The organism is Paenibacillus sp. JNU01 (genome assembly GCF_059130585.1).
In genome coordinates, this window is the sequence record NZ_CP169723.1 from 692056 (window position 1) to 749726 (window position 57671).

Sequence of the window (57671 nt, forward strand, 5' to 3'; positions counted from 1 at the left end):
GGGGCGTACAAACTTGGTTTCCGTTCCCGGAACCTCTGGCGCAATCTGGTAAGAACGGCTATTTCCGATATGATTCTTTTATTAGTCGTATGGGGATTATTCGGAGCGATAGATAACGCAGCAACTAAAGTAGAAGGCCCTTTTGTGGCAATCAACGAATGGATGGACAGTTCGGGTAATTCATCATCTGCAGACAAACCGGACAGCATCAAAATAAGCGATCAAAATGTAAAGATTCTCTATAATATGTACGGCGCTGAAGGCGGAGATCCTAAAACGTTTACATACACGTCTGAGGGAGAGACGATTTTCTCTTTTTATTACGGAATCCCTGAACCAACAGATTATTCAGGAAAAATTCGTGTTACCCTCAATGGAAACGAGATAATGACCGGCTCTGGAGAAGATCAGCGAAGTGATCCTGAACTATTCCCGTTGATATTCAAGATTCCTCTCGAACCGGGAAGCGAACTGAAGATTACCATCGAAGGGAACGAAAAAGTATGGGATGTAGGCTATAAACGGATGCAATATTTTTGGAGCAGCTAAATGTTTGATCTTCCATGCTTTTTTAGGCTTGAAAAATGGATAAAGTAGTACAAAAAAAGGACCGTAAGTGTTCATCTCCCATCGATGAATGCTTTCGGTCCTTTTATCTAATGAACGACGGTATCGGTCTTCGTCTCTCTTGATTAACGTCTTCGGAAGGCTCCGCCACGTGCGAGAGCGAAGAAGATGAGCAGGGCAATAATGGAGCCAACGATGGCTGGAATAATGTGAAATCCGCCAATCACCGGTCCCCTTGGTCCCAGCAATTCCGTTCCTAACCAGGAACCGATAAAACCCGCAATAACGTTCCCAAGTACACCGCCCGGTACATCTCGCCCAATCAAGTTGCCGCTTAACCAACCAATAAGTCCACCAACAATGAGTACCCAGAGCAGATCCATGGATTGTTCTCCTTTCTTCGGGTTTATTACAAGTTATGTGGGGTTCGTTGGATTATACCTCATCTTCCTGTCGGTGGAGGAATCTAAAGCGTCTGTGCTAAGATGGGTTAATATAGGATTGAAGACGTTGGAGAACAAGGGTAGATAGGGGTGCGTGTACATTTTGAAGAAAATCTTAGTCATTGATGATGAAATCGCTATTCGAGATTTAATTGAGCTGGTGCTAAGGCGAGAAAACTATGATGTGCAGACCGCAGAGGACGGCAAAACGGGCCTGAGGCTGCTCGACTCTTTTCAACCCGATATAGTGGTACTTGATCTGATGCTGCCAGATTGCTCCGGATATGACTTGTGCAAGGAAATTACCGGAAAACGCGCCATTCCTGTGATTATGCTCTCAGCCAAAAATGAGGTAATCGACAAGGTGCTTGGACTAGAACTAGGCGCGGAAGATTATATGACCAAACCCTTTGATAATCGTGAATTGCTCGCTCGCATCAAGGTGATTCTGAGAAGAAACGAGAGCAAGGAGGAATCAAGCGAAGGAACAGAGGTGACATCTACACGCATCATTCATGAAGAGTTGACATTTGACTTGGAAAGCCGAAGAGTGCTGAAAAACGATGTACCTGTGTCTTTAACGGCCAAAGAGTTTAAAATTCTGGAAACGTTACTCAAAAGGCCAGAAAAAATTTTTACCCGGGATGAATTGCTGCAGATTGGGTGGGGATATGACTTTATGGGAGACAGTCGCAGTGTGGATATGACCATCATGCGATTACGGAAGAAGTTGGAGGATAACGCGGACGAACCGAAGTATGTTAGGACGATCTATGGATTTGGCTATCAACTTGGAGGTGGCGAGGCCTGAAGTATGCAACCCGGTTACTGCTGAATTATTTATTTTTCTCCGTGCTGTCCTTTGGCATCATCATTTTTGCGGTGAACAAAGCAATCGATTACTACAGCTTCGTTACCATTGAGAAACAGATGATGGAGAAGGCGGATCTGTCCGAGCTGTCCTTCCGTGAGGTGTTGGCACAGCACAGGTCATCGTCAGGAGAGCCGCAGACGGAGGAAATCGTCAGACTTGCTCTGGAGAAGCTGAAAGCTTCAGGCAAGGAAGTACGTATCTATGATAGCTCCAAGCAATTACTGGGCTTGGCTGTGGATGGCATCATCATTAATGATGGCAAACCGCTTATTTTCGACAAAAATATAGAGAAAGCACTGAGCGGCAGTTATGCCTACACCGTCACGGAAGATCATCAGCTTTATTTTGCGACGCCCATTCAGAATCAATTCTACGAAAACGCATATGTGTATGAATTCGTGGATGACATTTCCTACTTTTATGCGATCATGAATCAAATCCGTTATATCCTGTTTGCAGGTGCAGGCGGTTTCATTGTGCTGATTACGTTATCCAGTCTGTGGATTGCACGCAATACAACCAAGCCGATTAAGATACTACTTGGCGCTGTGCAAAGCTTCTCCAGACAGGAGTTTCGGAGAGTTCATCTAAAACGGAAGGATGAGCTGGGCATGCTGGCAGATGGGCTGGATTCCATGGGGCGACAGCTTCATGATTACATTCAGTACCAGAAACAATTTGTCTCCAACGTATCTCACGAGTTAAAAACACCCTTGGCAGCCATTCGTGGTTTCTCTCAATACTTGGTTGAAGGAGAGACTGAGAACAAGGAGCTGCAAAAAATCTATGCTCATCTGTTGCAGGAATCAGATCGACTCACCCGCTTGATTAATGAACTGTTATTATTATCTCGATTCGATAAGGCGGGTTCTAATGATTTGGAAGCCCGGAAGACGGAAATGAACGAACTGATTCAGCAAGTTGCAATGAATATGGGAGCCAAGGCTAAGGATAGAGGGATCGAGATCAGAGTTAGTCAGGCGGAGCAAGAACCGGAAGATGACGGTATGACAAGAGTGCAAGCCAACGTGAATCCAATGCTGATGTCCCATGCCATCGCCAATCTTGTGGACAATGCCATCAAATATTCAGGCAGTCCATCGCTGATCGAATTGAAGTTGGAACATACGCCAAGCGAGGTCGTTATACGGATACGTGATCAAGGCATAGGCATCGCGGGCGATGAGCTGGAGCGAGTGCAGGAACGCTTTTACCGAGCGAAAAATGCAAGTACAGCAAATGGGTCGGGTCTTGGACTTTCCATTTGCAAAGAGATTGTAGAGCGGTTTAATGGATATATCGACATGGAAAGTCAACTGGGAAAAGGGACGACCGTTACAATTGTTTTGCCTCGTGCGTAGCCCTGCATTTCAAACCCAAGCCTAAATAGGTAACGTTACAAGATTGGTACATTTCTGTTATAAGACTAACAAATCTTTTATTTATAATCACTTCATAAGAACAAATCACACATTTATGGAGGGATCATGATGAAATTAACAAAGAAAGCTGCAAGTTTTATCGTACTAGGTGCGTTACTAACTGCGGCATTAACGGGCTGTCAATCCAGTGATGCTACATCTCCAGCAACCGGACAGAACACAGCAAACGAACAGAACACAGGCGAAGGTACAACAAATGCTAATACGCCTGCTTCCGAAAGTACTGAAGAAAAGGGAACTGAAGCTATTAAGGAAGGTTCGATGGAGAAGGAAGGCAATGTGGTACTGAAGGAGCTTGCTTTTGTCTATAATGAGCATACCATTGCGATTTCGGATACAGCGAATGAAGAACAGATGGAACAGATGCTGGGCAAACCGGATAACCTGAAATCTCATACGTACAGTGCTGACGATGGAACCAATATGGATAACTTAATCGGTTTTACGGAAAAAGTGTACACGTATCCCGGTCTGGAGATTAAAACCATCAGTATACCTGAGGGGAAACAAGACTCCATCTTTCATATCGAAATCACAGATCCTAAGTACGCCACAGTGCGAAACATTAAAGCAGGGGATAGCCTCGATACACTCAAAAACGCCTACCCTGAGGGGAAACTCGTTGGTGATGGCGCTCCAGATGAGGAGGATGACTTCCGTTACGAGCCGTCCAATTATGTGGATGTGATGTCATTTCATATCAAGGATGCCAAGGTCGAGAGCATTCAGATCTACAGTCTTCTGGACTAATAAGTAGTGAGCAATGTTGGTAAGCCATTCATGCGATTCACCTTCAATATCTGAATAAAAATGAAAAGTTAACCCTCATGCATCCTGAAAAGGAGCATTGAGGGTTAACTTGGTTTTAGGAGTTTTAAATTAAGCGCTGCTTGGGCAAATGCAGAATAACGTTGAATTGATCGCCATGAATTTCGATGTTGATCTCCCCGCCGTGCAGCTCAACGATGCTTTTCACAATGGACAGCCCTAGGCCAGAGCCTTCTGTCTGGCGGGATTCATCTGCTCTTTTGAAACGCTCGAACAACTCTTCCGCAGCAAAATCAATCTCATACGCAGCCGTATTTTGAATTTTGAATTGTACCTGATCATCAGACTCGTCCAAATAAATATAGATTCTGGTTCCTGGAAGCGAATATTTCTGCGCGTTGCCAATTAAATTTTCGAATACACGCCAAATTTTATTGCCGTCCAAATGTGCATGGATGGGGAATTTCGCGATCCTCTCCCGAATCACTGCCGACGCTTGTCCCATACCAGTGTTGGACTCGGCGATCGCCTGTGTCAATAATGTCGCGACATCGACGTATTCAATATCCAGCTCTACTGTACCGCTGGCCATCTTGGAGATTTCGAACAGGTCTTCAATCAACAGCTTCATCCGTAGCGCCTTCCGGTCCAGGGTTTCAATATAGGCTCGGGTAGTCTCCGTAGACAGATCGTCTTTTTTTAATAAATCAACATAGTTGATAATAGAAGTAAGCGGGGTTTTCAAATCATGCGATACATTGGTAATCAGCTCTGTTTTTAATCGTTCACTCTTCATTTGATTCTCCAGCGCGCTTTGATACCCGGCTTTCATATTGTTAATATAGCCAGCAAGCTTGGATAGGGCATCCTTGCCGGTTACCTGAATCGTATTCTGAATATTGCCTTCAGCAATTTCTTTGCTCCCGTTGATGATGGCGATAAAGCGTCCAAGCTTGGAAAGGATATACGGAACCAGGAACAGCACATACAGCAACACATAAAGTATGAGCAAGTCCTGTTCGTATACACCGTAATATGTGGCTGCCTGCCAAATACAAATGCCCGCTATCGGAGTTAGCAGAAACATCATGATGATGCCAAACGTTAATCTCCAGTTCTGCAAACTGGCTCTAAGACCGGTTCTCCAGCTATGAAAGTAATCCATCAGCAGGCTACCATGCCAGAAGGAACGTCCAGCTTGGGGTGCCTTAAAATAAAGAAACAACCTGCTTGCCAGTAAGCAAAGAATAATAAAGGCAAGCAGTGCCTGGATGTAACTTGAAGTTGAATAGCTAATACTCAACCCCGTGTATGAATACGAGTTTATAAGTATGAGGATCCATGAGATCGCGGCGACAATGATGACAATAAGGTCGATTGGAACCTTCCGATCGGCTTTATTTTTTCTCGATTTTGTATCCAATTCCCCATACCACCTTTAAATATTTTGGGTCTTTAGGGTTGATTTCAATTTTTTCACGGATGTTTCTTACATGTACGGCAACCGTATTCTCTGAAGTGAAGATCAGTTCATTCCACACGCGCTCATAAATCTCTTCAATGGAGAAAACTCTGCCTTTGTTCTCCATCAGCAGCTCCAGAATTTTGTATTCCTTCGGGGTTAATCTAACGTCCTCACCATCTATCTCAACAGTCTTCGAGCTTTTGTTCAGCACGAGTCCTCTTACTTGTATAAGCTCATCCCCGTTTGACTGAAAGGAACCTAAATTCGTAAACCGGCGCAGCTGAGATCGGACTCTGGCAATCAGCTCTAGAGGATTGAACGGCTTCGTAATATAGTCATCAGCACCAACGTTGAGTCCTAAAATCTTGTCGCTATCTTCTGACTTGGCGGAAAGCATAATGATCGGTATATTTTTGTTTTCACGAATTTTAAATGTCGTTTTAATTCCATCGAGCTGCGGCATCATGTTGTCCATAATAATAAGATGAATGGTTTCTTGTTCAAGAATTTCCAGCGCCTCCAATCCGTTAGAGGCAGTGAATACATCCACATCTTCGCTTTTCAAATAAATAACGAGCGCTTCTCGAATTTCCGGTTCATCGTCTACAACAAGAATGTTATTGATAGCCATTATTTCTCACCTTCATCACGATATTTCTTATACTTGCTAATCCGGAACTCATGTATCCCGAAAATTCAACATGGCCGAGGGGAGCGTCTGCAAGCATTAGCTCCTCTGGTGATTGTTCCTGATCCGTGTAAAACCCATGTACTCCAAACCTGGACAGAATCTGCATAACCGGTCTGCTGTTGACCGTGTGAACATAACTTTTTACCCCAAACTTATTCAGTGCTGGAACTAAATTGGGGTTTAGATACACGCGGTATGCAGGCATGGCAACGGCTGTCAGTTGTTTGTCCCTTACGAATTCTACAATACTTTCGGCAGAGGCGCCAGTTTTGTAAAGTGAATATATTTTGTTTGGAAAGGGGTGGATTCCCATAACCGTGTCATACATTTCCGGGCTGAAGATTTCAGGTATAACCCGGTTGAGCAGTGCAGGATCCGTTCGTCGAACCTCATTGACTAGATGCGCAAACTGCTGCTGAATTTGTTCTTTGCTGCCTGCTTTCGTGTCCACAATTAAGTCAAAATCAGGATATTGCTGCATCAGCTGCAGTATGTCCGGCAGGGTAAGAGGGTGGAATCTTCCCATAATAAGCGAGTTTGCAAACTGAAGCTTGGTTACGTTTCGTCCGCGATGAGCGGCCAAGTCAGGCTGTAGCTTCTGCGACCAATCATGTCTGGCTACAAGCTTCCCGTCCGTCGTCTGCACAAGATCAACCTCGAACAAACGGTACCCTCTATTGTAATTGGTTATAAATGCCTCATAAGAATTGGTGTAGCTGGCACCGTCAACTCCACCGAATGCATGTGCAATAAGCCTGTTTTCCTGCCAGCCGCTGGCACCAGGTATAGAGTCCGGCTGATTCTGACTTGTCCTAACAAGCCCCCAGTTGCACCAGATCATTCCTGCTGTAATGACTATGAGTAAGCTTAACATCATCGTTTTCTTCATTCGTTCTGCTCCTTCGTTATCCCGATGTAAGTCATACTACAGGACGCAAATGAAGAAGGAGTGGTATAAAAACGAAGGAATTTATGAAGTTTGTATACATTGAAATTCATATAAAAAGAACACAGCGAAGGCTTGGAAACGACAAATTGATCCGCTGGTTTGAGACTGGCACTCTATAGATGCATGAGACGTTGTTGGATGGTTGGATTATAAACATGGAGGGTGGAAGGGTGAACAAGTCGAGGACGTTTCTTTAAGTATGTATCGTGACGCAGCAGAAACAAGGGTGGAATGGATCCGCCCTTGTTTCATTACTGGATTATGGACACAGGGTACATTATGCACTTAGAAATCTCCGGCAGTAGTTAGGCGCTGTCAGGACGGAATGTTCATTGCCGTTTGAATGTTTTTCAGATCGAGCTGAATTTGCTCTGGAATATGGTACGGATGGTATAACCCATGCTGTACCATATAATTTGATATCTTCTCATGAGAGTCTATCGCTTCATCGAGCTGTTTCATCAGAATTTGCTTGATTTCGGGAGTGGCACATTCGGTCACAGCCATGGCGTAATTTCTGACTCCACTCTTGGCGTTTATCAACAGATCCATTGCGATCACATCATCCGTTAGCGTATGAAGGCCTGACATATGTTCTAATATTGGGTTCATTTGGTTATCTCCTATACAGTCGCTTTAGTCAGCACTCCACCAAGCTCCTGAAGCTGCTGTTGTGATAATATCGCATCTTGTTGCAAAATTTGCTTGAGCTCCGGGTCGGTTACGAGAGCTTGCATGGTCTGGGATTTAGTCAGGCAAACCGTCTTGAATGCAGCAATTTCATGTACCTCGAGCACCTCATGCAATGCGTATTTGGAATTCATTCGAATTGTCCTCCCATGTATCTATCCATATTTAAGGCTTTAAGATGACTTTAATACAATTGTCCGTTTTTGTATCGAACACTTCATAACCACGCTTGGCATCACTGAGGGGAATGACGTGTGTAACGATGTCGCCAGGGTCCACTTTTCCAGACGTAACCAACTCGTACATATATGGCATATAGTGAATGACTGGAGCTTGTCCGGAACGGATATTCACGTTTCGCTGCATGATGTCACCCAGTGGGAATCCGTTATAGCGTCCACCGTATACCCCAGTGACTTGGATGGTGCCGCCTTTGCGGACAGCCTGAGATGCAATGATAAATGCGCTCATAGTACCGCCTTGCAGTTTCAAACCGCTGGCTAAATACTCAAGATCGCTCATCTTGCCGTCCATTCCTACTGCATCAATGACAACATCGGCGCCACCTTTGGTCATTTCCTTGAGCGTATTGCCAATGTTCTGATCTTGTTCGAAGTTAACGATTTCGACGTTGTTCGTTCGCTTCGCATGCTGCAAGCGGTAATCGACATAGTCAACGGCAATGACCCGCTTTGCTCCTTTCAGCCAGCAGAATTTCTGGGCCAGGAGTCCGACTGGGCCGCATCCGAGCACGATGACCGTATCTCCATTTTTTACGCCTGCATTATCTACGCTCCAGAATGCCGTAGTCATGGCATCTGCGATCAAGCTTAGCTTTTCATCCGGTTGTTCGCAGTTCTCAGGAATTTTGAAGTGGGTGAAATTGGCAAATGGAACCCGTAAATACTCAGCTTGCCCGCCAGAATATCCGCCGGTCGTTCCCGAGTAGCCGAAATATGCGCCCATATCTCCGTTCTCGTTGGAATTGTCACATTGGCTTTCCAGCTGATTTTTGCAATAAAAGCATTCTCCACATGCGATGTTAAACGGGATGATTACACGGTCGCCTTTTTTTAGGTTTGTCACGCCAGGGCCTACTTCTTCTACGATGCCCATCGGCTCATGTCCGATGACATAGTTCTCCTGAAGGTTAGGGATCATCCCGTGAATAAGATGAAGGTCAGAACCGCAAATGGCGGTACTGGTGATCTTTACGATCATATCGTCCGGTTTCTCAATCTTTGCATCCGGAACCTCTTTGACCACGACATTTTTAACCCCTTGATACGTTACCGCCTTCATGCTTTATGTCCTCCAATATGTTCATCTGGGGTCCGATCAAACATCCCTTTACGCGACGTATCACCCGGGAACAGATTCATCTGCCCGATCATCACCGTATTATTCGCCGAAAGCTGGTCGAGTTGGTACTGTTCATTCAGCTCGTAAGGATGGAACCATTTTTTGCGAATCATGAGCTCCGAGATTTCCTGGTGCATTGCGATTCCTTGTTTAAGCTGAGAGTGCAGAAGGGCTCTTACATCTGGTGAAGCCGTTTCCGTCAGGGCGATGGACAAATTACGCACACCTTCCTTGGCACGAATAAGGAAGTCCATGGCAAAAGTCATATCTGCCATTTCCGGCATATTTAATGAATTAATCGGGTCTAAATAATCGGTATTCATTTGAGCTCCCCTTAATGTGTTATAGGTGTCGGACTAGTTGGAACAGGCGCTTGGAAAGGAGCTTTGGCATAAATGGCTTGCAGCTCGGCGATCTGTTGTATGGACTGAGTGACGTCTTTCTGCATTAAAGCTTTTAGCTCTTGGTCAAAGACCAGGCCTTGCATCAGTTTTGACTTGGCGATGCACAGTGTTTTGAAGTTTAAAGCTTCATGCAGTTCCATCGATTCGTGCGGCGCTAGTGTTGGTTTGTTCATGGAGAACTGATCACCTCCTTTTTTTCATCAACGTTAGATTTTCCAACGAATCGGATCTTATACTAAAATCTTAGAAGGGTTGCGGAAGATGGAAGATCCGAATATTCCCATACCTTTGCAGGAATATAAACAATTTCTTAATCCGATACTTATTTTTGTGTTTTATATGATCTTGCAAAAAGGGAGGAGGACTCACTGTGCCCAATAAAAACAAAATTGATCTAGCCACCGAAAATGCAAGAAAACCGGCAGAAGGTGCCCTTAACTCGAGTGGAAATACACTGGAGCAGCATGCATCTAATGCGGTTTCTGAAGTGCAGACAGCTTTAAATCAGGCAATAAGCTCGTTAAATGAATCTAATGCAACAGATTCACAAGCGTTGGAAAAAGCCCGGCAGCAATTGACCCGAGCAGATGAATTTTTAGATCAAGCGCAAACTTCCGCAAACGCATTACGTCTCCCGGACCAACAATAAAACGGTCCTAGTACTGATAAGCTTGGCAGAGTTTTTCCTTCTATTCTGCATTTTCTCCGATTCTCTCTGCATGGGGATTTACCCTGCGTTGACGATCGGAGGAAGCAATTTTCCTAGAACACATATAGTTACGGTCACATGCTTCGGCTCACGCCGAAGTTTTTTGTATTTTTAGATGTATCGGACAATTTCAAAATCACGGTTGAAAAAGAATGATTAAGGGCCAGGCATTAGAAAAAGTCTTGAACATAATTATAGGTAATATCTATCCAACTATGTTGAGGAGGACATCATACTGCCTATGTTACCTATGGAAGAATATTTTGGTAAGTTGGAACTCGTTCATTCCTTTTACGGGGCTATGCCTACAGGTGTTAGTGTATCCGAAACCGGGCGTATCTTTGTTTGCTTTCCGAAATGGGGAGATGACGTTAGATTTACGGTAGCGGAGATTGTTGAGGGTCAGTTGCAACCTTATCCTAATTTAGAAACCAATTTGAGTAACCCATCGAATAACGCTATGTCTTTCATCAGTGTGCAAAGTGTTGTAACAGATGGAAGAGGAACCCTGTGGGTACTGGATACGGCTGCACCTAATTTTTCTGAGCCCATTATAGGAGGGGCAAAATTAGTCGCGGTAGATTTAGGAACAAATACAATAAGAAAAGTATATACATTTGCAGATGATGTGGTCCTGCCGACAACGTATCTGAATGATGTCCGATTTGACTTTCGTGTAGGTAACGCAGGTTACGCATATATAACGGATTCTTCTTCCAATGGTCCAGGCGCTATTATCGTCGTAAATCTAGAAAACGGCAATGCGTATAGACGGTTGCATGGAGCAAGCTCAACCTCACCCGATCCGTATTTTGTACCGAAAGTGGAAGGTAAAATTTTGATGAATCGAAACGCGGATGGTTCGACATCTCCCTTTCGCTTGGCCTCTGATGGGATAGCCATTTCCCCTGATGGGAAAATGTTATTCTATTGTCCATTAACCAGTCGCCAGCTATACTCGATCTCAACCGAATCGTTAAGAGACAGAACGATACCGGATTTCAAGTTAAGTGATCTTGTGCAGTATTGGGGAGAGAAGGGAGCATCGGATGGGATGATCACGGACGCAATAGGAAACGTTTATGCTGGAGATTATGAGAATGATAGTATTCGCAAGATATTGCCGAATGGAATCATGGAAACCATCGCCCATGATCCCCGAATTTTATGGCCAGATACGTTTTCTATTGGTCCGGATCAATACTTATATGTAATTGTGAATCAATTACATAGGCAGGCAAGATTTCATTATGGAAAAGATCTGCGACAAAAACCGTATAGTTTACTCCGTATGAAAATTGATGAATTACCTGCACTTCCTTTTGATCAATAGAACCGATTAAAACATAAAGAGGCAGAGCTTCACCCTGTTGTGATCTCAAACGGGATTCATAGTCTCAGGAGTACAACCTGCATCATGGACATATGTATATAGCACTGCTATAATAAAAGTTATGAACACATATGACAAAATATTAGCAGCTGCTCTTAAGGTACTGGAGGAAGAGGGCGGAGCCCAATTTTCGACGCGAGCGGTCACTTCAATCGCGCAGGTTACGGCTCCAACACTCTACCACCACTTCGGTAATGCCGATGGACTCCTGAGTGCAGCTATAGTGGAAGCATTCAAACAGTTATTTGATAGCAAAATTGCCGCAGTGGAGTCACCTATTCCAGAGATGGCGCTTCGTCAGGGGTGGGATGACTATGTCCGCTTCGCGGCAGCCCGTCCTCGAATATATGCGGCAATGATGGGGCGGCTGCTAGAGGGCGCCCATATCGAGGCGGCAGATCAGTCGCATCAAGCACTGGTGCAAAATGTTCAAAGAGTTGCCGCCGCAGGAAAACTGGCTGTTTCAGCCGAAACTGCGGCAGATCTGGTCTGGGCTTCTGCCAATACGGCCTCATGGCTGTATGTGACGTCCCAAATTCGCAAGGTACCCCCACCCCAGCCCGACGTCGTTGATCTCATTCGAGAAAGCGTGATGCAGATCATCTTGATCCCAATGCCGGATTCTGCTTCAAAATGAGGGATCGATGAAAAAGCTTGGAGACTCCAGACAAAGCCCCTATGTGGGCTTTGTTTTGTTTCATGGTAAAGATGATGAACCACAAATGGTAGCACATAAGAGAGATCGCCTATCCAAGCAGGATGGCGATCTTTTTCATTTTCAAAGGGTTTCGATGAGCTCATTCCTCGCGCTACGGTATGTCGTGAGCGTCGAAGTATATCACGCTGTGCCCGTCATTAATGATGTCAGATCGCAGGAGGATTACAATATGAAAAATATATAGCACCGCTATAGACAGCTCTATATAGCGGTGCTATAATGACCGTATAACAGTGCTATACAGTGATTCATAACTTATCAAACTCGGGAGGTTTACAATGCGATATAAAACTCAAGAAATGGTTGTCGTCACAGGTACTTCAAGTGGAATCGGCAGGGCTACCGCGGAGCAGCTTGCCGCTGAAGGATTCCACGTTTTAGCTGGGGTTCGCCGTCAGGAAGATGCCGACAAAATCAAACAAAAAAATATCGAACCGGTCATTCTCGATATTACTGCTATCGACACACTAAGGACGCTGGCCGAACGAGTGGAGCAAGATCCACTTGGTCGCCCGTTGCGCGCCGTGGTCAACAATGCTGGCATTGCCGTTAATGCACCTCTTGAGATGGTTCCGCTGGATGAATTACGCCGTCAGATCGAAGTCAGCGTGATCGGGCAAGTTGCGGTTATTCAGGCGCTTACTCCCGCCTTGCTGAAGAGCGGCGGACGCGTAGTGAATATCGGATCCGTTGGCGGCAAAATTTCAATGCCCGGTTTCGGAATTTATTCAGCTGCAAAATACGCGATGGAAGCGATCAATGACAGCCTCCGCAGAGAGATGTCCTCGTTCGGACTCAAAGTTATCATGATTACTCCGGGCGGTGTCAGCACCAGCCTGTCGGAGAAAGGGGTTACGACAGCCAATCGGCTGTCCAAGTTGATGACGCCCGATCAGCACAGACGACATGACCGCCTTTTTGACGCCGTGAAGGCGCAGGCTGAATCGTGGGCAACGAGCGGTATTCCTCCTGAGAAAGTGGCAGAAGTGGTTTCACGAGCCATCCACGCAAGTAATCCGCGCACTCGCTATACGTCTGGCCGAGATTCGGCACTGCTGACCCGACTGGTTCGTATTCTCCCGGATAAACTTCTCGACCGGATGCTCCGCAGCCAGATGAAGCTGCAGTAACGGGAGTATGACTGATGTCACAACAACCGTTTAAACATGCATTATTGATAACATAGGAGGAATCAACATGAACGATACCAATAACCGTTACGTTACTGTACTCTGGGAGGCGAGAGCCAAGGCAGGGAGAGAAGCCGAGATGAAGGCGTTTATGACTGCAGCTGTCACCCCGTCACGGAACGACCAGGGTAACATTGACTATGAGGCTCACGAGGTAGAAGGCCAGCCTGGTACATTCATCATCCACGAGCGCTGGGAAAACCGGGATGCTCTCGATCGACACCTGAACGCCCCGCGGATGCAAGAACTTGTGCCTCAGCTCTTAGAACTGATGGAGGGATCCATTGAGGAAGGGATTCGAATCCTGAAACCGTTTCGTCCAGCGCATTAAACTAGAACATTGGGGAGGTCAAACATTGGCAACGATCGATGATTTTACAGCACTAGATATTCGTGTGGGAACGATTAAGGAAGCGGAGTTTTTTGAAGAAGCAAAGATCCCTGCGATTAAGCTTAAGATTGATTTTGGACCGGAGATCGGGATGAAATCCTCAAGTGCACAAATAACGAAGCGTTACAAGGCTGAGAACATTATAGGAAGACAAATTGTAGGAATCATCAATTTTCCTCCTCGGCGCATTGCTGGATTCAAATCGGAGGTATTAGTTTTGGGCGGAGTCCCGGAAAAAGGAGATGTTATTCTGTTAACGCCGGATACTGAAATCCCTAACGGCACTCCTATTGCATAAGTTAGACGACAAGAACGTTAACTGAATACAAACAAGAAAGCTGCTGACCAAAGTGTGACTGCACCCCAATTGTTAGACACCAACTAACAGATCGGAGGTGCAGTTTTTTTGCCAAAAAATTAATATGGACTCACTCCATTCCTTTAATCTTTGGAGTAATCATGAATTCGTTTATGAAGCAGAAATAAGGTCAGCACTTACGGAGTTCACACATTATAAATAAGATATTATTTTTCCAAAAAGAAAACGATCTTACCATATATTCAGGGTCATTTGCTCTACTCTTATGAAGTAACCGATTACATTATTAACGTTTACCAACGGAGGAGAGCGAATGAATCCTAATTTGAAAGAAATCATCAGTCAAATGACATTGGAAGAAAAAGCAGAACTCTGCTCAGGTAAAGATTTCTGGAACACCATATCCATCGACCGCCTTGGGGTTCCCTCTATTATGATGACAGATGGCCCTCACGGACTTAGAAAACAAGAGGGGAGCGCAGACCACTTAGGCTTAAACAAAAGTATACCGGCTACCTGCTTCCCATCCGGAAGCGGAGTTGCCTCATCATGGAATCGTGAACTTGCCGATACGATGGGGAAAGCAATCGGACAAGAAGCAGTGGCAGCGGATATTTCGATTGTTTTGGGGCCAGGTGTGAATATCAAGCGTTCCCCGCTGTGCGGCCGAAATTTTGAATATTATTCTGAAGATCCTTATTTATCGGGAACTTTGGCAGCCAGCTATATTCAAGGCGTACAAAGCCAAGGCGTGGGTACTTCCATCAAACATTTCGCTGTAAATAACCAGGAATATAAGCGTATGTCTGTCGATGCGGTGGTGGATGAACGGACTCTAAGGGAAATCTACCTGGCTAGCTTTGAATATGCAGTGAAAGAGGGTGAGCCATGGACTGTCATGGCCGCTTATAACAGAGTAAATGGTGATTTTTGTTCCGAAAACAGCCGGTTATTGACTGAGATTCTTCGGGAAGAATGGGGATTTGCAGGCGTAGTGGTGTCGGATTGGGGGGCTGTCAATGAACGGGATCAGGGACTAGCTGCCGGTCTGGACCTTGAGATGCCTTCCAGCAACGGAATAGGATGCAAGAAAATTATTGAGGCTGTTCAATCGGGAGAGCTGAGCGAAGAGGTGCTGGATCAGTCTGTTGAGAGATTGTTGTCACTTGTATCCAAAGCTGTAGATAGCCTGAGGAAGTCAGTATCGGTTGATGTAGAGGCACAGCACCAGTTGGCCAGAAAGATTGCAAGTGAATGTATGGTCCTGCTTAAGAATGAAGAGAACATTCTCCCTCTAAAAACTGAAGATTCCATCGCGGTTATCGGAGCATTTGCGCAACAACCACGCTACCAGGGCGGTGGTAGTTCACACATTATGCCGACGAAGCTGGATAACATCTATGAAGAAATCCTTAAAACAGCCACTGACAGTGCAAGCATCTCGTATGCCGCCGGTTATAGATTAGACGAAGATGTTGTAAACGAAGAACTCATTCAAGAAGCAGTAGCTGCCGCAAAGAATGCACGGGTTGCAGTGATATTTGCCGGGCTGCCTGAACGTTATGAGTCCGAAGGTTTCGACCGGAAACACCTTCAATTGCCGGAAAGTCACAGAACTTTAATTGAAGCAGTCGCGGAGGTTCAAGAGAATATTGTTGTTGTATTGAGCAACGGAGGGCCTATTGAAATGCCTTGGCTGAATAAAGTTAAGGCTGTATTGGAGGCATACCTTGGAGGACAGGCTTTGGGCGGTGCAATCGTTGATATTCTCTTTGGAAGCGTAAATCCAAGCGGAAAACTGGCTGAGACATTCCCTAAAAAGCTGATTCACAATCCGTCGTACTTGAATTTCCCCGGAGACGGCGAGACTGCCGAATATCGGGAAGGTATTTTTACAGGTTACCGTCATTACGATACAAGAGATGTGGAGCCATTGTTTCCATTTGGCTTCGGTTTGAGTTACACCCAATTTGAATATAGTGATCTACAGGTTAGTCATAAACAGATCAAAGATACCAGCAGTGTAACGGTTACAGCAAAAATTAAAAACACGGGTGAAAGAGCGGGCAAAGAGGCGGTGCAGCTATATGTACATGATGTAGAATCAACGGTGCCACGTCCACTTCAGGAATTGAAGGGGTATACCAAAGTTTCGCTTCAGCCTGGTGAAGAGACCACCGTACATTTTGAACTGGATAAAAGAGCCTTTGCTTACTACGATATTAAGCTAAAAGACTGGCATGTGGAGACAGGTAAATTCGACATTATGGTCGGAAAATCTTCAAGAGAGATTGAACTCGTTGAAACGATCGAGGTAGAATCGAGCGTTATTGTTACCAAACCAATTACCAGGCATTCCACGTTCGGAGAGTTACTGCAACACCCCGTTGGAGCTGAAATTATGGGTGCGATGGGGCAATATGACGGGAATGAAGCAGGACTGGGTGAGGGAATGCAGGAATTAGTTATGGGTACCACATTGCACAATGCAGCACTTATGAGTGGCGGTCAGTTCACAGAAGAAACACTACAGACTATCTTATCCGCTGTTAACCGTTGAATGCATGAATAATTAGAATAAGCCCGTCATAGTCGGGCTTATTCCTGTATCATATGATGCGTTTGTTGATACTGCTTCGGGGTTCTGCCTGTGTGTTTTTTGAAGATTTTGGTGAAATAACTCTGATCCGTAAAACTCAAAAGAGACCCGATTTCAGAAAGTGGAGTGCTCGTAAATTGAATCATATGTTTAGCTTCCTCAATTTTGATCTGTTGAATATATTCATTCACGGGAATCCCAACTTCTTTTTTAAATAGTACAGATAGATAGTTTGGGCTAATACCGGCATGTTCAGCAATTTCTTCGTGTGTAATTTTGGAATAACGGTGGTTATATATATAATTTTTGCAAAGTGTTACGATTTTAGAATGCTGCGATTCTTTAACCTGAGAGACTTTCTCGGTTAACGAAAAAAATGCTTCCAAGCAGCATTGATCGATTTCTTTATCGGTTCGTAGATCCTCAAGGCGCTGTATGTAAATATCACTTACCGAAAAGGCAATCTCCGAATAAAGCCCCCCGTCAATGGCTGCTCTGGCTGCAAGTGCTATACCGATGATGCCAAGATTCTTTTTAGAACGGATATGACTTGATTTGGACAGGACTCCTGTATTTTCATGACCAAGTTGTGTAAAGTGTTTGAGCATATCTAATTTACCTTCCTTGACGATCGTTAACAATTTCTTTTCATTTAGTGGGTTGTGATGGAGCGTCTCATCATAGCCTTTTGAAGAATTTATGGAACCTTGTATTTCTTTTTCCTTGATATACATACCGCGCAAATAGTCCTGTACTACATCCTCAGCTTCGATCAATTCGTGATTAAACATTTGATTAACCAAGATCGTGATGTTGATTAGCCTCTCATGGGTTATCACAGGAACAGACTGATAATAATGATATACTTGTTCCCGGTTCGCAAAGAGATGTGTGTCATTAATGAGCCCATTTATTTTATGTTCAATCAAGCTAAATGGAAGGGAAGGTCCTAAAATGATGGTTCCTTCATCGTTCAGATCATTACCAATACGAATTAAAATGTAGTTCTCAAAAAACATCGTTCTTACAATTGAAGGATCTTCTTTACCCACGGATGGATCAAACCCCAACACTGAAAAAAAGAATTGTTTATCATTTTTATACAGCGGATTAAGTATTCGATTACCCATCAGTTCGAATTGAACCTCTCCGGTGGAGCTTACAAAGAAGATGGACATATCAAAAAGTTCTGCAACGAGTTTACATTGACGTTTTAGATCCATTTTGTGTTCGACTCCTTTTTTCAATCATTTTATCACATCAAAATTATAAAATTACAATGATATTACCATATTGTATGAGGGAAATTCTTTATGATATTTTAGTAAGCGTTAACATTTAGGTGTGTGAGATCTATGTTGAAGGGTGGTCATCTCATGGAATTAAAAGATTTCCGGATTGAATACATGCTTAATCCAATTGGACTGGACACAGTAAACCCAAGATTCTCATGGAAATTAGGTTCTACTGAACAGGACGTAATGCAATCCGCTTACCGAATAAGTGTCACACAAGATTTGCAGAAAATCTGGGATTCTGGAAAGAGGGATGAAGACGTCTCCGTTTTAGTGGAATATGCTGGTCCTCGTTTACAGGCCTCGACTATGTATCAGGTTCAAATCGAAGTTTGGGATAACCAAGGTAATCACGCAGTCATGGAAGGACATTTTGAGACCGGGTTGCTGAACGGCAGCAACTTTCAGGCAGAGTGGATTACACATCCATTCCCGAGCGAAGAAAGTGCTCCACCCGTTTTCTACAAAGAATTCTCTATCGAAAAGGAAATTCAGCAAGCCCGAATTTATACCACTTCCCTCGGTGTCTATGAAATTGCGATCAATGGGACAAGAGTAGGAGAAGACTACTTTGCACCTGGATGGACGAATTACAACGAGCGATTGCAGTATCAGACTTACCGTTTGGACGGGATGCTGGAGAGCCAGAATAAAATAGAGATTACGGTGGGGAATGGCTGGTATAAAGGCATATTTGGTTTTACTTGTACTCCCAACCATTACGGAGATAGAGTTGCTGCACTCGCGGAAATCCACATTGTCTATACGGATGGAACAAAAGAGATCATTGCAACCGACAAAACCTGGCAGGTGACTACCGGACCCATCCGTTCAAGTGAAATTTACATGGGTGAGACTTATGATTCTTGTTCTCATGAAAGTCAGTCCTTCCATGTGGAAACGGCCTCTTTCGATAAAAATCGCCTTGTTGCTCAGGAAAGTGAACCTGTCAAAATCACAAAAAGGCTTCCTGCACTTCAGTTGATTACAACTCCAAAAGGAGAATGTGTCATTGATTTCGGGCAAATCCTTACTGGGTTTGTAGAGCTTCGAACCAAAGGGCGGAAAGGGCAAACGATAACCATACGGCATGCGGAGGTTCTTGATAAGGAGGGAAATTTCTATCCGGATACGTTAAGGCAGGCAGTATCGATTGATCGATTGATCTGTAACGGTAAAGATCAAATTTTCCGCCCTCATTTCACTTTCCATGGATTTCGGTATATCGCCATTGAAGGGGTAGAGGAGATCCAGCTCGATCAATTCTCAGCTTGCGTGCTGCATTCAAGTCTGGAGGAAACAGGCCGTTTCGAGACCTCCAATGCCATGGTGAACCAGCTGCAAAGTAACATTCAGTGGAGCCAAAGAGGTAACTTTCTGGATATACCGACGGACTGCCCTCAAAGAGACGAGCGTCTAGGGTGGACAGGAGATGCACAAGTATTTGCCGGGACCGCTGCGTTTAATATGAATGTTGCCTCCTTCTTCAAGAAATGGCTGCGCGACCTTGCCTCTGAACAGTCGGAGGAATATGGGGTTCCACATGTCGTCCCTAACATTCTTGGAAATCAGGAAGGGGCCGCTGCCTGGAGCGATGCCGCTGTTATTGTCCCTTGGGTCATGTACCAAACCTATGGAGATCTTCGATTGCTGCGTGAACAATACGACAGCATGAAGGGGTGGATTGATTATATTACTGCACGTTGTGGAGCCAATGGATTGTGGCAGACTGGTTATCAATATGGGGACTGGTTAGGGTTGGACAAAGAGGAGATTAGTAACGAAAGAACAGGGGCTACAGATGTTTATCTGGTAGCAAACGCTTATTATGCGTATTCGACCGAACTCGTTGCAAAGACAGCCAAGCTTCTGGACAAAACCGAAGATGCCGTCCGTTACGAAAAATTGCATAGCCAGATCAAACAGGCTTTCAATGCAGAATATATCTCTTCAACCGGCAGACTGGTCAGCGAAACTCAAACGGCCTGCGTGTTAGCGCTACACTTCAACCTTGCCGAGGAAAAATACAAGGATCGAATCCGGAAGACGCTTGAGAGCAATATTGCAAAACATAAAAACCATCTCACGACAGGATTTGTTGGTACTCCATATCTGTGTCATGCCTTATCCGACAATGACCTGCATGACCTTGCTGGTACCTTGTTTCTGAAAGAGGATTTCCCATCTTGGTTGTACGCCGTAAAAAAAGGGGCTACCACGATATGGGAACGATGGAATTCCATTCTGCCTAATGGTGATTTCGATTCATCAGGTATGAACTCCTTGAATCATTACGCCTATGGATCTATTGGTGAATGGATGTATAGAAAACTCGCGGGAATTAATTCAATTGAAGCAGGTTATAAGAAGATTCTAATAAAACCTCAGTTCATCCGAGGAATCAGTTCGGTAGATGCTGCTTTTGATTCGGTCTACGGAGAGATAAAAAGCTCTTGGTCATGCAGGGCGGGTAACATTATTGTAAATGTAACGATACCAGCAAATACAACCGCAATTATTGTACTGCCTGAGAAACCTGTGCCTGTGGAGGTTGGTTCCGGATCTTACAGCTTCGAATATGCGACGCAAATCAGTCTCGAAAGAGAACGGTTTACGATGGATTCCACACTCAAAGAGATTGTGGAAGAACCCACAGCAGTTCGAATGTTAAACGAGCACGCTCCCGGTATGCTGGATCACCCGATGATCCAATATGCTTATGATTTATCTGTAAGCGAAATGCTGGTCAATACGCCTGAGGAGACCGAACAGTTATTTAGAAGAGTCATTCAAATGCTCAATGCCTCCTAGATGAAAAGGGGAAAGGTTTGAACATAGAAGGCGCTGCCGGATACGAGCAGCGCCATTTTGTATTACACAAATTCGTTATGGAAGAACGAAAGAATAGCACATAAAAAAAGGATAAGCACCAACACGAATTTACTAAAAAAATAATGAAGTTACCATATTAAACCCTTGAGGAGGACTAAAATAATGTTTGAAAGCGGTACCATGAAGCGAATGAAATAAGGGGGAACAGCAATGAAAGCAGAGCGGGAAATCCTTAATCCACCAGTTGTAAAGGGAAGTAAGAAGTCCAGGGCATTGGGCCTTGATGCCCAAGGAATCCAGAAAACAATGCGCCCTTACCATTACTTAGGGGACGGAGCAGCGCAAGTTGCCTTAAACTCCATCAACGGATTGATTGGGATGTTAACTTATTTTTATACAGATAAGGTAGGGATTGCAGCTGCCACAGTGGGTACGATTATGCTTATCACCAAATTTATCAATGCAATAGCAGACTTGCTGATGGGTAGAATCGTTGATGCGACAAAATCCAAATACGGAAAGGCCAGACCTTGGATTCTATGGATGGCACTACCCACCCTGGCATCTATCATATTACTGTTCACAGTGCCCGCCGAGGCATCATCAACGGTAAAAACCTTCTATGCTTTAGCTACAGTAGCGTTTGCTTCAGCCATTGTGTATACGGGAATTGCGATCCCTTTCGGAAGCTTGATGGCGATCCGTACCAGAAGTGTAGAAGAACGCGGTAAAATGGGCCTTACCCGAACCATCTTTGGATATATTATCGGAATGATTATCGCTATCGCATTAATTCCATTAACCAATATGCTTGGTGGGGATCAAAAAGCATGGATTATCGTTGCGGTTGTTCTGGGTATTGTATCTTTCATTTCCTTGATCCTGACCTTCTTAGCATCCAAAGAAAATAATGCTGGCATAAGTATTGTTGAAAGCGATAACATTCCCTTCTGGGAAAGCATCAAGCTCTTATTCCAGAACAAATACTGGGTCATCATGCTGTTTGCTCAGTTATTAATCAACATGCTATATACACTTAATGGTTCAACAGGAATCTATTACACCAAGTATATTCTCGGGAATGAGAACCTGATCGGAATCATGGGGGCAGTTGGATTAGTCCCGGTTTTTTTGGGATTTGTTATGGTGGGACCCATGATCAAGAAATTCGGACTTACCAGAACTGCACGGATAGGCATGATTCTTGGGATCGTTTCATCACTTATTCGTTGCTTCATGCCATATAACTTTATTGCAGCTATAGTACTTGGCGGTATCGCGACACTGGCAACCATTCCAATGATGGCTGTAGGCGGGGTGTTGGTGAACAACACCGTGGAATACGGTGAATGGAAGACAGGTAAACGATTAGTTGGGATGGTCAATAGCGCAAACAGCTTTGGCGTTAAAATTGGTATGGGCCTGGCTGCCGCGATGATCGGCTGGATTCTTGCCTTGGGCAATTACGATGGAGCGTTAATAACACAAGCGGATTCAGCGATTACCAGCATCCTGGTTCTGACGGTATATCTTCCTTTGGTGATATTCGTACTTACGTATCTCTGCTTGCGCAAGTACGATTTGGATGAGAAGTATCCTCAAATTGTAAAAGAACTGGAAGAACGCTTAAATCCTTAGGAAGATGCAAGTTATCGCGTATTACTGGGATTAAATGAACCTATTTGAAAGTGAATCGTTAAATATGATAGTCTTTATATTGTAGTGATATTAATACTATCATTTTAAGGAGTGATGTGATGTTTACCAATGAAAATCAAGGTCGTTCCAAGTCCAAAGTAGATTTCATGGATCATTCTTTCATTCAGCAGCCTTTCCCAGTCTACGAAAAGCTGCGTGCCGAAGAGCCTGTCCATCGACTATTACTGCCAAGTGGGCATGCTGCGTGGATGGTTACCCGATATGAGGATGCCGTCAACATTTTGCAGGATAGTCGCTTTGTAACCGGGGTTCTCGATAACAGGAACGATGAAACGGAGGAGTCCCTTCCTCCGCATCAGGCGATTATCTCACGGAATCTGATCAGTGTTGGTCCAGAAGATCATCGTCGACTGCGGCGCTTGATTCAGAAGGCATTTACTCCCCGCATGATTGAGAGGCTGCGGGGACGAATTGTGGAAATAAGCGATGAATTGCTAGACAAGATTCAGGCCGGAAACACTCGGGAGTTTGATTTGATCGAGGACTATGCTTTCCCGCTGCCCATTATCGTTATTTGTGAAATGTTAGGTGTTCCGCTGAAGGATCAAGACAAATTCAGAGCCTGGTCCAACACCATTATGGAGAGTGTCAGCAATCCGCAGATGAACCAGGAGAGCGATGAAGTGATGAAGGCTTTTGTAGATTACTTACAAGAACTGATCACGCAGCGGCGCAATCATATTCAACAAGACCTCATCAGCGATCTCATTGGTATAGAGGAAGAAGGTGACAAACTAACAGAGCAGGAATTATATGCACTTGTGTTCGTACTTATCATAGCAGGGCATGAAACCACAGTGAATCTGATAGGGAACGGCATGCTGGCGTTGCTGGAACATCCGCAGCAAAAGCAACTACTTATGGATCAACCGGATCTGATTCAAGCAGCGGTTGAGGAAGTGCTGCGATTTAACGGGCCCGCAGAAATTAGCAATGTTCGCTGGGCTACGGAAAACGTTGATTTTCAAGGAATACAAATTCGCCAAGGAGACATGATGCTGGTCGCTTTATCCTCAGCGAATAGGGATTCCAGTCAATATGAAAACCCCGATACGTTTGACATTACTCGCAAAGTTAATGACCACATTGCTTTTGGTAAAGGAATTCATTATTGTCTAGGCGCTCCACTTGCGAGACTTGAAGGCGAGATTGCGATCAACGCTTTACTTCATCGGCTGCCGGAGATCCGGTTAAATACGGATGCGAAGCTGCTGGAGTGGAGGCCAGGAATGATCATCCGGGGACTCAAAGCTTTTCCGGTCGTATACTAATATATTGGAGAGATGAACCTAATGAGTTATAACGAGAATATCAAAATTGGTGAATTATTGAACAACGCAGAATCGTTTGCTGTACTGGAGAAGCATTTGCCAGAATTCGTGAAGGAACCAACGTTCAAGATGGCCACTAACTTTACGTTGGATCAACTAGCTGCATTGCCTCAGGTAGATATTCCTTTGCCTACTCTTCAGAGTTTGAAGCAGGAACTTGCAGCCATTGAGTTTGGAGCAACAGTCCAGAAGCAAGAAATTGGTGCACCGACAGGAAATAAAGAAGGTATTTCTCTGGAAGGTAGAGTGATCGTTGTTACGGGAGCTGGGAGTGGAATAGGTAGAGCGAGCGCGGTAATGATGGGATCTCGGGGAGCGAAGCTTGTGCTGGTTGATTTCAATGAGCAGACAGGGAAAGAAACGTTAGCACTGATTCGCGAAAATGGCAGCGAAGCTACTTTTGTAAAGGCTGACGTATCCAAAGAAAGCGATGTTCAAAACTATATTCAAAAAGCAGTAGATGCCTACGGAAAAATTGACGTGGCATTCAACAACGCGGGCATACTCCAGAAATTCCAACGTTTCCAGGATATCTCCGAGGAAGAATTTACACGGATCATGGATGTGAATGTGAAAGGGATCTTTTTAGGCATGAAATATGCCTTGCAGGTTATGGATAAACAGGGATACGGGCATATCATTAATACGGCATCCACTACGGCTATTCGTGCTGAACACAGTCTGGGTGCATACACCGCAAGTAAACATGCGGTTGCGGGTTTGACTAAAGCGGCGGCTATTGAATATGTGCGCAAAGGCATTCGTATTAATGCCATCTGTCCAGGAGGTGTGGCTACAACATTGACGGCTGCGGTTCCGCAATCGCTGCAGGAAAGCGGCTACGTACCTGAAGAGTTTCCGAATATGCGGATCGGGCGTTATGCAGAGCCTGAAGAACTCGCCCAGATCGTTGCGTTTCTTGCATCTGATTATTCCAGTTACATGACAGGATCAATCATCCTCGCAGATGGTGGCATCACACTCTAATCATTGGTTCAAGTTCACCTTCTGAATTGCTATAAATATAGGAACTTTCCGGAGGGAGGACCCTTTTGGCAAGTTTCGCATAATTCTTCAAAGTTATCGTCCATAAGTCTAACTTGTGGACGATTTTCATTATAAAAAGGGATGTACGAAAGGGCATGCACGATCGTACATCTTTTAGGTGGTGATTTGGACTATAATGACTTATACAAGAGGTGATCCCATGAAAATAGTACGGAAGAAGACGAATCCGGCCGGAATAAATGAAGAAACGGACCCGATTGCGTCTTCACGTATTCCCATAATCATCTGGCTTTGGCTTGTTGCCATGGCTACTATGATCCTGCAAACGATGTCAGCCCCTATATTAGTACCCAGTATTATCTTTGTAGCTGCAATGTTAATTCATACCATGGTGTACTGGGAAGTAAACAAACTTATACAACGATCCAAATTACTCTACATACTTCTTCAATCAGGGTTGATTTACGGAAGTGCCATGTTAATGCCAGACGGTATGCCTGCTGTATTGATTGGTTTAATTCCCGTATTGATTGGACAGACCCTTGCCATATACTATGAGACGGCAAAAATTGTGTTAGTTGCGTTCGTATTATATTTGTTATTCTGCACGGTAACCCTGTTTACACGTTCGGGTACAGATGTTGCCTTGTTAATTCTATTACTGTTAATGATGATCGTTGTTGTGGTATCCTACGCGGTGCTTTTCTATCGTCAGGTTAATGCTCGTGTTAGAACATTAACATTTCTGCATGAGCTGGAGAAGGCTCATCAAAAAGTAGAGGAATTGACGCTAACAAGCGAGCGACAACGTATGGCAAGAGATCTGCATGATACATTGGCTCAAGGACTCGCCGGTATTATAATGCAGCTGGAGGCCGTCGACGAGCACATGAATCGAGGGAGTTTTCCGCGCGCCCACGAGATTATCCGCAGTTCAATGGGCCAAGCACGCCAAACATTGGCTGATGCACGCAAAGCCATTGATGACCTTCGAACCAAGGCCACACCGGCTATTACCTTTGGAGAAGCAATACAGGAACAGACGCTACGTTTCCAACAGGCGACCGGAATTGAAGTCGTTTTGGAAGGGAATGCTCCGAGTTTCATATCCAAAGTAGGCATGGAGCACGTATTGCACATTTTAAGTGAATCGCTAATGAACATAGCCAGACATGCTCAGGCAACGAGCGTAATCATTCACATGGCTATGGAGAAAGAAGATTTCCATCTTATTATACGAGATAACGGAAGGGGCTTTAGCGTAGACCGAATCGGAAAACAATCCGGGCACTATGGCTTGATCGGGATGAATGAACGGGCCAGGTTGATCGGTGGCAACATTGAGATTGAAAGCGGAAAACAAGGAACGACTATTTTGTTTCGTGTTCCACTTGAAAAAGGAGAAGTCTGAATGAAATATAACATACTCATCGTAGATGATCATTGGGTGGTACGTGAAGGACTTAAACTAATATTGGAGACCAGTGAAAACTATCTGATTGTCGGAGAGGCTGAGGAAGGAGAAGAAGCTATCCGAATTATGTTAGACAAAAAACTTGATGTCATTCTCCTGGACTTAAATATGCCGGGGGGACTAAGTGGCTTGGATACCTTGAAACGTATGAACGAGCAACACATTCGTATACCTGTGATTATTCTAACGACTTACAACGAAGATGACTTGATGATCGAAGGACTTTCTCTTGGAGCCAAAGGGTACTTGCTCAAGGATACGAGCCGAGAACAATTATTTCGAACGTTGGATTCTGCCATTCGTGGAGAAACACTACTTCAACCTGAAATAACGTCAAGAGTCTTTGCGTTTCATACGAAGTCTGCTCAAGAACCCCAAACACAGCCACAACTATTAATTGACAAGGAGTCAACTCTGATTAGTGAGAGAGAGTTACTCGTTTTACAAGCCGTGGCTCGTGGTTTACGCAGCAGAGATATTGCTTTTGATATGGGTATTGCCGAGAGAACAGTAAAAGCATATCTCACCAACATTTACAACAAACTTGGAGTGAATTCGCGATCAGAAGCTGTTGCAGTAGCTGTCGAGAAGGGGATCTTACACTTGTAAACCTATAACTGTAAGGCACCCTTTCGTAATCAAAGATAAAAAATAGTATGCCCGTTATGACATATCCCTTCTATGCCCCATCGTACATGAAAGGCTTGCCCTTTCGTACGATTTTTTTTTGGTTTTATTTCGTTAACATGAGGATACAGAGCATTTCCTTAGATAGCTCTTGGATTTTTGTGGAAGTGAAAGGGGAAGAAATAAGTTATGGCAAAATGGTTGTATCGTCTCGGGGTTTGGTCAACGAGAAAACGGAAAATGGTCATTACGATGGGACTAACACTTCTTATTGTGCTTGCATCTTTAGGACTTGGTATGGGTACTTCGTTTACGGGTGAAATGACTATACCAGGGACGAAGTCGGATCAGGCCGCGAAAGTACTAAACTCAGAGTTTCCATCATCAGATGACGGTGGTCAGATCAGGCTCATTTTCAAAGCGAAAAATGATTCATTGACTTCCGAGGCAAACAAAAATTACATTCGGCAAGCCCTGAAAGATGTAAAGACGGATTTATCAGTCAAATCTGTAGCTAGCCCATTTGAGTCAATGACTCTAAGTGCGGATAAAAAGATTGGTTATGCGGACATTACGTATTCTAAACCTGCCAGTGAAGTGGATGAGCACTCGAAAGAGCATGTGTTGAACATTGCAGAGTGGCTCGGTAAGGAAGGGATTCAAACAGAGATAGGAGGCAGTGTTGCCTTTTCTGAAATAGAAGTTGGGGGCATATCCGAAGTCATTGGCATCCTGATTGCCTTCATGATTCTAGCATTTACGTTTACTTCGTTTCTAGCAGCAGGACTACCCATACTTACAGCGGTCATAGGACTCGGAATTGGTCTAATGACTGTCATTATTGGTTCTAATTTCGTATCGATGTCATCATTCTCCATTACGTTAGCAGTCATGCTTGCTTTAGCAGTCGGTATTGATTATGCACTATTTATCATGTCACGGTACCGTCAGCAGTTGGCAGAAGGATATGACAGAGAAACAGCGATCGCTCAGGCTAACGCAACAGCAGGAGGCTCGGTTGTATTTGCAGGACTGACTGTAATTATCGCGCTAGTGGGGTTATCCGTCGTACAAATTCCCTTCATTACGATGATGGGACTTGCGGCTGCTATTAGCGTATTTGTAGCTGTCCTCATTGCGATCATTCTCGTACCTGCCATATTGGCTGCAGCAGGAGACCGCATCAGTCCGTCCCGCGAAAATCGTTGGCTGAGAAAATGGTCCGGGAGCAAAAAAGAGAAAACAAGCGAAAACGCATGGAGTCGAGTTGTCACAAGAAAGCCTTGGCTTACTACCATTCTATGTATTGCCGTCTTAACGATGTGTGCCTTGCCTTTTCTGCATATGCAACTTGGCTTGCCCGATAATGGCCTGAAATCGACTGAAACGACTGAGCGTCGTGGATATGATCTCATGGCTGAGGGATTCGGTGAAGGGTTCAATGGCCCACTCGTGATTGTCGCCAAAGCTAATCATAGTGACGATCCTCAAGCAGCAATTGCTCAAGCGACGGCTTACATCAGCGATCTGCCGAATGTCTATAGTGCAACACCCGCAATACCGAGTCCATCGGGAAATGCAGCCATCATTACAGTGTTACCCAAGACAGGCCCGCACGATATTCGAACGACTGAACTTGTGGAGACTATACGTGAAAAAGCCGATCAACAAAACAATAAACAGGTCGAGATTATGGTTACGGGTGGAACTGCGGTAAACATTGATATTTCCGAGAAATTGCAACAGGCATTACCTAAGTTCGCTCTATTGATTGTTGGTCTTGCTTTTGTACTGCTTATGCTCGTTTTCCGATCTTTGCTTGTACCGATCAAGGCTGTACTTGGTTTTCTGTTTACATTGGGTTCAACACTCGGTTTTATAGTCTTGGTCATTCAAGATGGTTATCTGGCCAATATGTTCGGTATCCCTGAGCCTGGGCCGGTGCTTAGTTTCCTTCCCATTCTCGTCACTGGAATTCTGTTTGGACTTGCCATGGACTACGAGGTGTTCCTTGTCAGCCGGATGCGTGAAGACTTCACTCATACTGGAGATGCACGACAATCGGTAAAAAGCGGGATAAACCATAGTGGGCCAGTCGTTACAGCTGCTGGCTTGATTATGATTGCCGTGTTTGCCAGCTTTATTTTTGCCGAAGATACCATTATCAAATCCATGGGATTAGCTCTGGCATTCGGCATACTCGTGGATGCTTTCATCGTGCGTATGACACTTGTGCCGGCTATAATGACCCTTCTTGGAAAAAGCGCGTGGTATATCCCCGCATGGCTTGATCGCTTGTTGCCTAACATCGATGTAGAAGGCGAATCGGTTATGCGAGAAAACCATAAAGATACCAGTGGTTTTGATCAACCTATTATTGGGAAGAACTCACCTGTAAAAAGGTAGAGGATGAGGGGGCTGCACAAACTGCAGCGCCTTCTCCGTCGGATTTCATGAATCTGTCTGCAACGTTCATACGAATTGAAATCAAGGTTTCAAAGACTCTAGAAAAAGAGATTTCAGTAAGTTGAATTGCTCGGATGGGTCTACACGAGTGTTGAATGCATCGATACCTTCCAGCATGGACATTTTCTTGGAAAATGTTCCGAATACATTCATCATCGTAAGTAGGTTGTTGACGGAATTTGAACTGGTGCGGACAGAACGATCCTGTTCTCCCAACGCTGCCAATTCGGTAAATAATCCAATGATTTTGTTATATTCCGTTTGATATAATTCCATATGCTCTACAGGCTCTTTGGAAAGCGCCACGTAACATTCAAAGGCTTCAATCAACTTGGAGTTTTGTTGATGCTCTGTTTGCTGAAAGAAGATCAGGGCATCGAATATTTCGTTTAATTTCTCGTAACAGGTTCCTTCTCCATGCACAATCTTTTCAAAGATAATCACTTCGGATTGAACAATATGTGAAGCAACAGCAACAATCAAATGCTCTTTCTTGGGAAAATAGCGGAATACAGTAGCTACGCCAAGGCTCGCAGCCTTGGCAATTTCCTGCATGGTGGCCTTTTCGAATCCTTGCTGTGTGAAAATAGAAATGGCAGCTTCAATGATGCTTAAACGACGTTTTTCTCGCAGCTCGCTACGCTCATTCTCTTGGCGTTCTCGGGGTTGAATAGGGATAACCTCCTGTCTCTGTAACTCAGGTTATGCTAACAATTGCAATTCTATTTGTCAACGAAGCAAGGTATGCAACGGTTTTATACTCAAATAACCCTAATCAGATCACTTTCCGCGTTACCGGGCCAGCAGAAATCATGCTGTTCGACATTGATGTTGAGATCCTTTCTTGTTCTTTAAAAAAACGAGTTCATTAAAACAGTAGCGTAATAAAACAAAGGAGCAGCCGATCAATGTGATCGGCTGCTCCTTTGTTATGCTAATGTGCAAGTTAGTCCAAGAATGATAACAATTCATAAAATTTGTTGATGAAGAGCTAACCAGTGTTCATCTTGTATATATGATTTCTATTTTAATAAATCTATATATTTCATTAGTTCTTCGATGCCTTTAAATTGAAGAAAAAGTTGTTCATTTAGATTTTCCAAAGCGAGCTGAAGAGATCGTTCAATTTGAACATAGGAGTGTGAATCCAGATCATGTAAAAGCTTCTTCATTTTTTCAATATAATAAACGGTTTTTCTTAAACTGCTAATGACTAATATTTTGCGTAGTTCAAGCAGGGTGAATAACCTATAACCGTTGTTTTTGTTTCGTTCTGAATGAATCAATCCTTCGTGTTCCCAATGCCGTATAGCTGAAGTATTTACGCCTGCTATCTCTGCAACCTCTCCAATACTCATGAGTTCCTTTAATTTAAACTTTTTAAATTGTGTAAAATCAGTAGTTTGAATCATAGTGAGTATTTCTTCCACTCTTTGTTTCTCGACTTGTATATGAAATAGTTGTTCATTTACTAACCAAAGAGCTGTATCAAATCTTTTTTTCTTAATCGTTCTCATTACTTTATAGACCCTAGGAATTTCATAACCTTTTAACAAAGTTCTAATAACATTAAAAGCTTGGAAATGGACCGATGTATAGATACGGTGATTACTTATCGTTCTTGGTACCTCTGGGATCAGATCTTGTTCTTCATATCTTCGCAAGGTTGTGGTGCTGATATTTAAAATTTCAGCAATCTGCTTGGGAGTGTATTTATCCATTTTTAATACTCCTTAATTAAAGTAAAAGCTTCAAGTGCTTCAATAAGTATATTTTAATTGAACTCCTATCACTAAAGGGATATTAATCATAAAACCGAAAGATTGCATGAACGTTATATGATAGTAGTATAAACAAGCCAGGAGGGATTCATATGGAGAAAATTATAAAACTTGTGGATGAAACAGAAATAAAAGTTGGTTTAGTAGGAAATCCCAATCATAAAACAATCATGTTACCCATAGCAAAGGAATCTGTTTATGGGCAAGAAGCCGAAAATTTAAAGTTGTGGGGAATGGATCCTGAGCTTGGAAAACACTTGGTTGAAGGACTGGTAAACGAGTTTCAAGTTTTGTATTTTGACTATGAAGGACATCGATTGCAAAACACGAATCCAGAAAATCTTACACCTAATCACATTGTAAATGATTTGATGTTGATTGCTGATGAAATGAACATAAATACGTTCAGCTATTATGGTTACTCGTGGTTGGCATTAATTGGCTTACAATTAGCCATTAGGACAAATCGATTAGAAAGTTTAATTATGGGTGGTTTTCCCCCATTGGATGGTCCATATAAAGAAATGATGGTAGTTACCAACAAGACGTACCAACAGGCTTTGGAGAATCAGAACAATCCAGTTTTCGATGAACAACAAAACATTGAAAGTCCAGAAGAGATCGATTGGGATACAATAAAGGTGAAGATTGACACAAATCAAACCAAACAATTTGTAACGATGTATAAAAATCTATTGAATTTTAATGATCGAAACATTCAACATCTATTGTCTATTCCAAAACTGACGTTTGCAGGTGAACACGATACCATTGTTTATGGAGAAAACTTTGGGAGTGTCACAGTTGATATTGTAGGTATACTAGAAAAAACTAAAGAAGAATTACAACACTGGGGATGGGAGGTAGAAATCATAAAGGGAAATGAGATAAATCACACCAAAGCAATGCAACCAATAATAGTTCTGCCATTGATAAAGGCTTGGTTGATTAAAACATTAAAATAAAAAAATTATGCAAATTTTGAAAGAACAAAGAGGAACCTTAAGTTAATTAGCCCTACTCTAAAACATTACATCTAACGACATTTTAGCGAAACGTATGAGGTTGCCGAGGTACAAGACATGTTCTGATGGAAGTCGCTATTTTAGCGGCTTTTTTTGTTTTATCGGTACAAGTTTTTGTCCCAAGCCGGGGACATGAATGTACACGATTTATTGCAGCTATGTCTTAGAGGCAAATTACCAGAGGAGAGAAGAGAGTGGACAACATGAATCAACTTTTTTCTCACTATTATTACTTTATTTTTAGTGATCAACATAAACATTCTATAGAAGAAAATTGTTTCTACAGGAGGTTTCCATGGATCAAAACGACCAAAGTCGTCAACTAGACCAAATAAAGCAAATGCAACAAATGTTTAAAGCGAATATGATAACTCAACCTTATCCTATGTACCCTAACTATGGGAAAATCACACGTTACGAAGAAATTCCAATAAGTTTGCCTGAACTGCGCCAGCTCAGCCATCCCGGCGTGGAAAAATTAATGGTGCCCCTTCCAATTATCGAAAATCCGAATTATCAAGGGAGCGGAAAGTTAACAGGAAAAGTTGCACTTATTACAGGAGGTGACAGCGGTATTGGTGCAGCAGTTGCCATTGCGTTTGCTAAAGAAGGCGCAGATGTTGCTATTTCATACTTAGATGAACATGAGGATGCAAATAGAACAAAAACGAGGATTGAACAACTCGGACAACGTTGTATTCTAATGCCTGGTGACTTGCGAGACAAACAACAGTGTATCTCCATTGTAGAACAAACAGTAAATACGTTTGGACGTCTAGATATTCTTTGTAACCACGTGGGTATTCAATTCCAACAACTAAGTCTGCTTGACATTACAGATGAGCAATTTGATGACACCTTCAAAGTGAATATATATTCTCATTTTTACACAACAAGAGCAGCGCTTCCTCACTTAAAACCAGGCAGTTCAATCATTGGCACTTCTTCGGTGGTGACGTATGTAGGTGAGCAGCAAATGATTGATTATACGGCCACAAAAGGCGCAATAGTGGGTTGGACACGTGCTCTGGCAAAAAATGTCGTGAAACAAGGGATCCGAGTCAATGCCGTCGCCCCCGGACGAATTTGGACTCCACTTATTTCCGCAAGCTTCTCGTCTGACCAAGTCGCTGTATATGGAGCATTTAATCCAATGGAACGAGTTGCCCATCCATTTGAACTCGCACCAACCTTTGTCTATCTTGCTTCTGATGATTCTCGTTTTGTTACTGGTCAAGTTCTTCATGTTGATGGGGGAGAATCCACACATTCCTAATTGAAGGGGGTTGCCATTTTGAGATATGAGTTTAATCCAGAAGTAAAGCTATTGCTTGTAAACCATTCAAATGAAAAAGTAAAGATGGTCTATATGGAGGATTCCTGGCCCATGTCAAAAATAGGACTGAGACCACCATATTATTGCTACCCAAGGTACGAGCTGAATTATCCAATAATCTAAATCATATCAGACATAAAGACTCAGATTTCACCTCATTTGTTTATCGGTACAAATTCTTGTCCCAAGCCGAGGACATGAGTTTGTACCGAATGCCGATTAGTGGGTTATTTGAATAATAATTGACGTATTTAAAACTTCAATAAGCAGCTATGCAGGATAATACCTTAATACAACTAAGAAAGCAGTTGATTAACTTAATCGTGAGCCTTTGCATCCTATTTCGTGAGAACTTTCGAACTTTCTCTATGCTTTTTGCGATATTCATTAGGGCTGCATCCTATTTCCTGTTTGAACAGTTTGGTAAAGTGTGAGTAGTTGGTATACCCCACATGTCCGGCAATGGAATGAATCGATTGTGTGGTGGTCTCCAATAGATGCCTGGCAGCTACAAGACGGATGTGAATAACATAATTGCCGAGGGATATGCCCATCTCTTTCTTGAACAGCCTTGCGAGATAATCAGGGTTCATATAGACCCTGTCTCCAAGGCTATTTCTTGTCAGGTCTTCTCCATAGTGGGTGCGTATATAATGGGTGATCTCGTGTACAACCGACGTCGGCTGCTCGGAAACATTCAAATATTCCGCAGCCGTATTGACCAGATAGGCAATGTACGCTTGCATATCTTCAATCGAATGCAGAGACTGCATGAACAATTGATCATTCGTACTGCCCATGTACAGCTTGTGGACTTCAATTCCCTTACTTTTCAATTGGGCATAAACCAACTGCACCAGATCAAGACGCAGCAGACTGAGAACAGCGGTACCTACGTTGCCTTCATGGACAAGTTGATGCATATAACGACCGGTTTCATCCAGAAAGGATTGGAAACGATTCTCATTCAGCAATTGCTCCAGCAAGCCCAGATCAGGCGGTATATAATCTAATTCGGGCCTTGTATAGTTCTCCAGCAAGAAGGTTTGGTTGCGGTGTTTGATTCGCTCTTCATTCATCAACAATAGCTCATTCACCGTATGACGGATTTGCCCGAGCGGCAGGGAGAAACCGATCGTACAGCAGGCATCCGATTTCAGGTAGTTATTTACCTCCGGAATGAAGGCGTTGCACATGGATTCAATAAGTTGTACATTTGGTAACTTGTTCCATTTTATAATAACCATCCAGTTATGATCCTTGATCTCGGATATCGCTTCAATAGAGAATAAACGGTCTTGAAACCGTTCAACCATCACGTTCAAACAAGCGTAATCAAACAGATTTTTGTCGGTTTTGCCCAGCGTACCATCATACGGAAACAGATTAACCAGCATAGGAAGAAATAGATCCGTTGGCTCATATGGCAGATGCTGCTCAGTCAAAAATGCAGAAACATCAGCGGAGTTGGACAGATAGACTTTACTGGAGATGAGCCTGCGCCAGCTGTCCTCAATAAGCTTGCTTCTATTTTTCTGCCAAAGTTCACCTTCATAGATGGCCTTCTGAATAAACTGCTGATCCCGGGCTTTGGCAACTGCCTTCTGAATAATCAGAGTCAACTTGTCGAATTCGATGGGCTTTAGAAAATAATCAAAGCTTTGCAGTTCGATGGCTTTTTGCGCATAGTTGAAATCTGCATAATTGGTAAGAAAGATCGTTTGTACGTTATACGATTCATCACGGACCCAGGCGAGCAGCTCGAGTCCGCTTCCCTGCGGCATCTCAATATCACAAACAAGAATCTGAACCGGATGATTTTGCAATACCTCTTTGGCTTGCGCAATATTGTAGGCAGTGAAGATCGTATTAATTCCCAGGGCGCCCCAGTCAATTTTATTCTCCAATGCCATGACAACAAAGTAATCATCATCAACCAGCAATATATTCATGATTTATCACCTCTCCAGTACGCTCTGAATTCAATACCATTTTAGGCAAGGAAAGCGTGATTCGAGCGCCAATTGTGTCGTTTGCAAACGTAATTGCAGCTTCATGCCCGTATAGCAGCTCCAAACGTTGAATGGTATTCATAATGCCAATCCGGTTGCCTCCTGTTTGTTCCAGTGCATCTCCACGGATGAGAGCTTCAAGAATATCCGGCTTAAATCCGGGTCCCGTATCAGAGATATGGATCAGCACTCGATCACCATTTTCCTGTTGTTCTACATTTACGGATAACGTAATACATAACTCCCGTTCCCGTGAGACTCCGTATTTGACAGCATTTTCGATGAAGGTTTGTATAACCAGTGGTGGAACAGCGATACCTGTGATCGTTTCGGACGTAGCAATTCGATAGGAGAAAGCATCCCGATAACGTGATTTCTGGATGTCCAGATACGTTCTCACATGTTCAATCTCGTTCTCCAACAGAACGAAATTGTCTCCGCTTTGAAAGATATAACGGAAATACCGGGACGTGGCGAGAGCCATACTTTCAATCTCCTCAAACATTTGCATCTGTGCCATACTGTACATACTTGTCAGACAATTAAGGAAAAAATGAGGTTTGATCTGTAACTTCATATAATCCAAACGTATTTTCTGTTTCTCCAATTCCTGCTCATAGCGATCAATCTTGAAACGCTTAATCTGGCCCACCAGTTCCTTGAATTGTTCATTAACCTGTTCCAGTTCCATAATCCGGCTGCTCTTATGATCTGTCGCCTCATCACCGTCGTTTATTCGAGCAAGATTTTTGGAAAAACGCTGAATGGGAACAAGCAGATTCTTTCTGAAAAACATAAGGATTGCGCTTAAGGAGGAGGTTACAATCAAAAAAAGCAGCATGATGAGCAGCTGAGCCACCATGATTTTCTCAAATGCACCGAATTTGATAACCATGCGTGCACTAAAATCGGCGTTGGAAAAGTCGCTGCTGACAATGCTGTTTGACTGGAGTACATCCATCAACGAAGGCTTCGCTTCAACGCTGTTTTCTCCTCTGGCAGGTCCGGAAAGCTGCATGCCATTCACATCCACGAGAGAGGCGTATCCGCTCGCGCCCAGATTCATTTGCTGTAACGGAGCGATGAGATCATCTGCGGAGATCAACGCAATAAGATACCTATTGTAGTACGGTACAATATTGATCAGATATGAGGTGCCATTGACGTGAATAGGTGTCCAATGGGAATAGAACTTCTCATATACAGCTTTATCACGAGTAAGAGTAATGATCTGTCTTTTCACTTCAGAATAATCCGAATAAGAGATGCTTATTGGCGCACAGTTGAGGAAGTATTCACTGTTTTCCAAATAATAAAAGAAATTGTACGACTGGCCATAGTTTCGTTGTAATTCGGCAAAAAGCTTATGTAATTTCTCGTTGGACTTCAGAAAAGGAATGCTATTGACACCATACGTATTCATCGTTTCCAGATTTTCGTCATTGGCAAGAGTCCATCCCATGAAATGATTAATGTAGGCAAAATCATGATTAATGCGATTAATGTACAGATCCGTGGTGTCCTGCAAGTATTGGGCGGACTGCTGCCTGACCAAGGAGATGGAAGCGACACTGATGATCAGATCCAGAACAAACACGACAAATGAAATGACGAACATCATACGAATATAGTGCCGAATCGGATAGGGTTTAATGGCGCCCAGGTTTGCCAGAACAATACACCCTTTCTAGAATGCTTTATAATGTAAACGCTTTAATATCTCAGAAATAGTATAAAACGTTTGCTTAAAAAAAACATAAAGATTTGCTTTTTTGGAGTTCAAAAGTCCGGAATACACACATGAAGGTCTGGATTGCAATATGTTTTCTTTCGCAAGCTTGAGGTTACCCGCAGACAACCCCATAAAGGAACATCAGAAGTCCGAATACCGTACGAAGGGGTCCGATAAAGAGAGTGGGAAGCCGTTTATACTGAGGTTATTCCTGAGATAAAAGGTTCAAACGGGAAAACAGCATCAGTATATCGGAAGGAGGGAAGAAAGAACTGTGCGGACTTACCCACTATTCTTTGGAAAGACAATGGAAAGAATCAGGCGCAATTGGGGGCTTTACGTTTTACTTTTACCGGCTTTCGTGTTAACACTACTTTTTGCTTATAAGCCAATGTACGGCGTTATTATCGCATTCAAGGATTATAGTCCCGCCTCAGGAATCGGGGGCAGTCCATGGGCGGGATTCAAGTATTTTGAGAAGTTTTTTCATTCCTATCAATTTACGAATACGATACGTAACACACTTATAATCAGCCTGTACAGTTTGGCTACATTTCCTCTGCCGATTATGCTTGCATTAATGGTGAACCAGATGAGGGCAGGGAGGTTCAAGCGATTTTTCCAGACCGTCTCCTATATGCCCCACTTTATTTCAACCGTAGTCATGGTCGGATTAATGCTAATTCTGTTCTCGCCTAGCACTGGACTGGTTGGCAATATGTATCAGCTATTTGGAGCACAGGCGCCGGACTTATTGGGCTCATCGGCTCTGTTCAGCAGTGTGTATGTATGGTCTGATGTGTGGCAGCACGTCGGTTGGGACAGCATCATCTATATTGCCGCGTTGTCTGCCGTAGATCCAAGCCTCTATGAAGCGGCAACGGTCGATGGGGCAAGCAGATGGCACAAGATTCGTTATATTGATATTCCGATGCTTTTGCCGACGGCGATCACGCTGCTCATTCTAAGGATGGGCGGACTGCTTGGTGTAGGATTTGAGAAGGTCTATCTTATGCAAAACGACTTGAACATCCTTTCCAGTGAGATTCTGTCTACGTATGTATACAAAATCGGTTTGCTGAGCAGTCAATACAGCTTCTCCTCGGCAATTAACCTGTTTAATACGGTGATTAATTTCATTTTGCTGATTCTAGTTAATCAGTTGTCCAAGAAATACAGTGAGAACAGCCTATGGTAGAGGGGAGACAAACAAATTGAGCATTATGGAGACGGCAGCAACCACCAGAACTCCCCATGTTAAACGACGAGCACGCATTACTGTGGCAGAAGCTATAATGTATGCTTTTGCTATTCTTTTTCTGATTGCGATCATATACCCGATCTATTTTATAGTCATTGCCTCCTTCAGTGATCCCTCTTCTGTGGCTAACGGACAGGTATGGGTCTTTCCCAAAGGCTTTACGCTTGAAGGGTACAAGGAACTGCTGAGGCATGAAAATATATGGATCGGATATCGAAATACCATTCTATACACGGTGGTAGGAACGCTTATCGGACTTGTTGTTAATATTTCGGCGGCTTATGCCTTATCAAGAAAAGATCTGGTTGGACGAAAATTTTTCTCTCTGTTCTTTATTTTTACGATGTTTTTTAGTGGCGGATTGATTCCAACCTTTCTGACCATTCGTGATTTTCATCTCTACAACACATTTCTCGTGATGGTGCTACCGTTCTCCGTAGTGGTATTTGATATGATCGTCGCCCGGACATTCTTTCAGACCAGCATTCCTGGGGATCTATGGGAGGCAGCCCAGATCGATGGTTGCGGTAATCTGCGGTATTTTGTGCTGGTTGTACTGCCGTTGTCCAAAGCAATCATCGCAGTTTTGGGGTTATGGATTGCCGTAGGGTATTGGAATTCATATTTTAATGCCCTCATCTATCTGAAAGATCCTAACCTGTATCCGCTTCAATTGATCCTGCGTAACATTCTCATTACGAATCAGATGCAGTCGGGCATGGGAACCGGGGAGGCTGCACAAGTGGCCTTGCGTCTTGCAAATCTAATGAGGTATTCCGTGATTATTATCGCCACGATTCCGATCATGTGTGTCTATCCGTTCATCCAAAAGTATTTCAATCAGGGGGTGATGATCGGCGCAGTGAAGGAATAAGGCAGATGTCATTCATTACGAATCAAGGAGGGTCCCACATGGGGAAGAAGATAGGCAAGAAGTTTTTCACCAAAATGAATAGTTTGCTGCTTGTTACCGTGATGCTGGTAAGCGTTGTTGGATGCAGCAGTGGTAATAGCAGCGAGGTTGCAGAGACTCCAATATCAAGCGATTTTAATAAAGAAGGACTGCCGATTGTCAATAATCCAGTAACACTCAAAGTACTAACGGTGCGCTGGGGGAACATGGGTGACACCTTCACCCAGAACCAATGGCTCAAGGATTTGGAGAAGGAGAGCAATGTGAAAATTGAGTGGCAGGTCATGTCCTCCAATGATTGGAGTGAGCAGAAATCGATTATGCTGGCGAGCGGTACGCTTCCGGATATTATTCTGGGGGATCAGGTGTTCAGCGATTCGGACATCGTCAATAACCTGAGCTACTTCCGTCCGCTGGATGAATACATCGATTCGTATATGCCTAACTTGAAGGCAGCGATGGAAGAAACGCCTGACATGAAGAAAATAAGCACATTTCCTGACGGCAAAATTTACTCCATGCCTACCCGATTACCTTCCCGTCCGAAGAGCAGGAATCAACCTGTAATTAACAAGGCATGGCTCGATAAACTTGGGTTGAAGGCACCTACAACTACAGAAGAACTGTATCAGGTATTGAGAGCGTTTAAAGAGAAAGATCCAAACGGAAACGGGAAACCGGATGAGATTCCATACACGGAAACGGGTCTGAATATGGACTTTCTGAATCCGTTCGGGATCACGGACATTAATGCGAGCAGTATGATCGTGCAGGATGGAAAACCGGTCTATTATCCGACAACGGACGCTTATAAAGAGGGCCTTATTTACACACACAAATTGTATTCAGAAGGTCTGATCGATCAGGAATTGTTCACCCAAGACAACACCATGACCTCAGCCAAATGGCAAAATGCAGACATTCCCATTGTCGGCTTCAGTAACCAATGGACCCCTGATGCGGTGTTTGGCAAGTGGAGCGACCAGTATGAAGCGATTGCGCCTATTGCAGGACCTGATGGCAAACGTTATCAGCCAGGTGACCCTGGCGGCATGAATCTGGCCCGTAATGAATTGCTCATCACAAGTTCATGTACAGTTCCGGAAGTAGCAGCACGCTGGGCCGATCAATTCTATACGAATGAAGCTAGCATTCAGAATTTCTGGGGTGCGATCGGAACTGTCATTGAGAAAAATGATGATGGCACCTACACACTGATGGATCCTCCTGCAGGCACAAGTGCCGATGCCTGGTACTGGGATCAATCGCTGCGCGATTTTGGCCCGAAATATGTAAGCCCTTCCTTTGAAGAAAACATCAAGCTCAATCCAGAGGCGGGAGACGGACTCAAACTGCAAATCGATCAGTTGGGCAGCGCGGATGTAACAACGCCTTATCCGAAGGTCATGTACAATGCAGAAGAGTTTCAGGAGCTGCCAACGCTGACAACGGATATTGATGGTTATGTGGCAACGATGCGTGCCCAATGGGTAACGAAAGGCGGCATTGAAGAGGGGTGGGATGCTTATGTCAAAAAGCTGAATGATATGGGTCTTGAACAATTGGTGACCATCCGGAATGATGCTTACGAGCGTTATATGAACGTTAAATAATTTGAAATTTAGTTCACTTTTTTTGAAAAAATTATGCTATATAACCCGTAGAAACATCCATGCGAAAGTAGCGGTTTATATAGCATCCTGAGGAGGAATTAAATGCGTAGCAAATACATTGTATGGTCACTCGTATTAACGATGCTGGTCTCCAACGTATTCCTGAATGTAGGATTTCCTGCCAAAGTTTCGGCTGCAGGTGGGGAGAATCTGGCACTGGGTAAACAGGTTACCGCAAGCAGCTATAACCAAACGTATAGCCCGGCCCATGTGATTGATAATAATCAGACGACGTATTGGGAGAGTGCAAACAACGCATTTCCGCAATGGATTCAAGTGGATCTTGGAGCCAATACGACTATTGAACAAATCAACTTGAAGCTGCCTTCAGCCTGGGAAACTCGCTCACAGACGATCACCATTCAAGGAAGCAGTAACGGTTCAACGTTCACAGATATCGTTGCTTCCAAGGACTATATATTTGATCCATCCCTGGCAGAGAATACGACTACGATTAATTTTGAGGCAATAGAAACACGATATGTTCGTCTCAAGGTGACAGGAAATACCGAATGGCCCGCTGCGCAATTGTCCGAATTTGAAATTTACGGTCCGCCTTCGCAGGAACCGAATCCTGACCCGACTGAACCCGGAGCGCCTGTGGAAGGAACGAATATTGCGATCGGCAAAGCAATCACGGCTTCTTCCAGCAGTCAGTCTTATGTCGCTGCAAATGCAAACGATAATAATATCAATACGTACTGGGAGGGAGGCAGCAATCCGAGCACGCTGACGCTGGACCTCGGTTCCAATCATCAGATTACAGCCATTGTACTGAGACTAAACCCGGATCCGATTTGGAGTACACGAACGCAGACGATTCAAGTACTTGGACATAACCAGGACACAACCACTTTCAGCAATTTGGTGTCTGCCCAATCGTACACGTTTAATCCAGCTTCAGGTAACAACGTGAAGATTCCCGTTGCAGCAACGGTGAAACGTCTGCAATTAAACATTACAGCGAACTCGGGCGCACCAGCTGGTCAAATTGCTGAATTTCAGGTATTTGGCACCGCTGCACCGAATCCCGACTTGACGATTACTGGCATGTCCTGGACGCCTTCTTCACCTGTGGAGAACAGTCCAATCACGCTGAATGCCACAGTTAAAAACATGGGCTCTGCTGCATCTCCGGCATCTATCGTCAACTTTTATCTGAATAATGAGCTGGCTGGTTCGGCATCTGTAAATGCTCTGCAGGCCGGGGCTTCAACAACAGTATCGCTTAACGCCGGCAACCGGACCGCCGCATCATATACGCTAAGCGCAAAGGTGGATGAGAAAAATCAGATCATCGAAGAGAATGAAAGTAACAACCACTATACGCATTCATCCGCTCTGATCATTGCACCAATTACAAGCTCGGATCTGGTAGGAACGGTCTCTTGGAGTCCGAGCAATCCTACCGCCAACAGCACGGTAGCTTTTACTGTTAATCTGAAAAATCAGGGAAATCAGGCTTCAGCAGGCGGTGCGCACGGTGTTACAGTTGTACTCAAAAATGCTGCCGGAGCACCGATTCAGACATACTCTGGCTCGTATAACGGTGTGTTGGCTCCGGGTGCATCTGTCAATGTGAATGTCGGCAGCTGGACAGCTGCAAACGGTAACTATAATGTGACAACGACCGTTGCCGCCGATAGTAATGAAGCCCAGGTAAAACAATCGAACAACGTATCGACAACCCCGCTGACTGTATATTCTGCCCGCGGAGCGAGCATGCCGTACACAAGGTATGATACGGATGATGCAACTCGTGGAGGTAGTGCAACGCTGAAGTCAGCACCGACTTTTGACCAGGCATTAACGGCGTCGGAAGCCTCGGGGCAGAAGTATATTGCTCTGCCATCGAATGGTTCCTACGCTCAATGGACGGTCAGACAAGGCGAAGGCGGCGCCGGAGTTACCATGCGATTTACGATGCCGGATTCGGCAGATGGTATGGGACTGGATGGATCACTGGATGTGTATGTAAATGGCAGCAAGGTCAAAACCGTTCCTCTGACCTCTTATTACAACTGGCAGTATTTCTCTAGTGATCATCCGGGAGATACGCCAAGTGCAGGACGTCCATTGTTCCGTTTTGACGAAGTTCACTGGAAACTGGATACACCTCTGAAAGCTGGAGACACGATTCGTATTCAAAAGACCAATGGGGATAGTCTTGAATATGGCGTTGATTTTCTTGAAATTGAATCTGTACCTGCTGCAATCTCGCGTCCGGCCAACGCTGTTTCTGTAACCGATTTTGGTGCGGTGGCTAACGATGGTAAGGATGATCTTGCCGCATTTGAAGCAGCCGTTCAATCCGCCGTTACTACAGGCAAAACATTATACATCCCAGAAGGTACATTCCATCTGGGCAACATGTGGAAAATTGGCACGCCATCGAATATGATTGAGAACCTCACTGTAGTTGGTGCAGGTATTTGGCACACGAATATTCAATTCACTAATCCGAATGCAGCATCTGGAGGCATATCATTCCGCGTGCAAGGCAAACTGGATTTCAGCAATGTCTATATGAACTCCATGCTGCGCTCGCGTTATAGCGAGAATGCAGTCTACAAGGGGTTTATGGACAATTTTGGTAAAAACTCAAAGGTCAGCAATGTTTGGGTTGAGCATTTTGAATGTGGGTTCTGGGTAGGGGATTATGCTCACACACCAGCGATCATCGCCGATGGCTTGGTCATTGAGAACAGTCGTATTCGCAATAACCTTGCTGATGGTGTCAATTTTGCCCAAGGCACGAGCAACTCGGCAGTGCGCAATAGCAGTGTTCGCAACAACGGTGATGATGGTCTGGCCGTATGGACCAGCAACGTGAATGGTGCTCCTGCAGGAGTGAACAACACCTTCTCGTTCAACACCATCGAGAACAACTGGCGTGCAGCGGGAATCGCCTTTTTTGGTGGGAGCGGACATAAGGCCACCAACAATCTGATTGTTGATACAGTTGGCGGTTCAGCAATCCGAATGAATACCGTCTTCCCGGGGTACCATTTCCAAAACAACACGGGCATTCAGTTCTCGGATACCACGATTATTAATAGTGGTACCAGCAAGGATCTGTATAACGGGGAACGCGGAGCGATCGATCTGGAAGCTTCCAATGATGCCATTAAGAATGTAACCTTTACGAACATCGATATTCTCAATACACAGCGGAGTGCCATTCAATTCGGCTACGGCGGTGGTTTCGAGAACATTGTGTTTAACAACATCAATATTAATGGTACCGGTCTAGATGGAATTGAGACATCACGCTTCACAACGCCGCATAAAGGAGCAGCGATATACACGTATACCGGCAATGGTTCAGCAACGTTTAACCATCTGACAACGAGCAACATTGCCAACCCCAATGTGCATCAGATTCAAAATGGATTCAATTTGATTATTCAATAGAAGTTATTCATGCAAAGAAGGGAGCTCACAGGGCTCCCTTTTACGTATTATGACAGGGTATATTGGAAGGGAATTTGGTCAAATTCAACAGGTTTTGCTAAACGTATGGTCGGAAGTACTAGAATTCGATTAGACGATTAGGTCTTCAGTTTTTTTGTAATTACAATATCAAAGTACTTCTTAACAGGTGTTCTTTAGCTGTCTGTCTCTGCCTGATTAGTGTTCTTCTTCAGCTTACCAAAACGAATCCGGTCCACCAGATAATATAAGACTGGAGTTACTCCTGTAAAAAGAAGAAATGCCGTTTCACTCCGATTCGTGACATCCTCCAAGTGGGCTGTAGATTTGAACATATTAATCGACATGATCACCATGGCAACAGACATAATGTAAGAAAACGGTTTATGATCATTCATTCCAACCAAGTGAGCAAATCCCTTTACGGATATAAGCAGGAAGAGAGATATCTTCAGAAATATACTAAACAGCCAAAAGACAATCAGCAGCGGATCCAAATTTTCCAGGAAAATCCCCGCATGAACATAACGAATCATTTCTAATGTTGGATAGGTAAGATTCGCTGTTAGTTCTGAACCAAATAACAGTAAGCATACCACCTGGACAGCAAGTATAATCACAACAGCCGTAGCCGTAGCTCCCATTAGTGACCTCATTAACTTGTCTGTACCAACAAAATACGGAAATAGATACACGATAAAAGCCATTTCGCTGAATAGGGCCACGACGATCATTGTACCATTCCATATTCCAGCTGGCTGCCCAGCTGTAACCAATGCAACGGCCATGTCTATATTTATTTCTTTCGAGGCGAACAGGGGGAATGCCAGAACTGAGAGTATACTTAAGAAAAATACCCCTTGAGCGCTTTGAAATAATGCAACCGGGCCTGAACGAACCCCACGGGCTACACAAAAACCGAATAAAATGGCTACAGGCCAGTCCGGTGTACCAGGTAAGTATATTTGAACGACAAAGTCAATAAACTGGCGTGTGATAAACGCGGCTGAGAACAGATTGACAAAGATGACGATCAGAAACAGTGGATAATGGATCCATCTGCCCAAGATGTCCTTTCCGTACTGTCCAAGAAAATGTGTAGGCCTGCGAAGACATAACCTATATGTTAGATAAGCGATGAGAAGTCCGATTAGACTTCCGAGTATTACCGACACCCAAGACATATATCCGGCATGTTTAACCAAGGGACTGATAAAGAAACCGATCGTACTTGAGAAAAGGAATTGAGCAAAGAACATGTACACTTGAAGCGATGTTATTTTTCCCATGGGGCCTCCTTCAATCTCCGATGAATAAGAACTGCTGTATGGGCTCAAAAATAAACGAGATAATCAGCCCAAGGGACCACCAATCCTTTATGGCATAAGTTACTTCCATCCCGGTGAACATAACTAGCCATAAACACGCCAGAATCATGACACAGCGCAAAGAACGTTTATTTTTCCGCAGATATCTCCATTCTAAAATACCGACTGCACCATAAACGATGGCGATCATTATCATTTGTGTTCCTCCGCATCCGGCAGGGTTCTGTTCCACTGAGGTCTCTGCGAGGTGCCGAACCATTTAACAGAAATATTAACCTTAGGATCTACTCTCACCTGGTCAGCGTAAAGTTCTCCCCATGCTGGCCTAAGTTCTTTCCATCTCCCCGGATATCTCCATTTAATATAATCTGCGAACTGAAAAACATCTGATTTCAATGTCTTAGACACGGCCACAGCTCGGCGGATACGGTCTTTGATTTGCTCATTTAGCAACAATTCAAGCTTTCGAAGCTCAGTCGGTTCAGTGACATTTATAGCTGATTCTGTTCCCAAAATGCCAGCCATTGCTTTACACTCAATTTGAATTGAAATGTCGTCACCATGAACCTGTGCCTTTAAGTGAGTGCTAGCATTCCGGATTAGAAAGTTGACCGGCTTGTTATCTCTAGGAGAATTAACTTTATACGCAGAATAGTTTAACTGATTGAGAACCCATAAAGCGCCTTGCGTTTCCTCGTTAGTTAATTTGCCAATCATTTTTCCATTCCTGATAACTCCTGCCCCATCCGTACCCATCCAATTCTCCTTATTTTCTTCTGACGCAACGCCTTGTTTACCAAAAACAAGCATGGGAATAACAAGATCACCGCGATTATAGGTAGACATCAGCATATCCCTTACTGTGACCATTATTGTCTGACGCTCCTTGGCAAATTGTGAGAGGATATCTGTTGGGAATTCTTCGAACGTTACAGGAATGGAGGTTACGCGTTTCGCTTTATCCTCGCTAATGAACAGGTAAGCATTAATATGTATCGAGAAGTCACGTGCAACGAAATCGACTACTGGCTTTAAGCCCGACTGTGCAAATCCCTTGCCGATTACAATATGTCTCAGTTGACCGAGTGTAACTCTTCGGGTCAAATCAGCTTGTATTTTCTGAAACGCTTCTCCAATATCACTCCCTGTTTTTGTTACAAAAGTAAACGGCTTAGACGAGGAACCTCCGCCCCCGCCTTTAGACGTGCTTGCCAATCGGTTCGGCAACGGAAATCCCAATGTCATCTCTATACCCTCGTTGGTTCGATCAAGCAACATAACCCTGGCGAATGCTCTGTCATTTACTTCAATCTTGGACCAACAACCACACAACATACATATAGGAATACATGCCATAAAAACCTTCAGGAGCTTTAACATATACATATCTAGTTTCACTCCTCCTCTTCTTTGGCATGCCCCCAACTTCGGGTCTTCAAACGCTTACTTCGACCTTTCCCGTCGAAGAAAGAAGGTCTATTCTTCATTGCCCACCATGGGGCTCTTGCGATAGTATCCTTGAGATCATTCGTATGAAGTGGTGCTATTGGGGATAAATAGGGCAGGTCAAAAGAGCGGAGATCAAGTAAATGGAGATAGATTAGAATCAACCCGCAGACTATGCCAATCAACCCAAAAGTACCAGCCAGAATCATGATAGGAAACCGAAGCAGTCGGAAGGAAAGCCCCAAGTCAAAATGGGGAATGATAAAAGAAGCGATACCGGTTAATGCCACAATAATCACCATTGCAGCTGACACAATACCCGCATCAACAGCAGCATTGCCGATGATCAAGGCTCCAATAATGGATACGGACTGACCGATTGATTTAGGAATTCGTACAGTTGCTTCACGCAGAGCTTCAAAAGACAGCTCCATTAGGAAGGCCTCGACCAGCGCGGGAAAGGGTACAATTTCCCTTGAAGAAGCTATTGTAATTAGTAGCCTTTCTGGAATGATATCCGGGTGAAATGTCGTTATAGCTACGTATATAGACGGCATTAACAGTGAAATGAACAGAAAGAGCATCCGAATAGCCCTAATCCAGTTCGCTGCAACAAACCGCTGGTAATAATCTTCTGCTGACTGCAGCAACATAAAGATCGTGACTGGTGCAATAAGAGCAATAGGGGTACCATCCACAATGATGGCTATTCTTCCTTCCAACAGCGCGGCACTGACCACATCCGGACGCTCAGTAGATTGCAATTGGGGAAAAGGGGAGAATGGATAATCCTCTATAAATTCCTCCAGGTAGCTGGAGCCGAGAACGGAGTCAATCTCGATTGCAGATAGTCTCTTTTTCACTTCATCGATTAAAGCCTGCTTGCACTTTCCCTGTAGATACACGATGGCTACGGAGGTATGAGTCTCCGTGCCTATATGCATCAGATCCATCTTAAACGCTGGCGTTTTGAGCCTTCTTCGGATCATGGTTAGATTGGTATCCATACTTTCTATAAAAGCTTCACGTGGCCCTCGAATTACAGCTTCGTTTGGAGCTTCCTGAATAGATCTCTTTTCAAAGGCAGTCACGGAGAGCGCAAGCATGCGAGACTCTCCGTCCATAAGCAGTAATGCTCCTCCCTCCAACAGGCTTTGGTAGGCTTCCTGCATACTAAAGTGAACACTTTGATGAGCGATTGGGAGCCGCTTGTACACAAAGATATGCAAGCTGATATCCTCAGTTGTCCAGGATGGGTCGAACTCTCCCACCGTATTCAGAACGTGCTGTTCGATGGCCTTTAGATCAATCATTCCTTTGATGTAGAGTAAGGCACATTTCAACTCCGCTCCGGCGACAAAGGAATGGATGGCAAGATCTGATGAATTCGAGAGATGCTGGGTGAGCCAGTCTAATCTTAGATCAAGATCGACTGTACGCGGCTCCGTACTCTGCTGAGTTGTTACAGGTGTGTCGGAGTTTGGAAGGGTCATCTCCCAGTTTTTCAATTTCTTCTTAAGCCATTTAAATTGCATTATAGTAACCTCGGCAATCAATTTTTACTTATATTTCCTCGATGCCATTTGTTTTATACATCATCAGGCTGAAGCGCCTGTTCAAATGAATTCTGCTCAAGATTACTTCTCTAACAGAATTCACTTGACTATAGGCATGGTCTTTTGGGTATACGCTGGTAAGTGTTCTTTCTTATTTTATATTTCTCAACTATACATTTGTTAAAACCGATATTTAGTCCTATAGAACTATAAATTAGAGTAATACTAAAGAGGGAAACGCGATTTAAGAACAGTTCAGACTAAAAGTTCTATAGGTTTCCACACAGTATATTAGAGAGGGTTTTTCCTATGGGTGAATCAAATAAGCGTATTGGTAGAGTAGATAGTTCACAATTAAAAAGGCTTAAGAGTTTTTTGCAAATCAAACACTTATTTGAAGCTGTTTCAGAAGCAATTGAGGAAGCAATTATTATACACACAGATACCGTTGTATTATATGCCAACCAAACTGCCCACAAGATGATTGGTGTCGATCAGCCATCGTTAACTGGCCAGCCTATTGCCAAATTTATACTTAAAGATCATCTCCATGTGGTCAGTGATTGGATACACTGTATGTATAGCGAAGAAGGTAGAATTGATCCCAGATTACAAATTAAATGTATCCGAGATGATGGTTCTTTATTTGATATCGAATTAATCAGTCGTTTACTGACGTGGAACAAACAAAAAGTAATATTGAGCTTAGCAAGAGATAGAACTAACTTCAATAAACTTCAGAGTGAGTATAATCGAACACAAAATCTTATGGAAAAAATAATAGATAATCTAGAAGTTGGCATCTGGTCGGTTGATGTCTTTCGGGATCAGATCATAACCGCATCTAAACCAATTTCCAATATTTACGGAGTAGATTTAGATAAATTTTTAGAAAATCGGAATTTTTGGCTAGAAGTCATTCACCCAGACGACAAGGAACGAGTGAAGAAAGCACAGAATAAATTAAATAATGGGGTATTAAGGCATCAATACCGGATTATTCACCAGAAAAGTTCTGAAATAAGGTATATTGAAGATTTGACCGTTCCCGTGTTCAATGAGAATAAAGAACTGATTCGACTGGATGGGATCGTTATAGACATAACGAAACAAAAACAGGATGAGAAACAATTAAAACATTTAGCTTATCATGATGATCTAACTGGGCTGTTGAATAGAAAATCACTCAAAAAAAAATTAGCAGCAATGCAGCAAGAAGTTGAAAGAAATATTTTAATCCTTTATGTTGATTTAGATCGTTTTGGAAGAATTAACGATACTCTAGGTTATGAAATAGGAGATACCTTGCTCCAAATGGTTGCTGAAAGACTTAAGACAATTGTTGGGGAACAGGGTATTGCTGCACGTATGGGTGGAGATGATTTCGCCATTGTAATTTCAAATATAAATGAAAAAGAAACAAACAGTTTTATTAATGAATTATTAAAAGAGTTAAAAAGAGAGATCCTAGTTAAAGAAATGAATATATATATTACTGCTAGTATCGGCGGGGCAATTTATGCAAAGGATACAGAAAATGTTCAAGAGCTACTTAAACATGCTGAGATTGCCCAGATATCTGCCAAAAAAATGACCGATTATTTTGTATTGTACAACAAAGATATGTCTCAGCTTAAAAGTAATATTATTTTAGAGAGTAGTTTAAGAACTGCCGTTGAGCGGGATGAATTCGAATTATTTTATCAGCCACAATATGAGATCAAAACAGGGGAATTAATAGGAGCAGAGGCGCTTATTCGTTGGAACCACCCAACTTTAGGTCATCTGGGGCCAAATGAGTTTATCGCAATAGCTGAGGAAAGCGGATTAATTGAAGAGATTGGACGGTGGGTCATACATAACGTATGCTACCAAATTAAACACTGGAAAGAAAAACGGTATCCTGTTGTGCCTGTGAGTATTAATTTATCGGTTAGACAGTTTTATAGCAAAAATTTAATTTCAGATATTAAAAATATTCTAGCTGAGACTGAAATTGCTTCAGAACTTCTCGGATTTGAAATAACAGAGAGCATTGCTGTTGACTTCAAAGTAGCGAATTCAGTTTTAGAAGAACTTCGAAATATAGGTATTGGAATAAGTGTGGATGACTTTGGTACGGGTTACAGCTCCCTTGCTTACTTGTCTAAAATGCCGATAAGCAGTCTAAAGATTGATCGTTCTTTTATCAATAACTTAGGATCTAAGGATGGAAATTCAATTGTGAAAGCAATAATTACTCTTGCTAAAGGTCTTGATTTAAAGGTAGTTGCTGAGGGTGTAGAGACAGCAGAGCAAAAAACAGAACTAGAAGAACTAGGGTGTGACTTTGTTCAAGGTTACCTTTATAGTAAACCCTTAAGTGTTAGTGTGTTTGAACGTTCTATTCTTTATGAAAACTTTTAAAGCGAAGTGCGGACGCTCTGCAACACCAAATAATGTAGTAATACGTCAAGTGAGATGCCGTAATAATGAAAGCCGGGACCGAATAGGCCACCCGTTTATCCTTGTATTTGGCATTCAACTAACGTGAAACGATAGCTCAATAATAACAAGAAACCCGCTGATCAACGGTGAACTGCACCCCTTTTGTTGGATACCATCTAACAATTGGAGGTGCAGTTTTTGAATAAAATTAATCTAGATAATGATAAGCAGAATTCCCCGGATGGAACCTACTCGATATATACGAAGGACGGTTCAACCTGGAGTTACCGATTAATCGGTACGGCGACAAGCGGTGATTTTAATGCCCTTGCCACAAATGGAAAGAGAACAGTAGCTGTAGGCATGTACGGAAGTGTCGTTTATACGGATGACGGGAAAACCTGGAGAACCAGCAATCCTTTTTCTTATAGAGAGAAGTTTGGCAGAGCCAGCCTGTTTGATGTAGCTTGGGGAGCAAATAAATTCGTAGCCGTCGGCAACGGCGGGGTCTATTATTCCCCGGATGGTTCAAGCTGGAAACAGGCCAAAGTAACTTTCAAAGATCAGCTTGGGGATTTAACGAACATTACTTGGGCTGGGTCGTTCTTTGTAGCTTCCGATCAGGTGTACGGAACGTATACATCCAAAGATGGAGTGAATTGGACGCGTGTCCCCAGTGTAAGCAAAGATTGGCTGACTTCAATGGTATGGGATGGAAAAAAACTGCTAGCGTCCTTCCGTGTTCACAACTATAATACCGGAATTGGTACGACGAAGCTTATGCAGACAACGGATGGCGTTCATTGGAACCTGGTGAAGACCCTGGATTTGAATCAGACTTATCTTGCTTGGTCAGGTACCGCTTATGTGGCCATTGACCCTTATGTAGCTGGAAAGGCGTGGGTATCGAAAGATGGTCTGAATTGGATGAAGAAAACTACAAATCTAGTAGATCATACTTCTGGGTTTAATTTACTGACCGCATTCGACGGATCCTTCTTCGCAATGAATCACACCTATAGCGAAACCGACGGGGAATATGTTTTCTCTGATCAGTATTTTGTATCTAAGGATGGCATCCAGTGGAAAAAGGTTGCCATGCCAGAAAAACATCCTGGGGTGAAGGTATTCGGTACCGAGATGATGAAGGACGGCATTAAGATGTACGGGAAATTTATCTTTGTTGGAACCTATGGGGAAATCATGTACCGATCATCTTAAACTGGAGGAGTCTTTCTCACCTAAAGAGAATGGTCATCCTCATGCAGTTAAACTTGTGGATGTGCTGGCCAGTAAGGAGCAAAATAGCCGTTAATCTGTATGATGATTAACGGCTATTTTGCAATAAAAAGGTGATCTGAGAGTAATAATCTCCAAGTGGTTTTAGCTCTAAATACACAGAATCCATGTTGAGGGACAAGACATGCTTCCATTGAAGTCGCTATTTTAGAACGTTTTTGTACATTCCTTATTTCGGTTTGCATATGAAGAAACCTATCTAACTAGCAATCATTCCATTAAAATGCGTGAGCCAAAAATGGAGAAGCGAGTACCAAAATCATTGTTCCAGCAGTAAAGTTTCAAATTATATTCTATCACAGCTTCACCCGTTATCTTCAAATGAGAGTATCAAATTTGATATTACCTTTTCATAAGATCGTAACCCCTTCACAGGAGGCGTCCGTTATAGTTGAGATAGCTTTTGAGACATCCGGGTAAAAGGAAAAAGGAACCCGGCAGTCAAAAACAAGGGAATAATGGGTAAATAAAATAGGAGAGAGTTATAAAAGGAGAGATCATCATGAACTTAAAAACACCATTCAAAAAAGCAGCAATCGCATTAACTGCAGCCGGCGTAATCGGCGCGGGTTCAGCAGTAGGCTTGTACAGCACTGTAGTGACTGTCCCACAGGCCCATGCAGCTTCGGTCAGCCAATCGGATTCCCAGAAAGCATTGAACACTTTGAACAGCTTTTATAAACCTGCCCTTAACGGCCACTTTCCCGGTGTTGTTAGTAGCTTCATAGTCGGCAAAACGACTAAAGAAGAAGTGATCAAGGCTATCGGCAAAGCGCCAGTGCCGGCTAAAGACGCCGATGGCTTCGACGTTTACGGAGCTGAGATGGGGACACCGGGATACGCCTTCAACTATAAACTGGATAAAATCCGTGAAATGCGTTATTTCGGAACCAATGTAGAACGTCAAACAAACATCGGTGGCATCACGATCGCTATGGTGAAGAAAAACTGGTTTGCGCCAAACTCGGTCACTACGATCAAAACGGGCAAACTTTCCCAAACTAAGCTGACTTACATCCGTGGTGCTTATAAACTTGAATTTATATTTAACAGCAGCACGGAATTGGATCATATCAATCTTCTGAAAAAATAATAGAGGATAGGCGAATACGCTAACTTCTAATAGCAATAAACGGCCAGGCATGAGGCCTGTGATTATCTAGGGACTGAAACTGGAAATGATGTTCGAGATAAGTTTGCAAGAGCTGGATTTCATGCAGTTAAGGCGGATTTTGTCAATACACCACTGAACTTCAAGAAAAGCCGCTGTGATGCGGCTTTTTCTGTGTTCTTTATATCTATGTCCTTTAGTTTGTGTTATTCAGTTGCAGTTTACTGATATCTACACTTCACTTCTAACGCGATCGCTCCTACTTACCTCAGCTCTGGATAATATCCACAATCTGTTTAAGCACCTTTTTGGCTTCGGGTATAGGAAATACGGGGAAGACATGATTCATTTTGGGATACTCGAAATAGTTGATATCAACCGATTGCCGGATAGCTTTTTCTTTGAATTTTCGGGCATCCGGAAGAAATAATTCATGTGTTCCTATAAACAGTGAAATGTTACCCAAATTTTTAATTTCCCCATGAATCGGACTGAGCAAGTAGTGTGAGCGTGGGGTTTCGCCTGCATACCTTTTCCCAGACTCAACCAGCATGTTCCAGTTCAACATCGGCTCTTTATCGATCATGGCGATTACTTTAGGGTTGCTTAATGTAATATCAAGCCATGGAGACAGCAGAATAATGTCCTTAGGCTGTGGCAATCCTTGTTCTAATAAATATTGCGCAAAAGCCAAGGAAAGACCACCGCCAGCAGAATCGCCCATTATGACGATGTTTTCCGGTTCAGTTATTTTTAATACATGCTCATATACCCTAAGAACACTCTCAATGGCATCCATGTACTGATAATTCGGTGCTTTCGGGTAGATTGGCGCATACACCGTGCAATGTAGTTGCTCCGTTAAGTTGTGTAAAAAATGCCAGTGCCATGTCAGTGGTTGCTCAACATATCCTCCACCAGGCAAATACAGAACAACTCGTTCGCCCGAACGAGATTTGGATTTCAATATATACGTGTCTACCGGGAGACTGTGTGCTTTGGTAATATTATACTTCTGCTTAAGTTTGGCAGGTATTTCATAGGGCATGCTGTTACTCTTTCCGCGTTCCACCATAAACTCATTCACATCAAGCTTCTTTTTGGTCATTCTCAGCAACAATTCGACTAAGAAACTTCGTATACTCCGCATCATATCGACCTCCTATATAAAGAATACTTGAATACAATCATAAAATATATTTAAATATAATTTAGTATCATAAATATTATTTTAAGGATAAGAGGGATGAAATGAATATTTCACAGTTGCAATATTTATTATCTGCTGCACAGTGGGGTTCATTTACGAAGGCGGCGAGCGTGCATCATCTTACCGTGCCAACGATCAGTCAGTCCATCAAACAATTGGAAGAAGAGATGGACACTGTTATTTTTTACCGAACCCAAAAGGGAGTTGCACCTACAGCAGAAGGGGAATTAATTCTACAGCATGCGTCAACCATCCTCAAAAATATTGAACACATGCAAAGTGCATTGCTCAGTTTCAAAGAAGAATCCTCCGTGTGCATCACGATTTCCACCATTCCTGGTTTTGTTCCTCAAGTGGTGCAGACCATGTTGGAACTGATGAATACATATCCGACACTCAAAGTTCAGATGATCGAAGGAGATACACTTACGGTGATGAAACATGTTCAAGAGGGTTATGCGCACATGGGATTACTCTCATATAATAAAAGCCAACAGGACGATTTGTACGAATGGGTTCCTATCGTCGAAGGCAGCGCAGTGTTGATCATGAACAACCGTTCGTCATTACGCTTTTTCAAAACAATCTCGCCTGAAGACTTGCATAATGAAGTATTTGTCCTATACAAAGATGAACATATTGAAAATATCGCTCTCACATTAATGTCCGCTAATCTTACCAACCGTATCGCCTTAATCACGAATAACATCGATGCATTATGCCAGATGATTGTTCATGGCAATGCTATAACGATTGCTCCAGAGTTTATATTAAATGCGTTGTCTTCCACCTATCGTGAACAATTAGTAACAGTTCCTTTGCAACAATTCAGCTCTGAGAAAGCCATCTTGGGAAGAATCACACGAACAGATGAACCGCTTTCTAACATGGTCGAAGAATTTACAACTAAGCTGGCTAACCTCGTGCAAAACCCAAAAGGCTCTTCGTTGAATTACCCGTAGTTCTTGAAGGTGGAGGAGATATCCCCGGCATCCGCCTGGGCAAGTTGAAGGGAGCCTGAACCTCGAATGGCTGTTTGAAAATGGGAATCATACAGCATCGGTGTTCCGGATGTATAATCAGACATCATTTTTTGCAATACGTCTAATGAAATCCTGATCTCGATATACATCGGCCCTCGATGTCCCTTGGTGAGATGTGAATAATAACCTGTGCCATCCTTGTTCATATGTAGTATCCATTGATCGAGCGGATCTTGAGACATGGAGAATGATCGGAAGGAAAAACTGGGGATCAGAAGATACCGTGTCCTTTTGATCCGGATAATATAAAATAATGGTATTGTTCCATGAGGTGGAAGCACTGTTCAAAGCCAGCTTCTCAATGAGCTCCAGCTTGGCCTTGTATTTAGCAAAATCATTTCCGTAATGAAGAACATATGTATAACCTCTGACGGATTGATCCTCTGATAATGTTAGCGCATTCATTAATACCTGTTCAAATTGATTTGATAGCTGGGAGGACATGAATCGCACTTCGCCCAATTTATTCTTTTCTAACTCTCGTTGAATATCTTCCACATTTAATCGATAGATCCACCAGAAGATCAGTACAATCAGCATAAACATCAGTACTAGACCGAGTGCCAGCTTTCGAAAAATAGAGCCGTTCTCTGTGGCATACTTTTCCTTCAACATGTCATTTCCTCCTGTAGAAAAAGAACGATCATCTCCAGCTTTATTGTTGTTTGTTCAACCACTCCGATTGCAGCATTGCATATTGAAACTCATCTATCCAGAAACCTTTGGACATGTAATTTTCGAGCAGGTGTCCTTCACGTCTCATGCCCAATCGCTCTAACACTTGAATCGACTTGGTGTTCCTTACATCGGCAAAAGCGATCAGCTTATGTTTATTTAGAGCGCCAAATACATAGTCCATCAGGGCACAAAGTGCCTCATTCATGTATCCTTTGCCTTGAAATTCAGGTGCAAGAGTGAATCCGAGCTCGACAATCTGAGGTTCATCTGCACGTGTATGAATGGCACAATCGCCGATTAATTGATCCGACTCCGTTAGAGCAATGGCGTATTGGAACCAGGTCCCGGGCTGGTTAGGGGAATGTACTATTTGTTTGTTAATAAATGCTTCAGCTTCTTGGAGCGTATAATTTTCCCAGGATTGAAAACGGGAAACATCTGGATTAGCCCGGTAGTGATAGAACGAATGTACATCCTGCAAAATGAAATTGCGAATAACAAGGCGCTCAGTCACGCAATATACTTCGTTTGATTTCTTCATATCATAAACCTCACTTTTTCTGTGTAATGTTCTCTTGCAGGTGCTGGTGGCTTCATTTCTCTGGTTTTGATTCTAACATAAATCGCCGTAGCCTATTATTTTTACAGGCTTACGGCGATTGTCCAATCTAAACTGCTTTTG

50 protein-coding genes (2 of these 50 only partly in view) are annotated in these 57671 nt (G+C 43.4%); 28 read left to right on the forward strand and 22 right to left on the reverse strand.

Going from position 1 to position 57671, the window contains the following annotated elements:
- Nucleotides 1-549 carry the 3' portion of a VanZ family protein gene (locus tag NLBNIHML_RS02770; protein WP_494353707.1) on the forward strand. Its footprint begins 393 nt before the window's first position, so the window shows 549 of its 942 coding nt (coding positions 394-942); its start codon lies beyond the left edge, outside the window; its stop codon occupies nucleotides 547-549.
- A gap of 143 nt (nucleotides 550-692) precedes the next feature.
- Here NLBNIHML_RS02770 and NLBNIHML_RS02775 read toward each other — a convergent pair whose 3' ends face one another.
- A complete protein-coding gene (locus tag NLBNIHML_RS02775; RefSeq protein ID WP_091029919.1) occupies nucleotides 693-950 on the reverse strand; it encodes a GlsB/YeaQ/YmgE family stress response membrane protein in 258 nt (85 codons plus the stop codon).
- A gap of 154 nt (nucleotides 951-1104) precedes the next feature.
- On the opposite strand from NLBNIHML_RS02775, the gene NLBNIHML_RS02780 reads away from it, so the two are divergent.
- The 3 genes from NLBNIHML_RS02780 to NLBNIHML_RS02790 all read left to right on the forward strand — a co-directional run bounded on the left by NLBNIHML_RS02780 (nucleotide 1105) and on the right by NLBNIHML_RS02790 (nucleotide 4076).
- A complete protein-coding gene (locus NLBNIHML_RS02780) occupies nucleotides 1105-1821 on the forward strand; it encodes a response regulator transcription factor (RefSeq protein ID WP_253436246.1) in 717 nt (238 codons plus the stop codon).
- A gap of 71 nt (nucleotides 1822-1892) precedes the next feature.
- Nucleotides 1893-3245 carry a sensor histidine kinase gene (locus NLBNIHML_RS02785; protein ID WP_494353708.1) on the forward strand — a complete coding sequence of 451 codons (1353 nt, stop codon included), beginning with the start codon at nucleotides 1893-1895 and terminating at the stop codon, nucleotides 3243-3245.
- Between the two features lie 126 nt (nucleotides 3246-3371).
- Nucleotides 3372-4076 (forward strand): hypothetical protein, encoded by a 705-nt coding sequence (locus NLBNIHML_RS02790; RefSeq protein WP_494353709.1) that lies wholly within the window; start codon nucleotides 3372-3374, stop codon nucleotides 4074-4076.
- A gap of 124 nt (nucleotides 4077-4200) precedes the next feature.
- Here the strand turns inward: NLBNIHML_RS02790 and NLBNIHML_RS02795 are convergent, their stop codons facing one another.
- From NLBNIHML_RS02795 to NLBNIHML_RS02830, 8 genes are all read right to left on the reverse strand, one after another.
- The gene (locus NLBNIHML_RS02795) at nucleotides 4201-5517 is read right to left on the reverse strand and encodes a sensor histidine kinase (protein WP_494353710.1); all 1317 of its coding nucleotides are present in this window, start codon (nucleotides 5515-5517) and stop codon (nucleotides 4201-4203) included.
- Nucleotides 5492-6190 (reverse strand): response regulator transcription factor, encoded by a 699-nt coding sequence (locus NLBNIHML_RS02800; protein WP_339233788.1) that lies wholly within the window; start codon nucleotides 6188-6190, stop codon nucleotides 5492-5494. Before NLBNIHML_RS02800 ends, NLBNIHML_RS02795 begins: the two co-directional genes overlap by 26 nt.
- Complete coding sequence (locus NLBNIHML_RS02805; RefSeq protein ID WP_494353711.1) at nucleotides 6177-7139, reverse strand: phosphatidylinositol-specific phospholipase C/glycerophosphodiester phosphodiesterase family protein; 963 nt, start codon at nucleotides 7137-7139, stop codon at nucleotides 6177-6179. Before NLBNIHML_RS02805 ends, NLBNIHML_RS02800 begins: the two co-directional genes overlap by 14 nt.
- A 375-nt stretch (nucleotides 7140-7514) precedes the next feature.
- Nucleotides 7515-7811 carry a spore coat protein gene (locus NLBNIHML_RS02810; RefSeq protein ID WP_494353712.1) on the reverse strand — a complete coding sequence of 99 codons (297 nt, stop codon included), beginning with the start codon at nucleotides 7809-7811 and terminating at the stop codon, nucleotides 7515-7517.
- An 11-nt stretch (nucleotides 7812-7822) separates the two neighbouring features.
- Nucleotides 7823-8023, reverse strand: coding sequence for a hypothetical protein (locus NLBNIHML_RS02815; RefSeq protein WP_253436282.1), 201 nt, complete (start codon nucleotides 8021-8023; stop codon nucleotides 7823-7825).
- A gap of 31 nt (nucleotides 8024-8054) precedes the next feature.
- A complete protein-coding gene (locus NLBNIHML_RS02820) occupies nucleotides 8055-9191 on the reverse strand; it encodes a zinc-dependent alcohol dehydrogenase (protein ID WP_247897573.1) in 1137 nt (378 codons plus the stop codon).
- Nucleotides 9188-9574, reverse strand: coding sequence for a spore coat protein (locus NLBNIHML_RS02825; protein ID WP_342569978.1), 387 nt, complete (start codon nucleotides 9572-9574; stop codon nucleotides 9188-9190). The genes NLBNIHML_RS02820 and NLBNIHML_RS02825 overlap by 4 nt, the downstream gene beginning before the upstream one ends.
- Before the next feature lie 11 nt (nucleotides 9575-9585).
- Nucleotides 9586-9828 (reverse strand): spore gernimation protein GerQ, encoded by a 243-nt coding sequence (locus tag NLBNIHML_RS02830; protein ID WP_494353713.1) that lies wholly within the window; start codon nucleotides 9826-9828, stop codon nucleotides 9586-9588.
- A gap of 197 nt (nucleotides 9829-10025) precedes the next feature.
- On the opposite strand from NLBNIHML_RS02830, the gene NLBNIHML_RS02835 reads away from it, so the two are divergent.
- From NLBNIHML_RS02835 to NLBNIHML_RS02865, 7 genes are all read left to right on the forward strand, one after another.
- Nucleotides 10026-10304: a hypothetical protein gene (locus NLBNIHML_RS02835; RefSeq protein WP_494353714.1), complete on the forward strand. Its 279-nt coding sequence runs from the start codon at nucleotides 10026-10028 to the stop codon at nucleotides 10302-10304.
- Nucleotides 10305-10605: 301 nt separating this feature from the next.
- A complete protein-coding gene (locus tag NLBNIHML_RS02840; RefSeq protein WP_494353715.1) occupies nucleotides 10606-11697 on the forward strand; it encodes an L-dopachrome tautomerase-related protein in 1092 nt (363 codons plus the stop codon).
- Between the two features lie 121 nt (nucleotides 11698-11818).
- Nucleotides 11819-12394, forward strand: coding sequence for a TetR/AcrR family transcriptional regulator (locus tag NLBNIHML_RS02845; protein WP_494353716.1), 576 nt, complete (start codon nucleotides 11819-11821; stop codon nucleotides 12392-12394).
- A 359-nt stretch (nucleotides 12395-12753) separates the two neighbouring features.
- A complete protein-coding gene (locus NLBNIHML_RS02850) occupies nucleotides 12754-13605 on the forward strand; it encodes an SDR family oxidoreductase (RefSeq protein WP_494353717.1) in 852 nt (283 codons plus the stop codon).
- A 67-nt stretch (nucleotides 13606-13672) separates the two neighbouring features.
- Nucleotides 13673-13996 (forward strand): putative quinol monooxygenase, encoded by a 324-nt coding sequence (locus NLBNIHML_RS02855; RefSeq protein ID WP_339255388.1) that lies wholly within the window; start codon nucleotides 13673-13675, stop codon nucleotides 13994-13996.
- 25 nt (nucleotides 13997-14021) lie between these two features.
- On the forward strand, nucleotides 14022-14354 hold the full coding sequence (csaA, locus tag NLBNIHML_RS02860; protein ID WP_339255390.1) for a chaperone CsaA: 333 nt from the start codon (nucleotides 14022-14024) through the stop codon (nucleotides 14352-14354).
- A 334-nt stretch (nucleotides 14355-14688) separates the two neighbouring features.
- On the forward strand, nucleotides 14689-16935 hold the full coding sequence (locus tag NLBNIHML_RS02865) for a glycoside hydrolase family 3 C-terminal domain-containing protein (RefSeq protein ID WP_494353718.1): 2247 nt from the start codon (nucleotides 14689-14691) through the stop codon (nucleotides 16933-16935).
- 38 nt (nucleotides 16936-16973) lie between these two features.
- On the opposite strand, the gene NLBNIHML_RS02870 is transcribed toward NLBNIHML_RS02865, so the two are convergent.
- The gene (locus NLBNIHML_RS02870) at nucleotides 16974-18197 is read right to left on the reverse strand and encodes a helix-turn-helix domain-containing protein (protein ID WP_494353719.1); all 1224 of its coding nucleotides are present in this window, start codon (nucleotides 18195-18197) and stop codon (nucleotides 16974-16976) included.
- Nucleotides 18198-18350: 153 nt separating this feature from the next.
- Between NLBNIHML_RS02870 and NLBNIHML_RS02875 the strand changes: the two genes are divergently transcribed.
- The 7 genes from NLBNIHML_RS02875 (at nucleotide 18351) to NLBNIHML_RS02905 (ending at nucleotide 29666) form a co-directional block, all read left to right on the forward strand.
- Nucleotides 18351-21080 carry a glycoside hydrolase family 78 protein gene (locus tag NLBNIHML_RS02875; protein ID WP_494353720.1) on the forward strand — a complete coding sequence of 910 codons (2730 nt, stop codon included), beginning with the start codon at nucleotides 18351-18353 and terminating at the stop codon, nucleotides 21078-21080.
- A gap of 231 nt (nucleotides 21081-21311) precedes the next feature.
- Entirely contained in the window at nucleotides 21312-22739 is a 1428-nt protein-coding gene (locus tag NLBNIHML_RS02880; protein WP_339255398.1) for an MFS transporter, read from the forward strand.
- 119 nt (nucleotides 22740-22858) lie between these two features.
- Nucleotides 22859-24091 carry a cytochrome P450 family protein gene (locus NLBNIHML_RS02885; protein WP_342569987.1) on the forward strand — a complete coding sequence of 411 codons (1233 nt, stop codon included), beginning with the start codon at nucleotides 22859-22861 and terminating at the stop codon, nucleotides 24089-24091.
- 288 nt (nucleotides 24092-24379) lie between these two features.
- Nucleotides 24380-25138 carry an SDR family NAD(P)-dependent oxidoreductase gene (locus NLBNIHML_RS02890; protein ID WP_494354663.1) on the forward strand — a complete coding sequence of 253 codons (759 nt, stop codon included), beginning with the start codon at nucleotides 24380-24382 and terminating at the stop codon, nucleotides 25136-25138.
- Nucleotides 25139-25358: 220 nt separating this feature from the next.
- On the forward strand, nucleotides 25359-26570 hold the full coding sequence (locus tag NLBNIHML_RS02895; protein ID WP_342569988.1) for a sensor histidine kinase: 1212 nt from the start codon (nucleotides 25359-25361) through the stop codon (nucleotides 26568-26570).
- Complete coding sequence (locus NLBNIHML_RS02900; RefSeq protein ID WP_342569990.1) at nucleotides 26571-27242, forward strand: response regulator; 672 nt, start codon at nucleotides 26571-26573, stop codon at nucleotides 27240-27242. It abuts the gene before it with no gap.
- Between the two features lie 207 nt (nucleotides 27243-27449).
- On the forward strand, nucleotides 27450-29666 hold the full coding sequence (locus tag NLBNIHML_RS02905) for an MMPL family transporter (protein WP_494353721.1): 2217 nt from the start codon (nucleotides 27450-27452) through the stop codon (nucleotides 29664-29666).
- A gap of 81 nt (nucleotides 29667-29747) precedes the next feature.
- On the opposite strand, the gene NLBNIHML_RS02910 is transcribed toward NLBNIHML_RS02905, so the two are convergent.
- Nucleotides 29748-30281, reverse strand: coding sequence for a TetR/AcrR family transcriptional regulator (locus tag NLBNIHML_RS02910; RefSeq protein ID WP_494353722.1), 534 nt, complete (start codon nucleotides 30279-30281; stop codon nucleotides 29748-29750).
- Nucleotides 30282-30748: 467 nt separating this feature from the next.
- Nucleotides 30749-31447 carry a MerR family DNA-binding transcriptional regulator gene (locus NLBNIHML_RS02915; protein WP_494353723.1) on the reverse strand — a complete coding sequence of 233 codons (699 nt, stop codon included), beginning with the start codon at nucleotides 31445-31447 and terminating at the stop codon, nucleotides 30749-30751.
- Nucleotides 31448-31599: 152 nt separating this feature from the next.
- Here NLBNIHML_RS02915 and NLBNIHML_RS02920 point away from each other — a divergent pair, with 152 nt between their 5' ends.
- On the forward strand, nucleotides 31600-32472 hold the full coding sequence (locus tag NLBNIHML_RS02920; protein WP_494353724.1) for an alpha/beta fold hydrolase: 873 nt from the start codon (nucleotides 31600-31602) through the stop codon (nucleotides 32470-32472).
- Between the two features lie 355 nt (nucleotides 32473-32827).
- Complete coding sequence (locus NLBNIHML_RS02925; protein ID WP_494353725.1) at nucleotides 32828-33808, forward strand: SDR family oxidoreductase; 981 nt, start codon at nucleotides 32828-32830, stop codon at nucleotides 33806-33808.
- A gap of 398 nt (nucleotides 33809-34206) precedes the next feature.
- Here the strand turns inward: NLBNIHML_RS02925 and NLBNIHML_RS02930 are convergent, their stop codons facing one another.
- Both NLBNIHML_RS02930 and NLBNIHML_RS02935 read right to left on the reverse strand, forming a co-directional pair.
- Complete coding sequence (locus NLBNIHML_RS02930; protein ID WP_494353726.1) at nucleotides 34207-35820, reverse strand: response regulator; 1614 nt, start codon at nucleotides 35818-35820, stop codon at nucleotides 34207-34209.
- Nucleotides 35801-37501, reverse strand: a complete 1701-nt coding sequence (locus NLBNIHML_RS02935; RefSeq protein ID WP_494353727.1) for a sensor histidine kinase — start codon at nucleotides 37499-37501, stop codon at nucleotides 35801-35803. The genes NLBNIHML_RS02930 and NLBNIHML_RS02935 overlap by 20 nt, the downstream gene beginning before the upstream one ends.
- A gap of 418 nt (nucleotides 37502-37919) precedes the next feature.
- Here NLBNIHML_RS02935 and NLBNIHML_RS02940 point away from each other — a divergent pair, with 418 nt between their 5' ends.
- The 4 genes from NLBNIHML_RS02940 to NLBNIHML_RS02955 all read left to right on the forward strand — a co-directional run bounded on the left by NLBNIHML_RS02940 (nucleotide 37920) and on the right by NLBNIHML_RS02955 (nucleotide 44873).
- The gene (locus NLBNIHML_RS02940) at nucleotides 37920-38810 is read left to right on the forward strand and encodes an ABC transporter permease (RefSeq protein WP_494353728.1); all 891 of its coding nucleotides are present in this window, start codon (nucleotides 37920-37922) and stop codon (nucleotides 38808-38810) included.
- 97 nt (nucleotides 38811-38907) lie between these two features.
- Nucleotides 38908-39747 (forward strand): carbohydrate ABC transporter permease, encoded by an 840-nt coding sequence (locus tag NLBNIHML_RS02945; RefSeq protein WP_494354664.1) that lies wholly within the window; start codon nucleotides 38908-38910, stop codon nucleotides 39745-39747.
- A gap of 38 nt (nucleotides 39748-39785) precedes the next feature.
- Nucleotides 39786-41399: an extracellular solute-binding protein gene (locus tag NLBNIHML_RS02950; protein WP_494353729.1), complete on the forward strand. Its 1614-nt coding sequence runs from the start codon at nucleotides 39786-39788 to the stop codon at nucleotides 41397-41399.
- A 102-nt stretch (nucleotides 41400-41501) separates the two neighbouring features.
- On the forward strand, nucleotides 41502-44873 hold the full coding sequence (locus NLBNIHML_RS02955) for a discoidin domain-containing protein (protein ID WP_494353730.1): 3372 nt from the start codon (nucleotides 41502-41504) through the stop codon (nucleotides 44871-44873).
- Between the two features lie 194 nt (nucleotides 44874-45067).
- Here NLBNIHML_RS02955 and NLBNIHML_RS02960 read toward each other — a convergent pair whose 3' ends face one another.
- The 4 genes from NLBNIHML_RS02960 to NLBNIHML_RS02975 are packed head-to-tail and all read right to left on the reverse strand — an operon-like array spanning nucleotide 45068 to nucleotide 49200.
- On the reverse strand, nucleotides 45068-46180 hold the full coding sequence (locus NLBNIHML_RS02960; RefSeq protein ID WP_494353731.1) for a GerAB/ArcD/ProY family transporter: 1113 nt from the start codon (nucleotides 46178-46180) through the stop codon (nucleotides 45068-45070).
- 10 nt (nucleotides 46181-46190) lie between these two features.
- A complete protein-coding gene (locus NLBNIHML_RS02965) occupies nucleotides 46191-46415 on the reverse strand; it encodes a hypothetical protein (protein ID WP_494353732.1) in 225 nt (74 codons plus the stop codon).
- Nucleotides 46412-47605 (reverse strand): Ger(x)C family spore germination protein, encoded by a 1194-nt coding sequence (locus NLBNIHML_RS02970; RefSeq protein WP_494353733.1) that lies wholly within the window; start codon nucleotides 47603-47605, stop codon nucleotides 46412-46414. The genes NLBNIHML_RS02965 and NLBNIHML_RS02970 overlap by 4 nt, the downstream gene beginning before the upstream one ends.
- Before the next feature lie 8 nt (nucleotides 47606-47613).
- Complete coding sequence (locus tag NLBNIHML_RS02975) at nucleotides 47614-49200, reverse strand: spore germination protein (protein ID WP_494353734.1); 1587 nt, start codon at nucleotides 49198-49200, stop codon at nucleotides 47614-47616.
- 330 nt (nucleotides 49201-49530) lie between these two features.
- Here NLBNIHML_RS02975 and NLBNIHML_RS02980 point away from each other — a divergent pair, with 330 nt between their 5' ends.
- From NLBNIHML_RS02980 to NLBNIHML_RS02990, 3 genes are all read left to right on the forward strand, one after another.
- Nucleotides 49531-51627 (forward strand): sensor domain-containing protein, encoded by a 2097-nt coding sequence (locus NLBNIHML_RS02980; protein ID WP_494353735.1) that lies wholly within the window; start codon nucleotides 49531-49533, stop codon nucleotides 51625-51627.
- Nucleotides 51628-51846: 219 nt separating this feature from the next.
- A complete protein-coding gene (locus NLBNIHML_RS02985) occupies nucleotides 51847-52869 on the forward strand; it encodes a WD40/YVTN/BNR-like repeat-containing protein (protein ID WP_494353736.1) in 1023 nt (340 codons plus the stop codon).
- 580 nt (nucleotides 52870-53449) lie between these two features.
- Nucleotides 53450-54040, forward strand: a complete 591-nt coding sequence (locus NLBNIHML_RS02990; RefSeq protein WP_494353737.1) for a YjgB family protein — start codon at nucleotides 53450-53452, stop codon at nucleotides 54038-54040.
- 286 nt (nucleotides 54041-54326) lie between these two features.
- Here the strand turns inward: NLBNIHML_RS02990 and NLBNIHML_RS02995 are convergent, their stop codons facing one another.
- The gene (locus NLBNIHML_RS02995) at nucleotides 54327-55211 is read right to left on the reverse strand and encodes an alpha/beta hydrolase fold domain-containing protein (RefSeq protein WP_494353738.1); all 885 of its coding nucleotides are present in this window, start codon (nucleotides 55209-55211) and stop codon (nucleotides 54327-54329) included.
- A gap of 98 nt (nucleotides 55212-55309) precedes the next feature.
- Between NLBNIHML_RS02995 and NLBNIHML_RS03000 the strand changes: the two genes are divergently transcribed.
- Nucleotides 55310-56230, forward strand: coding sequence for a LysR family transcriptional regulator (locus NLBNIHML_RS03000; RefSeq protein ID WP_494353739.1), 921 nt, complete (start codon nucleotides 55310-55312; stop codon nucleotides 56228-56230).
- A 117-nt stretch (nucleotides 56231-56347) separates the two neighbouring features.
- Here NLBNIHML_RS03000 and NLBNIHML_RS03005 read toward each other — a convergent pair whose 3' ends face one another.
- The 3 genes from NLBNIHML_RS03005 to NLBNIHML_RS03015 form a co-directional block, all read right to left on the reverse strand.
- Entirely contained in the window at nucleotides 56348-56926 is a 579-nt protein-coding gene (locus NLBNIHML_RS03005) for a hypothetical protein (protein WP_494353740.1), read from the reverse strand.
- A 40-nt stretch (nucleotides 56927-56966) separates the two neighbouring features.
- On the reverse strand, nucleotides 56967-57530 hold the full coding sequence (locus tag NLBNIHML_RS03010) for a GNAT family N-acetyltransferase (RefSeq protein WP_342569998.1): 564 nt from the start codon (nucleotides 57528-57530) through the stop codon (nucleotides 56967-56969).
- A 127-nt stretch (nucleotides 57531-57657) separates the two neighbouring features.
- Nucleotides 57658-57671, reverse strand: the 3' end of a protein-coding gene (locus NLBNIHML_RS03015; protein WP_342570000.1) for an ABC transporter permease. Its footprint extends 1135 nt past the window's final position; the window shows 14 of its 1149 coding nt (coding positions 1136-1149); its start codon lies off the right edge, out of view — the gene reads right to left on this strand; the stop codon is at nucleotides 57658-57660.

Coding starts and splice junctions, on each gene's coding strand:
- NLBNIHML_RS02775 (WP_091029919.1), bottom strand. CDS start 950: ATGGATCTGCTCTGGGTACTCATTGTTGGTGGACTTATTGGTTGGTTA.
- NLBNIHML_RS02790 (WP_494353709.1), top strand. CDS start 3,372: ATGATGAAATTAACAAAGAAAGCTGCAAGTTTTATCGTACTAGGTGCG.
- NLBNIHML_RS02800 (WP_339233788.1), bottom strand. CDS start 6,190: ATGGCTATCAATAACATTCTTGTTGTAGACGATGAACCGGAAATTCGA.
- NLBNIHML_RS02805 (WP_494353711.1), bottom strand. CDS start 7,139: ATGAAGAAAACGATGATGTTAAGCTTACTCATAGTCATTACAGCAGGA.
- NLBNIHML_RS02810 (WP_494353712.1), bottom strand. CDS start 7,811: ATGAACCCAATATTAGAACATATGTCAGGCCTTCATACGCTAACGGAT.
- NLBNIHML_RS02815 (WP_253436282.1), bottom strand. CDS start 8,023: ATGAATTCCAAATACGCATTGCATGAGGTGCTCGAGGTACATGAAATT.
- NLBNIHML_RS02820 (WP_247897573.1), bottom strand. CDS start 9,191: ATGAAGGCGGTAACGTATCAAGGGGTTAAAAATGTCGTGGTCAAAGAG.
- NLBNIHML_RS02825 (WP_342569978.1), bottom strand. CDS start 9,574: ATGAATACCGATTATTTAGACCCGATTAATTCATTAAATATGCCGGAA.
- NLBNIHML_RS02830 (WP_494353713.1), bottom strand. CDS start 9,828: ATGAACAAACCAACACTAGCGCCGCACGAATCGATGGAACTGCATGAA.
- NLBNIHML_RS02840 (WP_494353715.1), top strand. CDS start 10,606: ATGTTACCTATGGAAGAATATTTTGGTAAGTTGGAACTCGTTCATTCC.
- NLBNIHML_RS02845 (WP_494353716.1), top strand. CDS start 11,819: ATGAACACATATGACAAAATATTAGCAGCTGCTCTTAAGGTACTGGAG.
- NLBNIHML_RS02850 (WP_494353717.1), top strand. CDS start 12,754: ATGCGATATAAAACTCAAGAAATGGTTGTCGTCACAGGTACTTCAAGT.
- NLBNIHML_RS02855 (WP_339255388.1), top strand. CDS start 13,673: ATGAACGATACCAATAACCGTTACGTTACTGTACTCTGGGAGGCGAGA.
- NLBNIHML_RS02865 (WP_494353718.1), top strand. CDS start 14,689: ATGAATCCTAATTTGAAAGAAATCATCAGTCAAATGACATTGGAAGAA.
- NLBNIHML_RS02870 (WP_494353719.1), bottom strand. CDS start 18,197: ATGGATCTAAAACGTCAATGTAAACTCGTTGCAGAACTTTTTGATATG.
- NLBNIHML_RS02875 (WP_494353720.1), top strand. CDS start 18,351: ATGGAATTAAAAGATTTCCGGATTGAATACATGCTTAATCCAATTGGA.
- NLBNIHML_RS02880 (WP_339255398.1), top strand. CDS start 21,312: ATGAAAGCAGAGCGGGAAATCCTTAATCCACCAGTTGTAAAGGGAAGT.
- NLBNIHML_RS02885 (WP_342569987.1), top strand. CDS start 22,859: ATGTTTACCAATGAAAATCAAGGTCGTTCCAAGTCCAAAGTAGATTTC.
- NLBNIHML_RS02895 (WP_342569988.1), top strand. CDS start 25,359: ATGAAAATAGTACGGAAGAAGACGAATCCGGCCGGAATAAATGAAGAA.
- NLBNIHML_RS02900 (WP_342569990.1), top strand. CDS start 26,571: ATGAAATATAACATACTCATCGTAGATGATCATTGGGTGGTACGTGAA.
- NLBNIHML_RS02905 (WP_494353721.1), top strand. CDS start 27,450: ATGGCAAAATGGTTGTATCGTCTCGGGGTTTGGTCAACGAGAAAACGG.
- NLBNIHML_RS02910 (WP_494353722.1), bottom strand. CDS start 30,281: ATGCAGGAAATTGCCAAGGCTGCGAGCCTTGGCGTAGCTACTGTATTC.
- NLBNIHML_RS02915 (WP_494353723.1), bottom strand. CDS start 31,447: ATGGATAAATACACTCCCAAGCAGATTGCTGAAATTTTAAATATCAGC.
- NLBNIHML_RS02920 (WP_494353724.1), top strand. CDS start 31,600: ATGGAGAAAATTATAAAACTTGTGGATGAAACAGAAATAAAAGTTGGT.
- NLBNIHML_RS02925 (WP_494353725.1), top strand. CDS start 32,828: ATGGATCAAAACGACCAAAGTCGTCAACTAGACCAAATAAAGCAAATG.
- NLBNIHML_RS02930 (WP_494353726.1), bottom strand. CDS start 35,820: ATGAATATATTGCTGGTTGATGATGATTACTTTGTTGTCATGGCATTG.
- NLBNIHML_RS02935 (WP_494353727.1), bottom strand. CDS start 37,501: ATGATGTTCGTCATTTCATTTGTCGTGTTTGTTCTGGATCTGATCATC.
- NLBNIHML_RS02940 (WP_494353728.1), top strand. CDS start 37,920: ATGGAAAGAATCAGGCGCAATTGGGGGCTTTACGTTTTACTTTTACCG.
- NLBNIHML_RS02945 (WP_494354664.1), top strand. CDS start 38,908: ATGTATGCTTTTGCTATTCTTTTTCTGATTGCGATCATATACCCGATC.
- NLBNIHML_RS02950 (WP_494353729.1), top strand. CDS start 39,786: ATGGGGAAGAAGATAGGCAAGAAGTTTTTCACCAAAATGAATAGTTTG.
- NLBNIHML_RS02955 (WP_494353730.1), top strand. CDS start 41,502: ATGCGTAGCAAATACATTGTATGGTCACTCGTATTAACGATGCTGGTC.
- NLBNIHML_RS02960 (WP_494353731.1), bottom strand. CDS start 46,180: ATGGGAAAAATAACATCGCTTCAAGTGTACATGTTCTTTGCTCAATTC.
- NLBNIHML_RS02965 (WP_494353732.1), bottom strand. CDS start 46,415: ATGATAATGATCGCCATCGTTTATGGTGCAGTCGGTATTTTAGAATGG.
- NLBNIHML_RS02970 (WP_494353733.1), bottom strand. CDS start 47,605: ATGTATATGTTAAAGCTCCTGAAGGTTTTTATGGCATGTATTCCTATA.
- NLBNIHML_RS02975 (WP_494353734.1), bottom strand. CDS start 49,200: ATGCAATTTAAATGGCTTAAGAAGAAATTGAAAAACTGGGAGATGACC.
- NLBNIHML_RS02980 (WP_494353735.1), top strand. CDS start 49,531: ATGGGTGAATCAAATAAGCGTATTGGTAGAGTAGATAGTTCACAATTA.
- NLBNIHML_RS02990 (WP_494353737.1), top strand. CDS start 53,450: ATGAACTTAAAAACACCATTCAAAAAAGCAGCAATCGCATTAACTGCA.
- NLBNIHML_RS02995 (WP_494353738.1), bottom strand. CDS start 55,211: ATGATGCGGAGTATACGAAGTTTCTTAGTCGAATTGTTGCTGAGAATG.
- NLBNIHML_RS03000 (WP_494353739.1), top strand. CDS start 55,310: ATGAATATTTCACAGTTGCAATATTTATTATCTGCTGCACAGTGGGGT.
- NLBNIHML_RS03005 (WP_494353740.1), bottom strand. CDS start 56,926: ATGTTGAAGGAAAAGTATGCCACAGAGAACGGCTCTATTTTTCGAAAG.
- NLBNIHML_RS03010 (WP_342569998.1), bottom strand. CDS start 57,530: ATGAAGAAATCAAACGAAGTATATTGCGTGACTGAGCGCCTTGTTATT.